This is a genomic window from Leifsonia sp. NPDC014704, from assembly GCF_043083605.1.
In the GTDB taxonomy this organism is placed as follows: Bacteria; Actinomycetota; Actinomycetes; order Actinomycetales; family Microbacteriaceae; genus Leifsonia.
Genome location: NZ_JBIBYW010000001.1, coordinates 2,257,886 through 2,315,556 on the forward strand (window position 1 = coordinate 2,257,886; position 57,671 = coordinate 2,315,556).

At 68.1% G+C, this 57,671-nt stretch carries 49 protein-coding genes (2 of these 49 running past the window's edge); 20 read left to right on the plus strand and 29 right to left on the minus strand.

What is annotated here, in order from left to right:
* The 10 genes from ACF1AJ_RS10880 to ACF1AJ_RS10925 all read right to left on the minus strand — a co-directional run.
* A protein-coding gene (locus ACF1AJ_RS10880) for a carbohydrate ABC transporter permease (RefSeq protein WP_391507322.1) crosses the window boundary here: on the minus strand, positions 1-277 show its start. 614 nt of this gene lie to the left of the window's left edge; only the first 277 of its 891 coding nucleotides appear in the window; its start codon is at positions 275-277; the stop codon falls past the left edge of the window.
* On the minus strand, positions 274-1,185 hold the full coding sequence (locus ACF1AJ_RS10885; RefSeq protein ID WP_020075832.1) for a carbohydrate ABC transporter permease: 912 nt from the start codon (positions 1,183-1,185) through the stop codon (positions 274-276). Before ACF1AJ_RS10885 ends, ACF1AJ_RS10880 begins: the two co-directional genes overlap by 4 nt.
* 60 nt (positions 1,186-1,245) lie before the next feature.
* A complete protein-coding gene (locus ACF1AJ_RS10890) occupies positions 1,246-2,574 on the minus strand; it encodes an ABC transporter substrate-binding protein (protein WP_391507323.1) in 1,329 nt (442 codons plus the stop codon).
* Between the two features lie 160 nt (positions 2,575-2,734).
* Positions 2,735-3,760, minus strand: coding sequence for a LacI family DNA-binding transcriptional regulator (locus ACF1AJ_RS10895; protein ID WP_391507324.1), 1,026 nt, complete (start codon positions 3,758-3,760; stop codon positions 2,735-2,737).
* 80 nt (positions 3,761-3,840) lie between these two features.
* Positions 3,841-5,631: a DEAD/DEAH box helicase gene (locus tag ACF1AJ_RS10900; RefSeq protein WP_391507325.1), complete on the minus strand. Its 1,791-nt coding sequence runs from the start codon at positions 5,629-5,631 to the stop codon at positions 3,841-3,843.
* Positions 5,628-6,845, minus strand: a complete 1,218-nt coding sequence (locus tag ACF1AJ_RS10905) for a Gfo/Idh/MocA family protein (RefSeq protein ID WP_391507326.1) — start codon at positions 6,843-6,845, stop codon at positions 5,628-5,630. The genes ACF1AJ_RS10900 and ACF1AJ_RS10905 overlap by 4 nt, the downstream gene beginning before the upstream one ends.
* Positions 6,846-6,924: 79 nt before the next feature.
* Positions 6,925-8,427 (minus strand): glycoside hydrolase family 36 protein, encoded by a 1,503-nt coding sequence (locus ACF1AJ_RS10910; RefSeq protein WP_391507327.1) that lies wholly within the window; start codon positions 8,425-8,427, stop codon positions 6,925-6,927.
* A 76-nt stretch (positions 8,428-8,503) separates the two neighbouring features.
* Positions 8,504-9,844 (minus strand): ABC transporter substrate-binding protein, encoded by a 1,341-nt coding sequence (locus ACF1AJ_RS10915; RefSeq protein ID WP_391507328.1) that lies wholly within the window; start codon positions 9,842-9,844, stop codon positions 8,504-8,506.
* Positions 9,845-9,902: 58 nt separating this feature from the next.
* The gene (locus tag ACF1AJ_RS10920) at positions 9,903-10,859 is read right to left on the minus strand and encodes a carbohydrate ABC transporter permease (protein ID WP_391507329.1); all 957 of its coding nucleotides are present in this window, start codon (positions 10,857-10,859) and stop codon (positions 9,903-9,905) included.
* A 9-nt stretch (positions 10,860-10,868) separates the two neighbouring features.
* Entirely contained in the window at positions 10,869-11,795 is a 927-nt protein-coding gene (locus tag ACF1AJ_RS10925; protein WP_391507330.1) for a carbohydrate ABC transporter permease, read from the minus strand.
* A 161-nt stretch (positions 11,796-11,956) separates the two neighbouring features.
* Here ACF1AJ_RS10925 and ACF1AJ_RS10930 point away from each other — a divergent pair, with 161 nt between their 5' ends.
* Positions 11,957-13,159, plus strand: coding sequence for an ROK family protein (locus ACF1AJ_RS10930; protein ID WP_391507331.1), 1,203 nt, complete (start codon positions 11,957-11,959; stop codon positions 13,157-13,159).
* Positions 13,160-13,210: 51 nt separating this feature from the next.
* On the opposite strand, the gene ACF1AJ_RS10935 is transcribed toward ACF1AJ_RS10930, so the two are convergent.
* Positions 13,211-15,004 (minus strand): DUF4832 domain-containing protein, encoded by a 1,794-nt coding sequence (locus ACF1AJ_RS10935; RefSeq protein WP_391507332.1) that lies wholly within the window; start codon positions 15,002-15,004, stop codon positions 13,211-13,213.
* Between the two features lie 259 nt (positions 15,005-15,263).
* Here ACF1AJ_RS10935 and ACF1AJ_RS10940 point away from each other — a divergent pair, with 259 nt between their 5' ends.
* The 3 genes from ACF1AJ_RS10940 (at position 15,264) to ACF1AJ_RS10950 (ending at position 18,481) form a co-directional block, all read left to right on the plus strand.
* Entirely contained in the window at positions 15,264-16,220 is a 957-nt protein-coding gene (locus tag ACF1AJ_RS10940) for a DUF389 domain-containing protein (RefSeq protein WP_391507333.1), read from the plus strand.
* 301 nt (positions 16,221-16,521) lie between these two features.
* Complete coding sequence (locus ACF1AJ_RS10945; protein WP_391507334.1) at positions 16,522-17,475, plus strand: hypothetical protein; 954 nt, start codon at positions 16,522-16,524, stop codon at positions 17,473-17,475.
* A gap of 28 nt (positions 17,476-17,503) precedes the next feature.
* Positions 17,504-18,481: a hypothetical protein gene (locus ACF1AJ_RS10950; protein WP_391507335.1), complete on the plus strand. Its 978-nt coding sequence runs from the start codon at positions 17,504-17,506 to the stop codon at positions 18,479-18,481.
* On the opposite strand, the gene ACF1AJ_RS10955 is transcribed toward ACF1AJ_RS10950, so the two are convergent.
* Positions 18,393-19,385, minus strand: coding sequence for a nitrilase family protein (locus ACF1AJ_RS10955; protein WP_391507336.1), 993 nt, complete (start codon positions 19,383-19,385; stop codon positions 18,393-18,395). The genes ACF1AJ_RS10950 and ACF1AJ_RS10955 overlap by 89 nt on opposite strands.
* Before the next feature lie 85 nt (positions 19,386-19,470).
* Between ACF1AJ_RS10955 and ACF1AJ_RS10960 the strand changes: the two genes are divergently transcribed.
* Both ACF1AJ_RS10960 and ACF1AJ_RS10965 read left to right on the plus strand, forming a co-directional pair.
* Positions 19,471-20,373 (plus strand): LysR substrate-binding domain-containing protein, encoded by a 903-nt coding sequence (locus tag ACF1AJ_RS10960; protein ID WP_391507337.1) that lies wholly within the window; start codon positions 19,471-19,473, stop codon positions 20,371-20,373.
* 161 nt (positions 20,374-20,534) lie between these two features.
* Positions 20,535-21,053 (plus strand): hypothetical protein, encoded by a 519-nt coding sequence (locus ACF1AJ_RS10965; RefSeq protein ID WP_309856087.1) that lies wholly within the window; start codon positions 20,535-20,537, stop codon positions 21,051-21,053.
* Positions 21,054-21,116: 63 nt separating this feature from the next.
* On the opposite strand, the gene ACF1AJ_RS10970 is transcribed toward ACF1AJ_RS10965, so the two are convergent.
* Together ACF1AJ_RS10970 and ACF1AJ_RS10975 are read right to left on the minus strand one after the other, a co-directional pair.
* Positions 21,117-21,335, minus strand: a complete 219-nt coding sequence (locus ACF1AJ_RS10970; protein WP_309856085.1) for a dodecin — start codon at positions 21,333-21,335, stop codon at positions 21,117-21,119.
* 66 nt (positions 21,336-21,401) lie between these two features.
* Positions 21,402-23,993: a right-handed parallel beta-helix repeat-containing protein gene (locus ACF1AJ_RS10975; RefSeq protein ID WP_391507338.1), complete on the minus strand. Its 2,592-nt coding sequence runs from the start codon at positions 23,991-23,993 to the stop codon at positions 21,402-21,404.
* A gap of 353 nt (positions 23,994-24,346) precedes the next feature.
* On the opposite strand from ACF1AJ_RS10975, the gene ACF1AJ_RS10980 reads away from it, so the two are divergent.
* Together ACF1AJ_RS10980 and ACF1AJ_RS10985 are read left to right on the plus strand one after the other, a co-directional pair.
* A complete protein-coding gene (locus ACF1AJ_RS10980) occupies positions 24,347-24,733 on the plus strand; it encodes a DUF4870 domain-containing protein (protein WP_391507339.1) in 387 nt (128 codons plus the stop codon).
* Positions 24,730-24,963: a hypothetical protein gene (locus ACF1AJ_RS10985; RefSeq protein ID WP_391507340.1), complete on the plus strand. Its 234-nt coding sequence runs from the start codon at positions 24,730-24,732 to the stop codon at positions 24,961-24,963. Before ACF1AJ_RS10980 ends, ACF1AJ_RS10985 begins: the two co-directional genes overlap by 4 nt.
* Here ACF1AJ_RS10985 and ACF1AJ_RS10990 read toward each other — a convergent pair.
* A complete protein-coding gene (locus ACF1AJ_RS10990; RefSeq protein WP_391507341.1) occupies positions 24,897-27,650 on the minus strand; it encodes a BTAD domain-containing putative transcriptional regulator in 2,754 nt (917 codons plus the stop codon). The two genes, ACF1AJ_RS10985 and ACF1AJ_RS10990, sit on opposite strands and share 67 nt — an antisense overlap.
* A 136-nt stretch (positions 27,651-27,786) precedes the next feature.
* On the opposite strand from ACF1AJ_RS10990, the gene ACF1AJ_RS10995 reads away from it, so the two are divergent.
* Positions 27,787-28,350 (plus strand): hypothetical protein, encoded by a 564-nt coding sequence (locus ACF1AJ_RS10995; protein WP_391507342.1) that lies wholly within the window; start codon positions 27,787-27,789, stop codon positions 28,348-28,350.
* Complete coding sequence (locus ACF1AJ_RS11000; protein WP_391507343.1) at positions 28,351-29,310, plus strand: hypothetical protein; 960 nt, start codon at positions 28,351-28,353, stop codon at positions 29,308-29,310.
* Between the two features lie 495 nt (positions 29,311-29,805).
* Here the strand turns inward: ACF1AJ_RS11000 and ACF1AJ_RS11005 are convergent, their stop codons facing one another.
* The 4 genes from ACF1AJ_RS11005 to ACF1AJ_RS11020 all read right to left on the minus strand — a co-directional run bounded on the left by ACF1AJ_RS11005 (position 29,806) and on the right by ACF1AJ_RS11020 (position 33,363).
* Positions 29,806-31,032, minus strand: coding sequence for a S1C family serine protease (locus tag ACF1AJ_RS11005; RefSeq protein WP_391507344.1), 1,227 nt, complete (start codon positions 31,030-31,032; stop codon positions 29,806-29,808).
* 175 nt (positions 31,033-31,207) lie between these two features.
* Positions 31,208-32,557: a ferric reductase-like transmembrane domain-containing protein gene (locus ACF1AJ_RS11010; RefSeq protein ID WP_391507345.1), complete on the minus strand. Its 1,350-nt coding sequence runs from the start codon at positions 32,555-32,557 to the stop codon at positions 31,208-31,210.
* A complete protein-coding gene (locus ACF1AJ_RS11015) occupies positions 32,554-32,823 on the minus strand; it encodes a hypothetical protein (RefSeq protein ID WP_391507347.1) in 270 nt (89 codons plus the stop codon). Before ACF1AJ_RS11015 ends, ACF1AJ_RS11010 begins: the two co-directional genes overlap by 4 nt.
* A 201-nt stretch (positions 32,824-33,024) precedes the next feature.
* Positions 33,025-33,363 (minus strand): hypothetical protein, encoded by a 339-nt coding sequence (locus tag ACF1AJ_RS11020; RefSeq protein ID WP_391507348.1) that lies wholly within the window; start codon positions 33,361-33,363, stop codon positions 33,025-33,027.
* A 30-nt stretch (positions 33,364-33,393) separates the two neighbouring features.
* Between ACF1AJ_RS11020 and ACF1AJ_RS11025 the strand changes: the two genes are divergently transcribed.
* A complete protein-coding gene (locus tag ACF1AJ_RS11025) occupies positions 33,394-33,636 on the plus strand; it encodes a GNAT family N-acetyltransferase (protein ID WP_391507468.1) in 243 nt (80 codons plus the stop codon).
* A 6-nt stretch (positions 33,637-33,642) separates the two neighbouring features.
* Here the strand turns inward: ACF1AJ_RS11025 and ACF1AJ_RS11030 are convergent, their stop codons facing one another.
* The 6 genes from ACF1AJ_RS11030 to ACF1AJ_RS11055 all read right to left on the minus strand — a co-directional run bounded on the left by ACF1AJ_RS11030 (position 33,643) and on the right by ACF1AJ_RS11055 (position 40,302).
* Positions 33,643-34,746 (minus strand): glycoside hydrolase family 5 protein, encoded by a 1,104-nt coding sequence (locus ACF1AJ_RS11030; RefSeq protein WP_391507349.1) that lies wholly within the window; start codon positions 34,744-34,746, stop codon positions 33,643-33,645.
* A 32-nt stretch (positions 34,747-34,778) separates the two neighbouring features.
* Positions 34,779-36,050, minus strand: coding sequence for an enolase C-terminal domain-like protein (locus ACF1AJ_RS11035; protein WP_391507350.1), 1,272 nt, complete (start codon positions 36,048-36,050; stop codon positions 34,779-34,781).
* Complete coding sequence (locus ACF1AJ_RS11040; RefSeq protein ID WP_391507351.1) at positions 36,043-36,951, minus strand: NAD-dependent epimerase/dehydratase family protein; 909 nt, start codon at positions 36,949-36,951, stop codon at positions 36,043-36,045. The genes ACF1AJ_RS11035 and ACF1AJ_RS11040 overlap by 8 nt, the downstream gene beginning before the upstream one ends.
* A complete protein-coding gene (locus ACF1AJ_RS11045; RefSeq protein ID WP_391507352.1) occupies positions 36,948-37,916 on the minus strand; it encodes a carbohydrate ABC transporter permease in 969 nt (322 codons plus the stop codon). Before ACF1AJ_RS11045 ends, ACF1AJ_RS11040 begins: the two co-directional genes overlap by 4 nt.
* Positions 37,916-38,878, minus strand: coding sequence for a carbohydrate ABC transporter permease (locus ACF1AJ_RS11050; protein WP_391507353.1), 963 nt, complete (start codon positions 38,876-38,878; stop codon positions 37,916-37,918). The genes ACF1AJ_RS11045 and ACF1AJ_RS11050 overlap by 1 nt, the downstream gene beginning before the upstream one ends.
* 62 nt (positions 38,879-38,940) lie before the next feature.
* Positions 38,941-40,302, minus strand: coding sequence for an extracellular solute-binding protein (locus ACF1AJ_RS11055; RefSeq protein ID WP_391507354.1), 1,362 nt, complete (start codon positions 40,300-40,302; stop codon positions 38,941-38,943).
* A 336-nt stretch (positions 40,303-40,638) separates the two neighbouring features.
* On the opposite strand from ACF1AJ_RS11055, the gene ACF1AJ_RS11060 reads away from it, so the two are divergent.
* Positions 40,639-41,670: a LacI family DNA-binding transcriptional regulator gene (locus tag ACF1AJ_RS11060; RefSeq protein WP_391507355.1), complete on the plus strand. Its 1,032-nt coding sequence runs from the start codon at positions 40,639-40,641 to the stop codon at positions 41,668-41,670.
* A gap of 3 nt (positions 41,671-41,673) precedes the next feature.
* Here ACF1AJ_RS11060 and ACF1AJ_RS11065 read toward each other — a convergent pair whose 3' ends face one another.
* Positions 41,674-43,434 (minus strand): hypothetical protein, encoded by a 1,761-nt coding sequence (locus tag ACF1AJ_RS11065; protein ID WP_391507356.1) that lies wholly within the window; start codon positions 43,432-43,434, stop codon positions 41,674-41,676.
* Between the two features lie 233 nt (positions 43,435-43,667).
* Between ACF1AJ_RS11065 and ACF1AJ_RS11070 the strand changes: the two genes are divergently transcribed.
* The 5 genes from ACF1AJ_RS11070 to ACF1AJ_RS11090 all read left to right on the plus strand — a co-directional run bounded on the left by ACF1AJ_RS11070 (position 43,668) and on the right by ACF1AJ_RS11090 (position 50,275).
* Positions 43,668-45,989 carry a chitobiase/beta-hexosaminidase C-terminal domain-containing protein gene (locus ACF1AJ_RS11070; protein WP_391507357.1) on the plus strand — a complete coding sequence of 774 codons (2,322 nt, stop codon included), beginning with the start codon at positions 43,668-43,670 and terminating at the stop codon, positions 45,987-45,989.
* A gap of 80 nt (positions 45,990-46,069) precedes the next feature.
* Entirely contained in the window at positions 46,070-46,690 is a 621-nt protein-coding gene (locus ACF1AJ_RS11075) for a bifunctional 4-hydroxy-2-oxoglutarate aldolase/2-dehydro-3-deoxy-phosphogluconate aldolase (protein ID WP_391507358.1), read from the plus strand.
* 11 nt (positions 46,691-46,701) lie between these two features.
* A complete protein-coding gene (locus tag ACF1AJ_RS11080; RefSeq protein ID WP_391507359.1) occupies positions 46,702-47,700 on the plus strand; it encodes a sugar kinase in 999 nt (332 codons plus the stop codon).
* A gap of 34 nt (positions 47,701-47,734) precedes the next feature.
* Positions 47,735-49,819, plus strand: a complete 2,085-nt coding sequence (locus ACF1AJ_RS11085) for a DUF6259 domain-containing protein (protein ID WP_391507360.1) — start codon at positions 47,735-47,737, stop codon at positions 49,817-49,819.
* A 147-nt stretch (positions 49,820-49,966) separates the two neighbouring features.
* Positions 49,967-50,275 (plus strand): hypothetical protein, encoded by a 309-nt coding sequence (locus ACF1AJ_RS11090; protein ID WP_391507361.1) that lies wholly within the window; start codon positions 49,967-49,969, stop codon positions 50,273-50,275.
* A gap of 744 nt (positions 50,276-51,019) precedes the next feature.
* Here ACF1AJ_RS11090 and ACF1AJ_RS11095 read toward each other — a convergent pair.
* Positions 51,020-52,033, minus strand: coding sequence for a LacI family DNA-binding transcriptional regulator (locus ACF1AJ_RS11095; RefSeq protein WP_391507362.1), 1,014 nt, complete (start codon positions 52,031-52,033; stop codon positions 51,020-51,022).
* A gap of 45 nt (positions 52,034-52,078) precedes the next feature.
* Positions 52,079-53,998, minus strand: a complete 1,920-nt coding sequence (locus ACF1AJ_RS11100) for a glycoside hydrolase family 127 protein (RefSeq protein WP_391507363.1) — start codon at positions 53,996-53,998, stop codon at positions 52,079-52,081.
* Positions 53,999-54,226: 228 nt separating this feature from the next.
* Here ACF1AJ_RS11100 and ACF1AJ_RS11105 point away from each other — a divergent pair, with 228 nt between their 5' ends.
* The 3 genes from ACF1AJ_RS11105 (at position 54,227) to ACF1AJ_RS11115 (ending at position 57,299) form a co-directional block, all read left to right on the plus strand.
* Complete coding sequence (locus ACF1AJ_RS11105; RefSeq protein ID WP_391507364.1) at positions 54,227-55,483, plus strand: extracellular solute-binding protein; 1,257 nt, start codon at positions 54,227-54,229, stop codon at positions 55,481-55,483.
* A gap of 227 nt (positions 55,484-55,710) precedes the next feature.
* Complete coding sequence (locus ACF1AJ_RS11110) at positions 55,711-56,454, plus strand: carbohydrate ABC transporter permease (protein ID WP_391507365.1); 744 nt, start codon at positions 55,711-55,713, stop codon at positions 56,452-56,454.
* Positions 56,455-56,501: 47 nt separating this feature from the next.
* Positions 56,502-57,299, plus strand: coding sequence for a carbohydrate ABC transporter permease (locus ACF1AJ_RS11115; protein WP_391507366.1), 798 nt, complete (start codon positions 56,502-56,504; stop codon positions 57,297-57,299).
* A gap of 124 nt (positions 57,300-57,423) precedes the next feature.
* Here ACF1AJ_RS11115 and ACF1AJ_RS11120 read toward each other — a convergent pair whose 3' ends face one another.
* Positions 57,424-57,671, minus strand: partial view of a discoidin domain-containing protein gene (locus ACF1AJ_RS11120; RefSeq protein WP_391507367.1) — the end only. It continues 3,730 nt past the right edge of the window; only the last 248 of its 3,978 coding nucleotides appear in the window; its start codon lies off the right edge, out of view; the stop codon is at positions 57,424-57,426.

Genomic DNA, 57,671 nt, shown 5'->3' on the forward strand with positions numbered 1-57,671 from the left:
ACGCGCCGAAGTCGCCCTTCTCCCACGCGGTCGCGAAGTTGCCCCACTGCGGGTTCGAGACGATCCCGACCGGGTTCGCGACGAACTCGGCCTGGGACTTCAGCGCGGTGTTGAGCAGGTAGAGCAGCGGGAAGAGGAACACGACCATGAGAATGAGCGCGCAGATGTACGCGCCGATCGGCCGGCGACGGCGAGAGACCGTGGCGCGGTGCGGGCCGGAGGCCTCCGGCAGCGACTCGGTCGTCGGGGTCGTCACCTGTTCGGTGGTGGTCGTCACAGTCTCGCCTCCCGTCGGCGGAGAATCAGCAGGGCGATGATCGAGACGATGGCCACCAGGAAGAATTGGACCATCGACACGGCAGCCGCGTAGCCCTGCGACTGCGACAGCGTCGTCCCCGAGGCGCCGCCGAAGCCCTGGACGTAGACGAGCAGGGAGAGCACCTGGGTGGAGCGGTTGTTCGGACCGCTGAGCACGTAGATGAGCTGGTAACTCTGAAGCGCGTTGACGATGCCCAGCAGGACGTTCGCGGTGATGGACGGCGCCAGCAGGGGGACGGTGATGCTGCGGAAGCGCTGCCAGCCGCTCGCCCCGTCGATCTCCGCCGCCTCGTTGAGCTCCTCCGGAACGGCCTGGAGGCCGGACAGGAAGATGATGACCGAGACGCCGAGCACCATCCACACCTGGACGAGGATCACCAGGGCCAGCGCCAGCTTCGGGTCTCCGAAGAACGCGGAATGCCCGCCGAAGAGGCCGAGCAGGGATGCGGCCGGTCCGCCGCTCACGTTGAAGATCAGCGACCAGACCAGTCCCGTGACCGTCACGCCCAGGATCGTGGGCATGAACACCACGGCCCGGTAGAAGTCGCGGCCCTTCAGCCGGCGGTTGAGGAGCACCGCGACGGCCAGGGCGACGACGATCTGCAGCACCGTGCTCACGACGGCGAAGATGATCGTGTTGCGCAGGGCGTTCGCGCTGTCCGCCCACTTGGCGGGCGAGAAGAAGTCGATGTAGTTCTGCAGGCCGACGAAGTTGATCGGGAGGCCGGGGAGGCCGCGCAGGTCGGTGAGCGAGGCGATCAGCACGCCGACCGCCGGAACGAAGCCGAAGATGCCCAGCAGCAGCATCCCGAGCCCGAAAGTGACGCGGACCGGCGTGCGGCGGGGGAAGGGGAACGATTCAGTCATGTGTCTCTCGACTCCCGGGAGGGTGGCCGGCGCGTGGCCGGCCACCCTCCCGACAGAGGGTCAGCCGGCGGCCGACCACGCCTTCTGCGCGGCCTCGGCGGCCTGCTCGGGCGTTGCGGAGCCGAGCGGGCTCAGCGCCGGGTAGTTGAACGGGAAGACCGCGTCCTGGCCCGCCTTGTTGTTGGCGAACCAGACCTGGTCCCAGGCGGGCTCGTACGACTTGGTGTAGCCGCCGATCGACTGGAGGAACGCGCTGGTGGAGATTCCGGGCTGAGCCGACGAGAAGCCGGACTTCTGCAGGAACAGCTCGTAGTTCTTCTTGTCGGAGAAGAACTTCAGCCACGCGAGCGCCGCCGTCTTGTTCTTCGCCGAGGTCGGGACCGCGAGCTGGAGCTCCGTCTTGCCGTTGAGCAGCGCGTTGTCCGCCGCGTTGTCGGAACCCGGGAACGGGAAGTACCCGTAGTCGAACTTCTTGGCGACGGCAGCATCGATCGTCGGCTGGTCCCAGGTGCCGTCGACGGTCATCGCGAAGTCACCTGCAGCGAAGCCCGACGGGATGGACGTGTAGTCGGCTCCCGCAGCTCCCTCCTGCGAGTTCTGCAGCACGTACTCGGTCTGCTTCAGCACCTTGACCTCGGTCGGGTCCGTGAGCTTGGCCTTGTTCGTCCAGAGGTCCTTGGCCAGCTGCTGCTTGTCGGCGAGCGTCGGATAGTTCGCCGTGACGGACGCGAGCATCGGCAGTCCGGCGGGCCAGCTGTCCTTTCCACCCATGCCGAACGGCGTGACGCCCTTGGCCTTGAGGGCGTCGACCACAGCGGTGAACTCACTCCAGGTCGTCGGGATCGTGAGCCCGTTGTCGGCGAAGATCTTCTTGTTATAGAAAACGCCCGTGTAGTAGCTGACGCCGGTCGGGACCGCGTACTGCTTGCCGTCGATCGCCTGCGTGTCGAGCAGGGTCGGCGTGTACTGCTTGATGAACGACTCCCCCGTGAGGTCGACCAGGCCGCCCGCCTTGGCGAGACGAGCGTCATCGGTGGCCGCGTCCTTCGCGTACGACGGCGTCTCCATGAGGCCCTTCACGACGAAGAGGTCGAGGTTGCCCGCCGTGAGGCGCGACGACTTGGTCGCGGGGTAGTTGTCGTTCGAGACGGTGGAGAAGACGACGTCCACTTTCGGGTACTGCTTCTCGAAGGCCTCGTTGATCGCCCGGAAGCCGGCGTCCGTGGCGTCGCTGCTCGAGACGAGAAGCTGCAGCTTCCCGCTCGGCTCTCCATCTGTCGATCCGCCGCCGCTGGAGCAGGCGGCGAGTGCGCCGATCGTGGCTGCGGCGACCGCGCCGGCGATCAGCCGCCGGCCCAGGGTCGCGCCGCGCAACCTCTTCGTTGCCATGTGTTGTCTCCTCGTCGAGTTTCGGGATGTGTGCAGGTGTATCGGGTACAAAAACGTTTCGGTTCTGCAAGCGCAGGTTACCGAAACGTTTCGGTGACGACATGGTGGCACGCCTCGGCATGCAAATGCAAGCCCGGCCGAGCACACCGCCCGCTCGCGATCAGCGCTGCGCGCGCGCCGGCCCCGTCGAATCGCGGACGATCATCTCGGCGTCGGGGATCCGGACGTCGTCGACGACGCCCTCCTCGATCAGGTCGACGAGCATCCTGCCCGACTCCCTCCCCAGCGTCCGCGGTGAGGTGTGCACCGTGGTGAGGGACGGCCGAACGTACGTGCCGAGCCGGATGTCGTCGAAGCCGGCGACCGACAGCTGGCCCGGCACATCCACGCCGAGGTGCTGCGCCTGGGCGATCAGGCCGATGGCCGACAGGTCGTTCGCGCACATCACCGCGGTCGGCGGGTCGGCCGAGTCGAGAAGGATGGATGCGGCAGCCGCGCCGCCCAGGTAGGTGAACTCACCGGGGACCACCGGTCCGGGCTCCAGTCCCAGCTCGCGCAGCCCGGCACGCCAGGAGTTCTCGCGCTCCACCGAGTGCGTCATGTTCGGGCGGCCGCTGACGTAGGCGATGCGCCGGTGCCCGAGGTCGACCAGGTGCCGGAGGGTGGCCCGGATCCCGGCGTCGGGATCCTCGCGCACCGCGGGGATCGGGAAGCCGCTGCCCGGGTTGATCGCGACGGCGGGGAGCCCGAGCCTCTGGACCAAGGCGATGCGTGGATCGTCGACCTCCAGGTCGTTGATGAACACCCCGTCGACGCGACGGTCGGCCGCGAGCTTCTCGTACCGCTGGAGCACCTTGTCGGATTCGGCACTGATCTGGAGGACGAGCGCGTAGCCGCGGGGATCGATCGCATCCTCGATGCCGCCGATGAACCCGCCGAAGAACGGGTCGAGCTCGAGCACATCCGGGTCCCGGTGCAGGACGAGCCCGACGGTGAACGCGCGCCGCCCGGACAGGCTCTTGGCCCGGAGCGAGGGGACGAAGCCGAGCTCGGTCGCGATCCGGATGATGCGCTCGCGCGTGACGTCCGAGACCCCGGGCCGGCCGTTGAGCGCGCTCGAGACGGAGCTGATCGCGACGCCGGCCTTGTTCGCGACGTCGACGATCGTCACCCGCTCATCGCCCACCGATCCGCCTCGCCTTCCGCCCTGCATCGAGCGACGGACATCCTATGCCGAAGAGGGCGGCGGCCGCTTGTCGTCCTCCCTCAGCCGCGCCGCGGCTTGCGTTGCGGCCGATCGTCGTCGTGCCACGAGCCGGCCCGACTGCCGCCTCGCCCGCGATCGGGACGGAGCTGGATGAGCTTGCCGCCGATGCGCGTGCCCGAGAGCCGGGACAGCGTGTCGCCCGGCAGGTCGGCGGGCAGCTCGACGATGGAGAAGTCGGGCATGATCCGGATGTGTCCGAAGTCCTCGCGGCTCAGGCCGCCCTCGTTGGCGAGCGCACCGACGATCTGGCGCGGCTCCACCTTCTGACGCTTGCCCACCTCGAGGCGGTACGGCGCCATGGGGGTGTCGTTCCGCTCCCGTCGGGCCGGACGATCGGAACGGTCGCCGCGAGCGCCCCGGCCACCCGCGCGGTCGGCGCCGCCGGTGCGGTCGCCGCGAGACTCGCGCTCCACCGGCTGCGACAGCTCGTCGCGTTCGCTGAGCAGCAGCGGCTCGTCGCCCTGCGCGACGACGGCGAGCGCCGCCGCCACATCCGCCTCCGGGACGTCATGGTGCTCGACGTAGTGGGCGATGATGTCGCGGAAGCGCGAGATCCGCTCCTCCTGGGCGAGCGCCTGGGTGATGGCGTCGTCGAAACGGGCGAGGCGGGTGACGTTCACATCGTCGACGCTGGGCAGCTGCATCTGCGTGAGCGGCTGGCGCGTGGCCTTCTCGATCGCGGTCAGGAGGCGGCGTTCGCGGGGCGTCACGAAGCTGATCGCCGCGCCGCTCCGACCGGCGCGCCCCGTGCGGCCGATGCGGTGCACGTACGACTCGGTGTCGACCGGGATGTCGAAGTTGACGACATGGCTGATGCGCTCGACGTCGAGGCCGCGAGCCGCGACGTCGGTGGCGACCAGGATGTCCAGCTTGCCGGATTTGAGCTGGTCGACCGTGCGCTCCCGCTGGGCCTGCGCGACGTCGCCGTTGATGGCCGCGGCCGAGTAGCCGCGGGCGCGCAGCCGCTCCGCGAGAGTCTCGGTCTCGTTCTTGGTGCGGACGAAGATGATCATCCCCTCGAAGTTCTCCACCTCGAGGATGCGCGTGAGCGCGTCGACCTTCTGCGAGTACGAGACGACGAGGTAGCGCTGCGTGGTGTTCGCCGACGTCGTCGTCTTCGACTTGACGGTGATCTCTTCGGGGTCGTGCAGGTACTTCTTGGAGATGCGCCGGATCTGCGCGGGCATCGTCGCCGAGAAGAGGGCGACCTGCTTGTCGTCCGGCGTGTCGGCGAGGATGGTCTCCACGTCCTCCGCGAAGCCCATCTTCAGCATCTCGTCGGCCTCGTCGAGCACCAGGTACTTCAGCTGGGAGAGGTCGAGGGTCCCCTTCTCCAGGTGGTCCATGATGCGTCCGGGCGTTCCGACGACGATGTGGACACCGCGGCGCAGCGCTGACAGCTGCACCCCGTATCCCTGCCCGCCGTAGACCGGCAGCAGGTGCACGCCCTTCATGTGCGTCGCGTAGCTCTCGAACGCCTCCGCCACCTGCAGCGCGAGCTCACGTGTGGGGGCGAGCACGAGCGCCTGCGGGCTCTTCTGCGCCAGGTCCAGGCGCGACAGGATCGGCAGCGCGAAGGCGGCCGTCTTGCCGGTTCCCGTCTGAGCGAGGCCGACGACATCGCGGCCCTCCAGCAGCAGCGGGATGGTCGCGGCCTGGATGGCGGACGGCGTCTCGTAGCCGACATCCTTCAGGGCCTTCAGGACGGGCCCGTCCAGGCCTAGCGACGAGAAGGTCGGAGCGTCGTCGACGGATTCGGGGCCGCTGTTCGCGGAATCTGGCGTGGTCACTGTCCCACGGTAGCCCCCGCGGGCGGATTCTCGGCGTGGGCGAAGCACGCCGGCTGTCCCGCATCGAAGTAGGCGACGAGCTCGGGGTCCAGCGGAGGCACCGGCAGCAGGCCGCCGTCGCCGCGGATCGAGGCCGTCGCCTGCAGTCCGGCGGCGACCGCCTGGCGCGCGGCGACCGGTGACGTCAGGGTCGGACCGCCGTCGCGCGCGAAAGCGACGAACTCGGAGATCATCAGAGCGTCCGCACCGCCGTGCCCGCCCGCCGCGTCGGGGACGATGAACGTCTCGTCGCCGGGCGCCGCGGTGCCGTGCCGCCGGTTCCAGAGCCGCACCTCGGAGCCCGGGGTATCACCCAGGTTCTCCAGCCGGCCCTCTGTTCCGATCACGGTGTAATTGCGCCAGTAATTCGGCGTGAAATGGCATTGCTCATAGGAGCCGAGCACCCCGTTGTCGAGCACCAGGTTGACCTGCGAGATGTCCTCGACATCGACGACCGGGTTGAGGCCGGTCGCGGCGGTCGGGGGCCAGCTGTCGAGGCTGAACCACTCCTCCACGCGCTCCGCGCTGCGATCGCGCCGATCGTCGATCGCGCCGTACACGGCGAGCGCGCCGATCCCGCTCACGCGCGTCGAGTATCCGCCCGCCAGCCAGTGGATGACGTCCAGATCATGCGCGCCCTTCTGGAGCAGCAGCCCGACCGAGCGCGAGCGGTCGGCGTGCCAGTCCTTGAAGTAGTAGTCGCCGCCGTTGCCGACGAAGTGCCGGCACCAGACCGCCTTCACCTCCCCGATCCGGCCGCTGGTGATGAGCTCGCGCATGAGCGTGATCACCGGCATGTGCCGCATGTTGTGTCCGACGTAGAGGCGGGAGCCGGTGCGGCGGGCGGCCTCGAGGATGCGGTCGCAGTCGTCGAGCGAGACGGCGAGCGGCTTCTCGCAGAATACGGCGACGCCCGCTTCGAGTGCCGGGATAGCGACGGCCGCGTGCAGGTGGTCGGGGGTCAGCACCATCACGGCGTCGACACCGGCGTCCAGGAGCTCGTCCAGGCTCGCGGTCACGACGGCGTCCGGGAACGCCGCGGACGCCTCCTCCCGTGCCCGGTCGGCGGGATCGCACACCGCGGCCACGCGCGATCCGGCGCCGGGACGGTGGGCCTCACGGGCGAGCGTCCCGCGATTGCCGAAGCCGACGACGCCGATTCTCAGGTCTGCCATGGGTCCATCTTCTCCAGGACGCTCCGTGCGGGGGTGCAGTGGAGGCACGGCGGAAGTGAGGGGCGCCGTGCCTCCACGTCTAGACGACGAGCGAGGCCGCGTCTGTCACGGCCTCGCCTGTCACGATCGGGGTCAGGTCGACATCGCGTCCGTCGATGCGGAACGCGTACCGTCCGGTCTGCTCGATGACGGAGGTCTCCTGCATGTACCGGGTCAGCTGCTCCCGCTCGGTCTCGTTCAGCCAGGCGATGGGGTCGGAGGTCGATCGGAACTCCAGGATGGCGGCCGTGTCGCGCAGCGCCTGCCGCTCGGTGTCGTCGAGCAGGCTCCGGATGCTGCGGAAGTACACGGCGTCGGGGTCGACCTCGTAGAGCCGCTTCATCCACGTGCGGTTGATGGACGACACGATCGAATTGCGGGCGCCCACTCCGGAGGGATCGCCGACCCGCTCCGCGTTGTCCCAGAACGCGCCGACGTCCGGCCCGACCCGCGCGCCGTCGAAGACGCCGACGCTCGGGATCATGGGCACGCCGCATCCCAGCAGGTATACCGAGTCGCCGACCACCGAGCGGATGTGCTGCACCGCCTCCCGGTAGACGGCCTCCCGGTGAAGCGGGAGGCTGCGCTGTCCCGCCACCGCGCCGGCGTACATGAAGTCGAGTTTGAGGTAGCGGTATCCCCAGCCGACGACCCTCTCGAAGACCTCGCGCAGGTGGTCCTTGACCTCGTCCTGCGTCGTGTCGAGCGAGTAGTAGTGCGAGCCCCAGTTGTAGCCGGTGACCAACGGATGCCCGTCGTCCCCCTGCACGAGCAGGTCGGGACGGCTGCGGGCGAGCTCCGATCCGGGCAGCGCGATCAGTGGCGCCAGCCAGAGTCCTGGAGTGAATCCGGCGTCGGCGATCGTGCGGGCGTTCGCCGCCATCCCGGACGGGAACTTCGGGCCGGCGGTCCAGTCGCCGACGATCGGCTCCCAGCCGTCGTCGAGCTGGAAGACGTCGAACGGGTACCCGGCGAGGTCGGTGACCGTCCGGGCGACGAGCTCCTCGTCGATCCCCTCGAAGTACGAGTACCAGCTGCTCCACACCGTTCCGGCGCGCCCGGTCCGCCGGCCGAGGCGCTGCGACACCAGATCGGCGTAGTCGGCGAACACCTGCCGCTCCGGGCCGTAGGCGACGAACCAGTCGGCGGTGTCATCCTCGGCGCGCCCCCAGAGCACGTTGCGGTCGGCTCCGACACGCGGGGATCCGAGGCCGAGCGCCCCGAGCAGCAGGACGTCTCCGTCCGTGCCCGCGACCGCTCCGACCGCAGCACCCGAGTGGCTGTGCGGCGTCTCGTTCGCTGCGTCGTCCGCGGTCAGCAGCCTGTTCGGGCTGTCCTTGATCCCGATGGTCTCGCCGTCGGTTCGCGCCCATCCGGACGGACTCCAGGAGTTCCAGCCGTGCCGGTAGAACTCGGTGTCGCCGAAAGGATGCAGGAGCGCGACGGGACCGGCCGGCACGACGAAGCCGCCCGGCACCGCCTCCGGTTGCCCCGAAACGTTGGCCGGGATGCGGAGGCCGGCGAAGTCGAAGGTGTACAGCATGCTCTGCTTTCTGGGGGAAGGGCCATGGGGCCGGTCGGAGGGAGCGGGGCGGCCCGGTGGCCGCCCCGCCCGTGCGCTACTTGAACAGCGCGTTGACCTGGTCGTTCGCCTTGCCCAGCGCGGACTTCGCGTCCTGCTGGCCGAGGGCGACGCTCTGGATCGCGTCCTGAACGATCTGGCTGATCTCGGTGCCGTGGTAGCTGATCGGGATGATGAACGTGCCGTCCTTCGCCTGCTGCTCGTCGAGGAAGACCTTGGCGTTCAGGCCGTCCTTCTCGCGAACCTCCGCCGACTTCTCCGAGGCCTCCGTGATGGCCGGGAAGACGACTCCGGTGGCCGCAACGGCGTTCTGGCAGTCCGCCGAGGCGAGGTACTTGACCCACTTCCAGGCCTCGTCCTTGTGCTTGCTCCCCGCGTAGATGGCGTCGGAGAGTCCGTTGATCGCGGACTTCCGGCCCTCGGGCCCGATCGGGAGCGGCGCGAAACCGAACTGGGCGGTCTTGCCCTTGTACGACGAGAGGTTGAACGAGCCGAGGGTGGTCAGAGCGCCGCCGTTGTTGGCGAGCACCTCGGACCGGGCCAGCGTCGACTGCACGTCGAGCTTCGGGGCGTACCCCCTGTCGGAGAGGTCGGCGAGCCACTGGACGGTCTCGGTGAGCTTGGAGTCGTCGTAGTGGAACTTCGTGCCGAAGGGGTTCTTGTTCGCGTAGGTCCAGCCGTTGGAGTAGGCGAAGTTGCCCCAGCCGTTCTGGCCCTGCGAGCCGTCGGCCCACTCCGGCAGGAAGCCGTAGACCTTGACGTTGTTCTTGTCGAACGCGGGGTCGAGTCCGTTGTGGCCGTTCTTGTCCACGGTCAGCTTGGCGATGGTCTGCTCGAACGTGCCGCCGTCCTGCGGGTTCCAGGTGAGGTCGGCCAGGGATGCCTCATCGATGCCCGCGGCCTTCAGGTCGGCCTTGTTGTAGACGAGGCCCATCGTGTCCCAGTCCTTCGGGAGCCCGTACCGGGCGTCCCCGACCTTCCAGAGGTCGGCGAGGCCGTCGACGTACTGGCTGAGGTCGACCTTGTCCTTCTCGACCATCGGCTGGATGTCGACGATCTGCTTGTCCTGGACGAACTGCGGATAGTACGAGGCCTGGTCCACCCACACGTCCGGGGCGCTGCCCGCCGCGATCTGGGTCGAGAGATTCGTCCAGTACTGGCCCCAGGCCGACTGGCTGATCTTGATGGTGATGTTGGGGTTCTCCTTGGTGAACTGCTCGGCGCACTGCTGGTAGGCCGGCACCTGCGTGTCGTCCCACATCCAGTACTGCAGGGTCACCTTGTCGTTCGAGCCGGACCCGCTGGACGAACACGCGGTGACTCCGGCGAGCAGTGCGGCGGCGACGGCTATGGCGGCGACGCGACGGACCTTGGTCATTGGTTTCTCTCTCTGTGTGGATGGTGCATCGGGATGGGGGTTCAGAAGGTGGGGCTGGTCATTTGATGCCGGTGAAGTTGAGCGACTCGACGATCCGCCGGCCGAGGAAGATGAGCAGGATGAGCACGGGGATGACGGACAGCGTCGAGCCGGCCATCAGTCCGGTCCAGTCGGGCTGGGTGTTCGGCGACTGCTGCAGGTACACGCCGAGGGCGACGGTCATGGTGCGGACGCTCTCGTCGCGCCCGATCAGGAGCGGCCAGAGGTAGTCCTTCCACGCCCAGACGACGGTGATGAGGCCGATCGTGATGAGCGGACCGCGGCTCATCGGGAGGGCGATGCGCCAGAACACACGAGCCTTGCCCGCGCCGTCGAGCATCGCCGCCTCCTCCACATCGACGGGGATGTTGAGGAAGAACTGACGCAGGAAGAAGAGCGCGAACGGGGTCATCAGCAGGCTCGGCGCGACCATCCCGAAGATGTTGTTGAGAAGGCCCAGGTCGCGGACGAGCACGAAGTTCGGCAGCAGGGTGAAGATGCCGGGGACCATGAGGGCGGCGATGAGCACGGCGAACAGCGCGTTGCGGCCGGGGAAGCGGAGCCGCGCGAACGCGTACCCTCCCATCGCGCAGAACAGCGTCTGGAAGAACCCGATGAGGGAGCAGTAGATGATCGAGTTCCACAGGTAGAGGAGGAAGTTGATCGAGGCTCCGGATCCTCCGGCGGCCTGGTCCTGCGCCGGGGTGAGGAAGCCGAGCACGCGGGCGAAGTTGATCAGGGTGGGGCTGCCGGGGAAGAACGAGCCGGAATCCCGGATGACGTCCGCGGCAGGGGTGAGCGCCGTCTTCAGCATCCAGTAGAAGGGGAACAGGGTCAGGACGAGCGAGATGATCAGGACCGCCCAGCCGAGGGCGCGGCCGATCGAGAAGCGGCGGCGGATGGTGTCGCGCGCAGGGCGGGAGGGCTGCTCCGCGCCGGGAGCGAGGACGGGTGTCACGGGTCGTGTCATGGTCATGATGTGGTCCTAGGCGAGCTGGGATTCGGAGGCGCGGAGGAGGCGCAGCTGGACGGCCGTGAGAACGCCGAGGATGACCACCAGGACGATCGCCATGGTCGCGGCGTAGCCCATGTGGAAGAAGTTGAACGCCTGTTGGTAGATGTAGTAGTAGATGACCCGTGTCGCGTTGACCGGGCCTCCCTTCGTGGTGATCGCCACCGTGTCGAAGATCTGGAACGAGCCGATCAGCGAGACGACGAGGACCAGGGCCATCACCGGGCGGAGCAGCGGGAGCGTGATGCGGGTGAACAGGCGCCACTCCCCCGCGCCGTCGAGCGACGCGCTCTCGTAGAGATCGGCCGGGATCTGCAGCATCCCCGCGTAGAACAGCAGCGCCGTGTAGCCGGTGAAGGCCCACGTGTTGACGATCGAGATCGTCGGGATGCCGAGCGCCGGGTTGGTGAAGAAGCCGACCGCGGGGAAGCCCATCGACGTGATCAGGTGGTTCACGAAGCCGAGGTTGGTGTCGAGCAGCCACAGCCAGACCAGGCCGACGGTGACGTTGGGAACCAGCCACGGCAGCAGCAGGGTGGTCCTCAGCATCACGGAACGGGTGAGACGGTGCATGAGCGCCGCGAGGAGCAGCGCGAGGACGGTCTGCGTCGTCACGTTGACGATCACGTAGTAGAGCGTCACGCCCATCGAGTTCCAGAACTCCTTGTCCTGGAGCACGGCGGTGTAGTTCTCGAGGCCGACGAACGTCGGGTCGCCCAGCAGGCTGTAGTCGGTGAACGACCACCACACCCCGCGCACCGTCGGGTAGAGGTAGAAGACCGCGAAGCCGATCAGGACCGGCGCGATGAAGAGCCAGGCGACGCGGCGGTCGTCCCGCCGGCGGCGTACCGTCGGCGTGCCGCCCGTCCGGTGCGCGGCTCTCGGGAGCAGGGCTGTCATGGCATCCTCTCGGCGCCGCGGGCGTGCTGCCGTCGTTGGCGCGATTCGGTGGATCGGCCTGCGAGCGATTCGCTGGCCGCTGGTTCGTCCATCCGCGGTAAAGTCGGGTGGACGGGTTAATTATGCAAGTTGCCGTTATAAAGCGCAAGAGTGAGGATCACATGGCTCGAGAGGCCCTTATCCGCGGTGTCGAACCCGCCGTCGGCAGCCGCTCCCTGCTGCGGCGGATGAATTCGTGGGGCATCCTGCGCGCGGTGCTCGAGCGCCCCCAGACGATGCGCGACCTCGCCGCGGATTCCGGGCTGTCCCGCACCGCCATCGACGCGATCATCAGCGACCTGACCGAGGCCGGCTGGGTCGTCGCTTCGGACAGCTCCCCCGCCGGCCGTCTGGGGCGCCCGGCGGCCACGTATCGCCCGGCACCCGGACTCGGGCACTTCCTCGCGCTCGACATCGGCGCCAACCACATCTACGCCGTCGTCACCGACCTGACCGGGCACGTGCGCGGCCACCGCACCGCGGCGACGGCGGAGTCGGACGCCGCCGAGAAGCGGATCGCGACGGCACTCCAGGTCGGAGACGACCTGCTCGACGGGCTCAGCCTCACGCGGGCCGACCTGTGGGCGGTCACCATCGGCTCCCCCGGTGCCATCAGCACGACAGGCCAGGTGCTCCACTTCGGCGGCACCGGCATGCCGGGCTGGATCGGGCTCGACCTGCGTGAGCGGTTCCGGCGCGAATACGACGCGGCCGTGCTGGTCGAGGGGGATGTCGCCCTCGGCGCCCAGGCGGAGCTCGCGATCGGAGCCGCCCGTGGTCACACGGACGTCGTCTACATCCTCTGCGGCGCCCGCACGAGTGGCGCCTCCATCGTGAACGGGCGGGTCCACCGCGGCGTCCACGGCGCGGCCGGCATCGTCGGCGAGATGCCGGAACTGCGCTGGGCGGAGCTGAACGAGCAGTACGGAGCCGCGGTGCTGAGCAGCCCGCGACCCAGCCGGGAGCAGATCTTCGACCTGGCGCGCTCCGGCGACCCCGCGGCGGTCGAGGCCGTCCGGGAGTTCGCCGACGACCTCGCCACCGGCGCGGCCGCGATGACGCTGGCGATCGATCCCGAACTCCTGATCGTCGGCGGCGGAAGCTCGCCGAGCGCCGACGTCTTCCTGCCACGGCTCGAGGAATCGCTGCGGTCGATCGTGCCGCTTGCGCCGACCGTCGTCGCATCCACGCTCGGCTCCGAAGCGGTCGCGATGGGCGGCATCAGCCTGGCGGCCGACCACCTCGCGGCCGTTCTGGACGGAGCGGTGCGCGAGCGCGAGTCGTTCCCGAACCCGTCGGAGACGCAGGCACTGCTCCGCGGCTGAACGACGACGGCCCCGGGGATGCGAGCGCACTCCCCGAGGCCGCCGCGGCTGTCAGCCGGTGGTGATCCGATCGATGTCGGGTGCCCATCCCGTCGGGTTGGCGATGGTGATCGTGTGCCCGGAGCCGGATGGGATGGCCACGTTCACCGTCACCGTGCCGACGGTGTTCCAGTCCGCGGTCGCCGGGAAGCTGACCGACGTGGCCGTGCCGTTGTCGACCTTGACCGTCGCGGTCCGGGCGACCGCCGAGGCGTACGCGACGCGGAAGCTCGCCACGCCGCCCGTCACTCCGTTGACCGCGAGCGTCGCCCCGTTGCCGACGTAGCCGACCTTCGCGCCGCCGGAGCATCCCGCGCAGGAGGCCACGACCGCGGTGCCGGTGAGGGTGTTCGACGTGGACTCCGCCTCGTAACTGGCGGCGGTCGACCCGCCGGTCGAGATCGTGGTCGTGCCGAGCGTGAGCCAGCCGGACTTCACGGAGTCCTGCGTCGCGTTGGCGAACCGGATCGGCGCGCCGCCCGACAGCGGGTTGGTCACCTGGGCGACCATCCGGTACGTGCCGTTCGCGACGCCGCTCGTCGGGAAGGTCCCCGTGAACTGGGCGGACGCCCCGCTCGCGATGTCGGAGACGTGCCACGACGTGGTCGACGTCTTCACGATCGCGCCCGACGCGTCCACCAGGGCGAGGGTGATCGGCCAGCTGTAGTAGAACGGCGCGATCCCGATGTTCGAGATCGTGATCCCGACGGACGCGCTGCTCCCCGTCGCGATCGTCGGCGGCACCAGCGCCTCGGTAGCCCGCAGCGAGTAACCCATCGACTGCGCGCCGGCGAGGGCACGCGGCTTGTCCGACGACGAGTAGCCGGTCTGGAAGGCGTACTGGTTCAGCAGCCAGCTCACGTGGGTCTGACTGACGCTGCCGGGGAAGTCGTTGTCCCCGCCGTCCTCGATGACCGGGCAGCCGGACGTGCTGAAGATGCACGACTGGAGCTCAGGTCGCAGCTCTCCACCGATGGACTGCGTCTTCCACTTGTTCGTCGCACCCGCGGCGGCCATGTTGTCCATGAAGTGCCACCCCAGTGAGCTGGTCTTGGTCTCCAGCGCGAAGGAGTCGTCGTGGTAGCCGATCGGCAGGGAGGCGTTCTGCGTGTTCGGCTGCCGCACTTCGAGCTTCGTGGTGTGGAAGGCGTTGACGAAGTCGCTGAGGATCTCGCCCTGCGTCGCGCTCGAGGCGAACCAGTCCGACTGGCCGTTCGTCCCGTTGTACGGATAGGTGTGCCACTCGCCCCAGAAGCCGAGGAGTCCCGCCTGGACGAAACCGACGCGTGCGTCGCCGTCGTACCGGGCGCCGAGCGCGGCGATGAACTGGTCCATGGCGGTGCGCAGGTTGGGGTCGTCGTAGTTCGGCGAGACGCTGACGCCGTTGTTGCCGTAGTCGTTGTAGGAGTGCGTCACCAGGCCGCCGTTGAGCAGGTACTGCGGGATGCCGCTCGGCTTTGTCGGATAGTCGAGGTAGAAGCGGAACGCCGTCTGGTGCCCGCGCGATGCGATGTCGTTGAGCACGCTGTCGACCGACGACCAGTTGAAGGTGTTGGGCCCGCTCATCACGGCGTTCACCGGGAAGTAGGCCCATTCCATCGTGTACGGGAAGGCCGAGTACGACCCCTGGTACGGGATGAAGCCCTTGAGCGGGTTCGATTGCGGCTCGGAGCCCGCGGCGAGCGCGGTCCAGCCGGGTGTTCCTGCGGTGGAGGGCGGTGTCGGCGCCGCTCCGATCGCCGGCGCGATCACGGCCGCTGCGGCGAGCGCAAGCGACGTGATGACCGCGGGGATGATCCTCTTCATAGTGTTCCTCTCTGAACGTACGACGAGTGGTTCAATAATTCTGCAACTTGCAGTAATAATGCGCAATGGTGAGAACCGGCGGAGTCCCGGTTCATCCTGTGGATGCAATCCAAAGATCAGCGCTTCGGCCGCTAGAGGCGTGCGGCGGCGCTTTCTAGCGTGAACGAGCACCGGGAGGGAGGCCGCGGACAGCCGGTCATCCTGTTCGACACGCCCTCGATCGCCGGACGCCCGGCTCGATTGCGGCGACACTGTCCACGTGCAGCATCTGCGAATCATCGCTCCCGCCGACCTTGTCGACCGGGTGCTGACCACTCTTCAGGACAGCGTTGCGACGACGAACATCGTCCGCATACCGAAGGCCGCCACCCGGCCTCCCGGCGACCTGGTGCTCTGCGATGTCGCCCGCGAAGGGTTGAGCACCCTCCTCGACCAGCTCCAGCAGCTCGGCGTGCAGCATGAGGGCTCGATCTCCGTCGACGACATCGGCGTCGAGATCTCGGATGCGGCCAAGCGCGCAAGCCGCGCCGCCCCCGGGCATGCGGCCGACGCGGTGGTGTGGCAGGAGATCGAGCAGCGCACGCATGAGGAGACCGGCCTCTCCCCCACGTTCCTGACCTTCATGTCCGTCGCCACCATGATCGGGGCGATCGGCGTGGTGTTCGACGAACCCATCCTCATCGTCGGCGCCATGGTCGTCGGCCCGGACTTCGGACCGCTCGCCGCGCTCTCCGTGGGCCTCGTGCGATGGCGGGGTCGGATGATCGCGCAATCCGTCCTCGCGCTCGCCGTCGGATTCGCCGTCGCCATCGGGATCACCGTCCTCTTCACCGCGCTCCTCACGGCGCTCCACCTGATGTCACCCGCCGACCTGCTGCACTCCCGTCCACTGACGGACTTCATCTGGAGACCGAACGCGCTCAGCTGGGTGGTCGGATTCCTCGCCGGCGTCGCCGGCCTCCTGTCCCTGTCGACCGCGAAGTCGGGCGCACTCGTCGGCGTGCTGATCTCGGTGACGACGATCCCGGCCGCCGCGAACGCCGCCGTCGCCCTCACCTACGGGGCCGCCGAACAGTCCGTCGGCGCGCTCATCCAACTGGTCGTCAACCTCGCCGCGATCACGCTCGGCGGGGTCGCGACCCTGACCGTGCAGCGGGTGAACCAGCGACGGCGGGCGGCGCGCGCGTTGCGGGGACGGCAGCGCGGCACGGCCTGACCTCTCTCCCACACCCACGCGTGTCCGGCCGCACCTGGCACCGGTGGGGTGTACCGACAGGGAACCCCTGACCAGCTCGTGGCGACGTAGCCTCGTCCCATGCACCGTCGAACCGCCGGGGTGGCCGCCACGATCTTCATCCTGACCGTGGCGACGGGCTGCACAGCGAGCCGGGCCTCGAATTCCCCGACACCCCTCCCGACGGCCGGCTCGCCCGGGCCGACGCCTGGTGGACGGAGCGCGCGCGGTGATGCGCTAGCGTTCTGCTCATTGCACGTCGCCTCGGGGGGAGCGCTCTTTCATGTCATCGTCACGTCCTGGTCCCACAGCCATGCGCACGGAGCGCCGGGCCGAATCGCTGGTCATGGGAGGGGCGCTCGGGTTCGCGTCCGGTGTCCTCGGGCTCCTCCCGTGGCTAATGAAGGGCGGCCGTCTCCCGCTGCAGAACCTGTGGCAGACCGAGACTCGGCCCGACGCAATGCCCTACGCCCTGCTGCCGGTGAGCCAGTACTCCGCCACGACGCTCCTCGTGCTGCTCCTGGTGGGCGGCGTGGTCGCGGGCGGCGCGACGCGGCTGCTGCGACGGACCGGACGGGTGGAGGCGTGGAGCGTCTCCGTCGGGCTGCTGCTCCTCCAGGTCGCCGCGCTGCTTCAGGCGTTCGTCGTAGTCGCCCAGGGATTGGGCATCGGCCGGCCAGGCGTCGACAGCCGCTCCCTCCTGTACTTCACCGGGATGCTCGGCGGCACGATCATCTCGGTGCTGCTCGCACAGGGACTGTTCTGGCTGATCTCCCGGCGCAGCGTCGGTCCCGCGGCACTGGGCCTGGTGTTGGCGGCGGTCCCGGTCACCTCCTGGATCGTGGGCGTCATCACGGCAGTGGTCGACCCGTATGCGGCGGCGCTCGTCATCGGATCGGTGTTCCACTGGCTCCCCGCGGTCATCGTCGGAGCCGTCCTCGGCTGGTGCGGCGTCGTCCCGCTGCGACGCCTCGGCGTGTGGGTGGCGGGGCTGGCAGCGCTCTGGGTGACGCCAGCCCTCTTCACAGCCGTCTCCAACGCGCTCGGCATGCGGGTGCTCGACGGCGACCTCCGGGAGATGGCCCAGATCGCCGTCAAGATCTTCCCCGCCGCCCTCGGCATCGGTGTCGGTCCGGTCATCCTGGCGGCCCTTCTCGGCGCGGCCATCGTCGTCGTCCGCTGGGCTGTCGCCCGAGGCGGACGTCGAAGCGAGACGCTCGCCGACCCCGACGCGTGACACGACACACGGATACGACGGAGAGACGGTGACCGACCGGAGCGGAACGAGGGACGCCGCAGCGGAGAAGCACGAAGCAAGCGTCCAACGCTTCATCCGCTCGGCCGGTGCGCCTTTCCGCGCGGCGCTCACCTCGCGGCGGGGACGCTGGTGGCTGCTGGCGACTGTCACGACAGCCGGATGGCTCGCCCTGGCCTTCTGGATGGCGTCCGGCGACACCGACGACGAGGCACTCTGGGCGATGCTGCTGATCTGCGGCCTCGTCGGCGTGGGCCAGCTGGTGGCACTCCTCCCGCTCGGGACGGACGCCCCGCGCCCGAGATCCGGCAGGGGCCGCAGAGCCGGCACGGTCGCCAGACCCCGCAAGCGGACCTCGGGCACCTGGCTCCTCCGCTGGTGGCAGATGCTCGCTCTGGCCGCGGCTCACATCCTGGTCGTCACCGTCCTCGCCTTCACGCTGGTGCAGCCGGCGGAGTACGACGACGACCGACTCGGCACCGCCGTACTGGTGCTGTTCATCGGGACGCTCGGCTGGTTCCTCGTTCCGCTGGTGTTGTTCGTCGTGCTCATCGTGATCCTGCTGGTCGTCGGGCTGATCGTGGCCGGAGTGTCTCTCATCGCCTCCGCTCGCCAGGCCCCGGGGGACTCGTCGCTCACCCGCGCCAGGACGGTCTCGCGTGGAACAGCGATGATCGGCGGAGGCGTGGCGCTGGCCTGCCTGATCGCCGCCATCCCGTTCGTCTCGAGTGGACACGCGGTCGGCAGTTACAAGGGCGCGGCGGTCGCCGCCGCGATCGTCCTGCTGCTGCAGGCGGTCGGGATCGTCCCCTCCCCCGACGCGTGGTGGTACGCCATCCTCCGCTACGGATACCTGGTGGGCCTGGTGGCGGTGCTGCAGTACGCGTCCTTCCCCGTGTTCAGTCTTTCGCGCGCACGTCGAGAGGGACAGGATCCGACGAGTGGCGGGCCGCCCGCGCATCTCTCTCGAGACCGGTGGGGCGGGTGAGGATGCCGTAGAGCTCGGGCCTCCTGCCGAGCAGCCAGCGTCGGCCCGTCGCCAGCGGCAGCAACGACAGGTCCAGATCTGCCGTGACCGTCGCCTCATCCGCCACATCCGTCTCGGCGACGATCCGTCCATACGGGTCCAGAATCATCGCGTTGCCCGTGCGGATCTCGTCATCGTCCCGGCCGATGCCGTTCGAGAAGAGCACGAACAGCCCGTTGTCGTGCGCTCGGGACGGCAGCCAGCGCATCAGCCACTCGCGGCCGGATGGGCCGCTGACGGCTTGCTGAAGCGCCTGCGGGTCGCGATGCCGATTCGTCCACAGCTCGGTGGGGATGGGCTTCATCCCGTACGGGCTCCTCGAGTTGGTCCCGCCCGTCTGGTGAGGCGCGATGAGCACCGTCGCGCCATGCAGGGCGACGGCGCGGACGTTCTCGACCAGGTTGTTGTCCCAGCAGATCAGGATCCCCATCCGGATGTTCCACGGAGTGTCGAACACGGTGAAGGAGTCGCCACTGGAGATGGCCGCGTGTTCGAACGCGTGCAGCTTGCGGTGGATATGGACGCCACCGTCGGGCAGGCAGACGGCATACGAATTGAAGAGGCGCGAACCGCTGCTCTCCAGGAAGCCTGCCCCGACTCCGATGCCCAGCTCGCGGGAGATGCGCGCCAGGGCGGAGACCAGGGGGCCGTCCGCCGGTTCGGCGTGCTCCCAGAGCTCGGCCTCGCTCCGCTTGGTCAGATGCCAGTAACCCAGCAGACACATCTCGGGGAAGACGACGAGCCGGCTGCCGTTCTCCGCGGCTGACCGGGCGAGGGATCGGACCGTGGCGAGATTACTCTCCTTCCCCAGCGGGACGGCCTCGAATTGAACGACGGAAGCTCGAAAGCCGGATTCGGTGGTCACGGTGAGTCCTTTCCTCTGCGTCCAGCCCAGTGCACGGCGGCCATAAAGTCCAATGAAGTTTCGGCAATTCATATAACTTCTAGGAATGGAACTGCGTCTCTATCGCGCTCTCGTCGCTGTCGCCGACGTGTCGTCGTTCAGCCGCGCCGCCGAGACCTTGTCGATCACGCAACCCGCTCTCACCAAGCAGATACAGCAGCTCGAGACCTTCATCGGCGCGCCCGTGTTCGTCCGCGGACGCTCCGGCGCCGAGCTCACCGCTCTCGGAGAGCTCCTGCTCCCTTCAGCGCGCGAGCTCGTCGAACGGGCCGATCAGCTGGAAGCGCAGGGCCGCCGGATCGCGGCGGGCGACGTCGGTCAGCTGCGGATCGGATTCGGGCTCTCTACGCTGACGATCGCTCCACGCGCCGTGGCCCGTTTCCGGCGAGACCACCCGGATGTCCGGGTCGTGCTCGACGACATGTCCTCGGCGGTGCAGGTCGAACGCATCGAGCGATGCCTGCTCGACGTCGGCTTCATGAGGCTGCCCGCGCCGGCGCCGCTGGACTCCGTCTCGCTCGAGACCGACACTCTCGCCGTCGCCTCACCCGCGGGATGGGATCCACCCGAAGACGCCGCGGGTCTGGTCCCGTGGCTCGATGCGCATCCGGTGATCGCACTGGCCGAGGACCGCGGTCCTGGTCTGTCCGCGCAGGTCCGCCGGTACTTCGCGGAGTCGGGATCGAGCGCCGCTCCGGCTCAGTACGCGCGGGACATCCAGACCGTTCTCGCCCTGGTCGCCGCTGGAGCCGGGGTCGGTGTCGTCCCATACAGTGCGCGCCGTATCGCTCCCCAGGGGATCACGCTCCGGCCGATCCGAGCCGCTGCATCCCGCTGGCACGTCGGAGTGGTCTGGCATCCAGGACGGGTGACCCCGGTCATCCGGAAGTTCCTGGAAGGGGTCACCACGAACGCGCTTGACGATTCGCCTCGACGATCGACCGGCTGACCAAACCCGCGCGCACGTGTCTCCACCGAATCCGCGCAAGTCAACCTCTCCCTGATCCGCGAGGCGGGTGATTGCCTGGGGCTCAGGATCAGCGGGGGCGCGAGCTCCTGCTCGACGAGAACGGAATCAGTATGTCGGCACGGAACACAGTGGTTCGAGCAATGCACGATCTGGGCCTGGCCGCCTGGTTCGGCGGCACCCTGATGGGAGCCGTCGGCCTCAACGGCGGCACCGCGAAGGCGAAGGACCCATCGGAGCGACTCCGGCTGTCGTCGGCGGGATGGGCCAAGTGGGCGCCGGTCCAGCTCGGCGCGATCATCGTGCACGGGATCGGGGGCGCCGGCCTGATCGTCGGCAACAAGGGGCGGCTCGCCGCCCAGCCCGAGGCGCGCGGCAACACGGTCGTCAAGCTCGTGATCACCGGGCTGGCCGGAGCTGCCAGCTTGTATTCGGCCATGCTGGGCAAGACGATCGGCGAGAACGCCGACGAGGGCGCCGAAGGCGTGACCGAGCCGGACCCGACGGCGTCGGAGAAGCTCGCCGCCGCTCAGAAGAAGCAGCGCATCCTGCAGTGGGTGCTTCCGGCGCTCACCGGTGTTCTGATCGTGCTCGGCGCGCAGCAGGGTGAGCAGCAGCGACCGGTGGCGGGCTTCCTCGACAAGTTCACCCGTCGCTCCTGACACGCGCACGCGCTGCAGCGGTGACGGCCGCGCGCTAGGCCGACGGGCGCTCGCGAGGCGACGTCAGTCGGCGAGTTGCTCGAGCCGGAATCCCACCTTCATCGTCACCTGGAAGTGCGCGACGCGTCCGTCCTCCACTTCGCCGCGGGTATCGGTCACTTCGAACCAGTCGATCTCGCGGATGGTCTTCGACGCTCGCTCGATCCCGTTGCGTATGGCCGCATCCGTCCCATCCGGCGATGTGCCCACGATCTCGATCACCCGGTATGTGCGGTTAGTCACGGCCACGCTCCCAACACTCGATCCGTCTGCGGATGGGATCAGTCTGCCGCGAGCCGGGCAGCGCCGCTAGATGCTCGGGCGACCGGCGCGACGGCGACGGAAGCCGAGCAGCGTCCCGCCGGCGAGCAGAACCGCCAGCGCCCCGAGCAGGGGCGGAAGAAGGTCGGAACCGGTCGCGGCGAGCGGGGCAGGTGTTCCGTCGCCGGACGAGCCGACGGGGGCGGCGACCGGTGCGGCGACGGAGACGACCCGCACGCTGATGTCGGCGGTTGCGCACGTGGTGGGGTCGGCGGCGAGGCAGAGCCGGTATTCGAACGTGTACTGTCCTGCGGCCATGCCTGCGGCAAGCCGGACATCGCCGCCCGGCTCGATGGTGACACCGGCGGGAGCATTCACTGCGGATGCGAGGACATCGGCGGCGGTGCTCGGCTGTCCGTCGGCGGTTCCCGACCCGATCACGGTGCCGACAGTCCCTCCGGCGGGCGTGCCGCCGAGCTGCAACGGGGAGGCGGCGAGCGCCGGGGCCGAGACCGTCACGTGGATCTGACCGGTGGCGCACAGCGTCTCGTCGGGCGATGGCGCACAGACCTGATACACGAACTGGTCGTCGCCGGCGAACCCGGCATCCGGGGTGTACCGAAGCACGCCTCCGCCGACGAGGGTGACCTCGCCGTGGGCTGGCGAGGTGGTCGCGGTGAATGCTGAGCCGGCCGCAGTTCCGGACGAGAGGTCGACGTCGACCGGGTCGCGGTACGTCGTCGCGAGATTCCTGTCCGCCGCAGCTGGACCGATCACGAGTGCGAGCGTCGCGGGCGCCGAGCGCGCTCCGGTGGTGTCAGCGACTGAGTACTGGACCGACGCCGAGGCTCCGGCCAGGCCCCCGGTCGGGGTGAAGGTGACCGAGCCGTCCGCGGCGACCGCCGCTTCGCCCTCAGGCAGGGTGACGGAGGTCGTCGCCGCGCCGGTCGCAGGATCGATCAGTCGCAGAGTGGATGCGTCGACCGGCGCATCGCCGGGGAGATCGTCGGCGGCGGGCTGAGCCGTCGCGGGCTGGCCCGCTGCCGTGCGGAGCCGGTCGTCGGTGGCGGTCGGCCCGACGGACAGTGCCGCGCTGAACTCCGAGGTGCTGCCTGAAGCATCCGTCGCCGTCGCGGTCACAACGGCCTGCGCGGGGATCGTCGTGGGGAAGGTGACGTCGAAGGAGGCGACGCCGGCCGCGTCCGTGGTGACGTGCGAGGAGCCGAGCGGCGCGGCGCCCTCGCCGTGACCGGTGGCGTCGCGCGTGGCGCTCAGGTAGAAGTCGAGCGTGTAGGTGGCGTTCGCGGCGCCTGTGTAGGTGCCGGTCACCTGCGTGGAACCGCGCTGCACACGGTCGAGCACCGGGTAGTCGACCAGGGTGTTCGGCCCCGTCCGTACGACTGCGGCGGGTGCGTTGGCCGTCACGCCGTCGGCGGCGAGGTCGATGCCCAGGCCCCCGTTGCCGTCGATCGCATTGCCGCGAACGGTCACGCGGGAGCTGGTGTCGGAGGTGCCCGCGCCGATCGCGATGCCGTCGCCGCCGTTGCCGGTGATGGCGTTGCCGTCGGTCGTCGACGCGCGACCGATGGTCACGTCGGCCGCACTGACGGTGGAGACGCCGTGCCGGCCGTTTCCGGTGATCGTGTTGCCGGTGATGGCGACCGGTCCGGCGAATGCGCTGCTGCCCGTGCCGCCGGTCAGGGCGATGCCGTCGGTGGCGTTGTCGCGTATCTCGTTCGCCTGGATCAGGAGCCCGCTGTTCGCCCGCTGGATCGTGATGCCGGAGCCGGTGCTGTTGGCCACGACGTTGCCGGTGATCTGTGCACCGGACGTGGAACCGATCCCGATGGCCGTCGCGTTCGGCCCGGCGACTCCCCCGGCGGCATTCACGCCGAATCGGTTGTCGGAGATGACCAGGCCGCTGGTCAGGCCGCCGCCACCCAGAACGAAGTTGTTGGTGCAGTTGATCCCGTTGACGGTGCTGCCTCCGAATGTGTTGCGACGGATGATGACATCGGACGGGCCAGCCTGGGCCGAAAGGTTGTTGCGGCAGGACACGCCGGTGCCGTCAGGGTCGATCGCGCCGCCGGGGGTGATGCCGAAGAGGTTGTCTTCCACGGTCAGTCCGTCCGGGAAGCGGAAGCTGCCGTTGAAGGCGGTGCGAGCGCCCGCGACGCCCGTCGGTGTTCCGGTGATCGAGAGGCCCCGCACGGCGACGGGCTGCGGTGTTTTCAGGACCAGAATGGGGGACCCCTTGATCTGGATCCGCGGTGAGGGCGTCACGCCGGGTCCGCAGACCGCGCCAGGCTGTGAGCACCCGTCGAGCGAGACCGAAGCGGTGGGGGCGCCGAGCGCGGGGAGGGCGGTCAGCGGAGCGATGAGGTGCGGCCCGGGTCCCGGGATGGCGAAGGTGATCGTATGCGTCCCCGCCGTGCTGTTCGCGTCGGTCATGGCCTGTCGCAGCGACCCGGCCCCGCTGTCGGCTGTCGTGGTCACGGTGAAGGTGGCCGCCTGGCTCGGCGCGGCAGGCACGAGGGCCATCCCGAGGGCGAGGGCGGCTGCGGCGAGAAGCCCGGCCGAGTTGCGTGCGATCCGGCTCGGTCGGGGCACGCCGGGCGAAGCTGCGCTGTTCTGGCTCACGGAACTCCATCCGGTGTGTTCGAGACTGGTCGCGACCACTGGTCCCGCGAGGGCTCGACGAGGAGTCGACCCAGGTCGGCTGTCGGTGTCGAATCTACCGGTGGACCAGCCCCCGGACGCGGATCTTCACCCCGGGATCACCCTGGGATCACCCTGGCCGTCACGAGCCCGCGACGCCCTCCAGGCGGACACATACCCGCCCGGGCATGTGCGAGGCGGGACGGCACCTCGCGGTGCGTAAACGCAACGTTGCAATGTCCTCGCGGCCCCCTCTCCGGCGGTGTCCCCGCCCCTACGCTCGGTCCTCGTCCGCCCCGACCGGCGTGGACACGAACCCTGAGAAGAGGAATCCCATGTCCACCGCGCCCGACCGCCCGCAGCCGAATCTGCAGCCCGCCGCTCACCGACCCGACGAGTGGGCGGCCTCCGATCAGAGACTGTGGGCCACGCTCGTCCACCTCGGCGGCATCCTGCTCGGCTGGCTGGCGCCCCTCCTCGGCCTCCTGCTGCTCGCGGACCGCGGTGCCTTCGTCCGCCGCCACGTCGTCACGGCGCTGAATTTCCAGCTGACCCTGTTCCTGGCCGCGCTCGTCGGCTGGATGCTGAGCATCGTGGCCATCGGCCTGGTGCTGCTGCTCGCCGTGTTCGTCGTGAACGTCGTCTTCAGCATCATCGCCGCGCTGAAGGCCAACCAGGGGGCCGAGTACGTCTATCCGCTCGCAATCCGGTTCGTGCGATGAAGGCGCGCCGGAACCGCTTCGTCCTGAGCGACCTGCTGCCCGCCGCCATCCGCGCACGCGGTGGCGAGTGCACGCGGGAGTCGGAGCGCGCCTTCGCCGATCTCCAGGCCGTTCAGACGGCGCGCGAGGTCGGCCCGCTGCCGGCGACGGCGCACGTCGCCAATCAGCGGTCGAGGGAGGCGGCCAGCCGCATCATCCCGTCGAAGTCGAGCGAACGGCCCGCTGTATAGGCCTCGGCGTAGGCGTCGGTGGTCAGCCCGGCGGCCGTGAGGTCGCGGTGCCGTTGCGCGTCTTCGCCCTCGGCCGCCACCGGGTTGTAGCCGTAGCGCAGTCCGATCTCGTCCACTCCGCCGAAGAGCATGGCGCCCTCCCGATGCCGCTCGACGCGGGCTGCCGCGCCCCCGAGGAGGTTGAGCAGCGCAAGCGCACCGGTGGGGTCGCCGCCGCGCAGAGCCGTGCGCGCGCCGTTGTGGAGGATGCGGATGGCGTCCCGCGGTCGCCGCACATCGATCAGCACCTTGCCCGTGACGTACTCGCTGGAGGTCTGCGCCCAGGCGTGACCGGTGCTCGCCGCGAGGGCGCGCGCCCGGCCGAGGCTCTCGAGCGCTTCCGCCGGGCGACCGAGCGCACGCAGCATCTGACCACGCGACATGAGCACCTCGCTGCGAACCCAGTCGGGTGCGGCCACCGAGAGCTGCGCGGCCTGGTCGGCGAGCTGCTGCGCCGTCCCGGGATCGCGCAGCAGCGAGTGGCCGTAGGCGGCGTAGGCGAGCAGCGACGAGAGCGTGGCGTGGTCGCCGGCGGCCTGCGCGCGGTCGATACCCGCACTCACGAATCCGAACGCCGCCTCGGCGTCCCCCGACTGGTAGGCGAGGTTCACCAGCCCGCCGAACGCCGCCGCCTCCACGGCCGGTGCCGCATCGCCGGGAAGCGCCAGGGCCGCCTCGATCGCGGCGCGGCCCTGCACGAGCAGCCCGCGCTTGAACCAGTGCCACGCCTGCGCCGCCGAGATGCGCAGCGCCGTCTCGCGGTCACCGGCCGCCACGGCCGTCTCGTGAGCCAGCTGCAGGTCGGGCGCCGCCGAGTCGAACGCGTCGTGCGCCGCCGGCGCGTCGTGCGTGCGGACGCGGGGTGCCAGATCTTCGGCCAGCCGGGCGAAGTAGTCCCGGTGGCGCCGGTACCAGCCCGCGAGCTCGTCCGTGTCGCGCAACGGTCGCGCGAACTCGCGAGCCGATTCCAGCAGGCGGTAGCGACGCGCGCCGAGGTCCGTCTGCTCGACGGCGACCAGCGACTTGCGCGCGAGCGCCACCACCGCCGCACGGACGGAATGGCCGGGCTGCGCCGTGCACACCGTCTCGGCCGCCTCGATCGTGAACGAGCCGGCGAAGCCCGAGAGCTGCACGAACACGTCGTGCTCGGCCGGGCTCAGCAGGCCGGCGCTCCAGCGGAGGGTGCTCGCGAGGCTGCGATGACGGCCGCGAGCGGCGTCTGCGCCCGCGGCCTCTTCCTCCGCTTCGTCGTCCCGGAGAGTCGCATCCAGCTCGTCGATGGAGAGGACGTCCGCGCGCGCCGCCGCCAGCTCCAGTGCGAGCGGCAGGCCGTCCACGAGGCGGCAGAGCCGCTCGATCGCGGGCCCCTCGGACGCGGACGGCTCGGAGCCGCCCCGCACCTCCGTCACGCGCTGGCGGAACAGCGTCTCCGCCTCCTCACCGAGCCCGGTCACGCGCAGCACGAACTCGCCCGGCACGCCCAGCGGCTCCCGCGAGGTCACGACGATCCCGAGCCCTGCGGCCCGCCCGAGCAGGTCGAGCACGAGCACCCGGACGGCCGGGATGAGGTGCTCCGCGTTGTCGAGGATGACGAGGCCGGGCGCACGGGAGACCCGTGCGATCACAGCGTCGAGCGTCGCGTCGCCGGCGCCGACCGTTTCGGCGACCGCTCGCAGCACGCCTTCCTCCCGCGCGACTCCGGTCAGGTCGACGAGCCACTGCTCGGCGTCGATGGTCCGGGTCGCTCGGCGGGCGCTCTCGATCGCGAGCCGGGTCTTCCCCGCACCGCCCGGCCCCGCGATGGTGATCAGCCGCTGCTCGCCGCGGACGTGCTCCATCTCGGCCAGCTCCCGGTCGCGTCCGATGAACGGCGTGAGGGGAACGGGGATGCCGTGCCGCTCGACGGCGGCGGCCTCGGGCACCGCCACCGAGGTGGCGGCGCGCAGGATGGACTGCCTCAGTTCCGGGATGCGCTCCGGCATCGCGAGACCGGCAGCGGCGAACGCGGCGCCCTGCTCGTCGAGCACCTCCAGCGCCTCCGTCGTCCGTCCCGCGGCCGCGAGGGCACGAGCCAGCGCCCCGGCAAGCGCCTCGTCGAGCGGATGTGCGCGCGCACCCGAGGTGAGCGGCCCGATGGCGTCGCCGGGCGTGCCCAGTGCCACGGCGCTGTCGCCGAGGCGCTGGAGGGCGGCGCGCCGCGCATCGGTGGCCCGCTGCCGCTCCGGCTCGGCGAAAGGGAACTCGGCGAGGTCGGTCAGCGGCTCGTCCCAGGTCGTCAGCGCCGCGAGCAGCACGTCGTGCGCGATCCGGTCCTCGGCGGCGCGCGCCTTGGCGACGGCCTCGTGGAACCGCAGCAGATCGACCTCCGCACCCACGAGCGCGTAGCCCGTGCGGCCGCCGAGCAGGGCCGGGCCGAGCGGACCGGAGCGCAGGCGTGACAGGTAGACGCGCAGGGTCGTGGCGGCGTTCTCCGGCGCGTCCTGCCACAGGTCAGCCACCAGCTGGGCGGTGCTCAGCCGACGGCCTGCGGCGAGCGCGAGCCGCGCCACCAGGGCCTGCGCGATGCCTCCGCCGATCGGGACGGCCCCGCCGTCCACCTCGACGTGCATGGCTCCGAGCACCGCGATTCGGACGCCTCCCCCTGACATGGATGCCAGCATATAGGCCCCGCCGGACCCGTCCGTAAACGAATCGTTAGCGGCCCGCTGCGGCTGGCCCAGCGGGTTCTCCGCCTCCGTAGCGTCGTTGTCGTCATCCCATCACCGATCTCGAAGGAACACGACAATGACTGCGAAGCACGCGTCAGCGAAGCACCCGCCGCGCCGACGCGCCACCCTGGCCCTGGCGGGGACCGCGATCACCGCGGCCGCCCTGCTGCTTCCGACGCTGGGCACTCCCGCGTACGCCTCCGACGCGGCCGATGCCGCCGCATCCGCCTCTACCGCACCCCTCTCTGCGGCCGACCCGGCCGCGCCGGAGCAGAGCGCGACCGAGCAGAGCGCGAGCGAGCCCGCCGCGGCACCCTCGGCGGCCGCCCCGGAGACGCCGGCGGAGCCCGAGCCGCCCGTCGACCCGGCCCCTACAGACCCGGAGCCGACCGACCCCGAGCCCACCGACCCTGAGCCGCCCGTCGACCCGGCCCCCACAGACCCGGAGCCGACCGACCCCGAGCCGCCCGCGGACACCACGGCGCCGATCACCCGGAACCTTTCGCCGGTCCCCTACGGGGTCTACGCCGCGGACCGCGCGATGTTCGTGGACTACTGGTGCGAAGACCGGGAGTCCGGCATCGACAGCTGCTCCCTGGTCGACACCGCTACCGGCGACTCCTACGGCCTCGGCCAGTAGGTGACCCTCGCGGCGGGCGACTACCAGTGGCTCGCCACCGCGATCAATGGCGCCGGCCTGAAGACGGAGACGCTCATCCCGTTCACGGTCACGAACGACGACGTCAGTGCGCCGGACGTCACCACCGACTGGACGCAGCCCGTGAACGGCTGGACCAACCGCTGGTGGCTGACGGTGAACGCGACCGACGACAAGAGCGGCCTTCACGCGATCTACGCGAAGGACTCGCAGCGCACCCTGCGGGTAGAAGGCAATACGCTCAGCTACCTGCTGCGCGACGGCGAGAACACCGTCACCGTCTGGGCCGACGACATGGCCGGCAACGAGAGCGCGCGGCAGACCCTGGTGATCCACGCCGACCACCAGTCCCCCACGGCTGTGCTGGACCCGATTGGGCGCTCCGGCCCTGACGGAAAGCGTCTGCTCGATCTGGGCGAGTACGCCCGGTTCGGCTTCACCGCCGACGACGACCTCTCCGGTGTGGACAGGGTCGACGCGACCCTGCCGCAGGGCTCCGCGATCGACACGGTGAAGACCGGCGACCAGCTGGTGAGCGTGACCGTCGTGGACAAGGCGGGCAACATCGCCCAGGACTCGGTCGTCGTCCAGGTGGTCGACCCCGATGCTCCCACCGGTCCGACCGATCCGACCGACCCCACCGATCCCACCGATCCCACCGATCCGACCGATCCCACTGAGCCGACCGACCCGACCGACCCAGTGGATCCGGCGCAGCCCGCTGAGCCCAGCGCCCCAGGCGCTCCCGCTCGGCCGGCCGGAACCGCCGTTTCTCCCATCCAGCCGGCGCACGACGGCCGCGCCGCGGCCGCAACCGGCTCCGAGCTCGCCAGCACGGGCTCCGACATCCGCCTCGGTGCGGCGGTGTCCGTCCCGCTGGTACTCGTGCTGCTCGGCGTGATCGCGATCGCGATCGCCCGCCGGCAGCGCCGGGCGAGCTGACGCTCACCGTCAGGGGGTGAGCCGACGCTTCCCCACCCAGGGGCCGTCTCCGATCGGGTTCGGAGGCGGCCCCGACCCATGTCCGCACCACCCCCGAGTTCGTGCGGACGGTGTCCTGGATGAGTCCGACCGACTATGCGAAATGCGACTTCGACATCGTGGACTCGGTCCACGAACACGCCGGCAATCGGTCGCGGTTGAATCGTGGGCAGGATGTGGGCAAGTAGCCACAGGAACGACGAAACGGCGGCTGATGATCAGCCGCCGTTCCCGTGTTTCAAGACCTGTAGCGAGGGCGGGACTCGAACCCGCGACACCACGATTATGAGCCGTGTGCTCTAGCCGACGCTCCATGAGGGAGGTTGACCCGGTGTACTTCCGCGAATTTTCGCGGAAGTGGGCGCACCCAACATCACAGTGATGACCCGGTTTGCGATTCAATTGTGGGCAAAAAGTGGGCACACCGGGAACGGCGATGGTGGATCCGGGCGATCGTTACGCGGCAGGCCCGCTCGCCAGGGTGACGTCGGCCGTGTGAGAGGCGCCGGCGGCGTCGGTCCACGTCAGGCTGATCAACTGGCCCGCGGTGAGCGAGCTCAGCGCTTGGGTCAACGCCTGCGCCGAGGCGATTGGCGCGCCGTTCAGGGCGATGATCGTGTCCCCGCCCGTGAGCCCGGCTGCGGCCGCGGGGGCGCCGTCGATCACCCCGGCGATGGGGGCGCCGACGCCGGTCGTCCCCGTCCCAGCGGCGACCTCCACCCCGAGGAAGGCGGGATAGCCGATGGTCACTTGAGACGATGCGTTGCCGGCCTCGATCTGCGCGGCGACTGCCAGGGCATCCTCGATCGGGATGGCGTAGCCGGCGACGGTGGACCCGCCCTCGGCGGCGGCGGTGTCGATGCCGATCACCTGGTTGTCGGCGTTGAACAGAGGGCCGCCGGAGTCGCCCGCCTGGATGTCGGCGTCCGTCTGGATGAGCCCGTCGAGCGTCTCCGAGGCCGCGGTCTGCTCGGCCTGGGTCGTGATGGTCTGCTCCAGGGCCGTGACGGTTCCGGGCGATGCGGAAGGCGTGCCGCCCGTCCCTCCGGCGTTGCCGACCCCGGTGACCGCTTCCCCGACCGCGGTGTCGGCGGCCGTGTCGATGACCGCGGTACCGAGCCCGGTCGCGCCGCTCAGCTGAAGGACCGCGACGTCGTCGGTCGCGTCCGTGCCGACGACCGTCGCCGCGTAGACCGCGCCGGTGGAGACGACGGTCACGCTGATGCTGGTCGCACCTTCGACGACGTGGTTGTTCGTCAGGATCTCCCCGCTTGCCGTCAGCACGATGCCCGTCCCGGCGCTCTCCGCCTGCGCATAGCCGAGCTCGGAGGTGACGTCCACGACGCCCACTTCCTGCGCGGCGGAGGCGGAGGCCAGAGTGGACGTCGCGCCGGTGGGCGATCCGTATCCGTTCCCGTACCCGTACCCGTATCCCGACCGACCCAGCGCGGTGCTGATCTGGGGGGAGGCGGCGCCGGACGAAGCGGTGGAGCCCGGCGCAGAACCCGCGCCGACGGCCGCCAACCCGAAGGCGGAACCGGTGACGACCGCCGCCGCAATCGCGGTCGATACGGCGATCGCACCCCGACGCCGCCACCACCTCGAGCGCTGCGGCGCCTCTCGGATCTCTGGTGCGCTGTCGCTCCGGCCGCTCGCGTCCGGGTCTCCGGCAGTGGTGTTCATGTTCGTGTCCTTTCGGCGTCGTTGATGTGTTCAGCACACCGCCCCCAATTCGGGGCTGACCAGGCGGAGCCTATGAGAGGTCTGTGAGAAATCCAGAAGTGTCTATGAAGGTAGAGTGCGTCCGCCGAGAGGGCGAGTTGCTCCTTGTTTTCGAGGACCGCCGCCGGGACGTCGCTCAGAATGCGAAGTCCTCCTGGTGGATGCGGTTCCTCGGGACCCCTGCCCGGTCGAGGGTGACCCGCATCGCGGCAGAGAACCGGGGGGAGGCGCAGATGTACACGTCACGCGCTGCGAGATTGGGTACCGCAGCAGCGAGAGACTGGGGCGTGATCGCCGTGGCCGGGTCCGACGACTTTCCGATGACGTAGACGAGTTGCGCTCCGCGTTGTGCTGCAAGCGTCTCCAACTCCGCGCGGAACAGGATCTCGTCTGCCGTGGAGGCGCGGTAGAGGAGTGTCAGTCCGCCCGCGTCGGGACGCAGTGTTTCGAACAGCGACCGCATCGGCGTGATACCGACGCCGCCCGCCACGAGCAGCACGCCTCGTCCACTTCGGCGGCGTTCGGTCATCGCACCGTACGGACCCTCCGCGAGCACCCTCGTACCCGGGCGAAGCGACTGGATCGCCGCCGTCGTACTGCCCACCGCTTTGACCGTCAGGCGCAGGTAGTTCTGGCTCGGCGGGGCGGACAGTGAGAACGGGTTCGCTGCTCCCCAGGTCGATCGCGTCAGGAAACGCCAGCGGAAGAATTGCCCCGACTCGGCCTCCAGGTCGTGCAGATGCCGTCCCCGGATCACGATGCTCGTGACACCGGGTCCTTCGGGGATCACGGCGTCGACCCGGAGGCGGTGCCGCCACGCGTGCAGCACCGGATGCAGCACCCGGTACCGCAACAGCAGCGCGAAGCTGGCCGTGTAGAGCAGACTCCAGAACACCTGAACGACGGGCATTCCGGCCAGGTCCGGACCGCCGAGCTCATGCGCGAACGACAGCCCGATCGCCACGTAGGTGCACAAGTGGATAGCGTGCCAGGTCTCGTAGGACAGCCGCCGCCGTGCCGCGCGCGCCGAGACCAGTCCGATGAGTACGAAGAGGGCAGTGCCGATCGTGGCCGCGATCAGGCCGGGGAACTGCAGCACCTGCCACGCCGCCAGCACGACGTTCTCGCTCTGCAACTGGGCCCAGCCCACCGTGGCGAACAGCGCATGCACCAAGATCAGCACGAGGATGATCCGCCCGCCGCGTCCATGCCAGCGGGCCAGCCGATCCGCGCCGACTCCGCGCTCCAGAGCCGGGACCCGCGCCATCAGGGCGACCATCACTGCGACGCCGTACCCCGCGAGCAGCCCGCTCAGGTGCGCCACCATCGGCACGTCGAACAGCAGCGGCTGCGGTGCGCTCACGAGCGACAGCACGCTGGTGGTCACCGCACCGAGAGCGATGACCGCCAGTGCGGGCCGCTCGGTGATCACCACCGGGCGGCCGTCGTTCGCGGCCGGATGGGCGACAGCATTGCGGATGCTCATCGTCCACCGCCCGGGCGCCCGGCCGGGAGTCGGCCGCCCCGTCCACCCTGCCGCCCTGCGACCGGGCCGTCCGCACCCTGACCGTCGTCCGGCCCTGTGCGCGTGCCGGGCTGGGCCGGAGCCTGCTGCGTCGTGGCCCCCGCCACTCCTGTACCCGTCGCGGCCGTGGCCGTCGTCGCCCCCGTCTGCACCGGCGAGAACTCCGGACCGGTGATCCCGAGCACGATCGCGGCCATCGCCGCCGCTCCGACGGCCGCGATCGTCACACCTCGATGGAGCGTTCGCCACCGTGCCGACGCCCTCGCGTCGTCCGCGGACTGACCCGACCTTCCATCTTCTGACCGGTTATCCCGGCGTCGCACTCGGCTCATGTCACGCCTCCTTCATACGAGGCTCGTCCGACTTTCTTACTGAATGATTACGTGACCGGGGAAACCGCCCTGAACCTGTTATGGATCAGGAAGAAGTCACTCCGGTGACGGCGAATCTCCGCGCGAATCGCGCCACAACGACGAAACCGCACGAAGCCATCGGACAGCGCCAACGAGCGCTGGCCGCCGCAACCGGCGGCGCACCAACATGCCTGCGGCGGCGATCCACAACGCTCCGACGATCCATGGCGATGCGCTGCCGAGCGAGTCGGCCGCAGTGCCGAGCGGGGTGGTGAGGCCGACGCGGTCGAGCAGCCAGCCGGTGGCGGCGGCGGCGGTCAGAAGCGCGGCCACGATGCGCAACGGGCGATAGACGCCCGTACGGGCCAGCGTGATCAACGGTGGCAGCACGAGCAGCACCACCGTGAGCTGCATGAGGCGGAGTTGGTTGCGGACATCGCATGGGTGATTGCCCCGTCACATCAGAAGCGGGGCTTCGGTTCCGAGGCTGCGTCAGCCATGTGCGCTTGGCTGACCTCAGAAAGGGTTGCGGTGATTGCCTGTCACATTCATCGCGAAAACCTGCCGTCCATCGGCATCGCGCGCAAGCTCGGATCTTCGATCATCGAGGCCGTCCTCCATCACCCCGTCTTTGCGGAAGTGTGTTCGAAATGCGTCCAATGTAATGGATCGCGTCCGCCCCCGTAGTCAACGTCACACGCGATCCACCGAGAACGTGCGACGTGAGTCGTTCCGTGCAGCTGTGATCGCATCGATTAGCTCAGGATCGAGGCGGAGGCCGTGCGCCGCATCGGCGTGCGGCTTTCCGGGTTGTGTGTCGGCCAGCCCGAACGGTCCGCGCAGGTTCCACAGCGCCCAGCCGATGCCGTGCGACTCGAGCACGCGGAACACCGAGCCCAGCCAGGCCGCGCGCGTCGTCACGGGCGTCATCGCATAGGCACCCATCTCGCCGACGTGCACCGCTCCCCCCGCCTCGACCACGTCGAACCAGGGCCGCAGCGTGCGCTCGAGCGCCGCCTCGTCCCAGCGCGCGGTCGTCTCCCCCGGCAGCGGCACGTACCCGTCGCGAAGCGCGCCCTGCAGCTCGGTCGTATGCGGCCAGGTGGGCTCTGCCCCAGTCGCCGCCACCCAGGGCGCCCTGTGGTGGGTCAGCTCGAACGGCTTGTACAGGTGTACGGACGACACCACTTGCGGGTGCAACGCCCACTCCCGCGGAGGCGGCCTCAGCCCGGCGTCCCAGCCTTCCAGCACAACAATCCGCTCCGGACTCACCCGCCAGATGGCCTCCGCGGTGCGCCCGAACACCGTCGCGAACACCGCGTCGTCGATCTCCGGTGGTTCGTTGAGCAGGTCGAAGCTCAACTCGTCCGCCGGGATGTGCGCGTACCGCCTCGCCAGTTCGGTCCAGAAGGCGCGGAACAGCTCCTGACAGTCCCGGTCGGCGAACAGGTCGCCAGGCTCCGGGGTGTCGAAGTGCGAGCGCGAGTTGATGCAGTATCCCGGCGCTCGGTGAAGGTTCAGGTTCACATGGATACCGTAGGCGCGACCGAGCTCCACCGCCCGGTCGATCAGCACGAGTCGGCTCGCGTCCAGGGTGCGCGCGCACGGCCCGACGCCGAACCAGAGGTAGGACAGCGGGATCCGCATGTACGTCAGCCCGAGCTCGGCGAGCGCGGCGACATCCGACTCCTGGATCCCCTGGCCGAGCCGGATCGGGAACTGCTCCGCCCAGCGCACGCTCGTCGAGAACAGCTCGATGAGGTTGACGCCACGCCATCCGACGGTGGAGCGGGACACCCCGGACCGTCCCTCGGCCGACGACCCCGCCGTCATGGCGCGTACAGCCCGCCGTCCAGCCCGCGCACGCCCGCCGCCCACTCGTCGTGCGCCGAGAGGCCGGCCGGGTACCGAGCGGCCTCGCGCTCGTCGAGGTCGATGCCCCACCCGGGCGCCTCGTTCGGCGTGAGCCAGCCGTCCACGATGCGCAGCGTCCCGGGGAACACGTCGTGCGTCGCGTCGTTGTATACGTGCCCCTCCTGGATGCCGAAAGCGCTCGTCGTGACGTCGACAGCCACGTTGGCGGCGGCCCCGACCGGGGAGGTGTCGCCTGGCGCATGCCACGCGGTCCTCACCCCGAAGAACTCGGCGAGGGTAGCCAGCTTTTTGGCGGGCGTCAGACCGCCGATGGCGGAGATGTGCGCGCGGATGAAGTCGACCCCGCCGCCGCTGATCAGGCGGGCGGCGTCGGTCAGGGACGTGGCGAGCTCACCGACGGCGATCGGCACCGGCGACTGCGAGCGCACCTCGGGGAGACGGTCCCAGTGCTCCGGAGCGAGAACATCCTCCAGGAAGAAGAGGCGGTACGGTTCGACCGATCGGGCGAGGACGACCGCCTGTTTCGGCGTCAATCGGGAGTGGACGTCGTGCAGCAGCTCGACATCGTCGCCAAGACGTTCGCGCGCCGCTTCGAACAGCGACGGCAGGCCCGCGAGGTACTCGCCCTCATTCCAGCCCCGGGGGTAGGGAGCACCCGCCCTCTGCACTCCGTCGACGACGGGAGCGCCGTACGTCCCGATCCCGGTCTGCCCGGACTGCAGGCGCACGTGCCGCCAGCCCCGCGCCACGAACTCCTCAGCCTGATCGAGGGTGCTACGGATGTCGCGCCCGCCCGCGTGGATGTAGGTGTCGGCCGCCGCGCGCACCTTGCCACCCAGCAGCTCGTGCACGGGCAGACCCGCGCGCTTGCCGGCGATGTCCCACAGCGCCATGTCCAGACCCGAGAGTGCGTTGTTCTCCACCGGACCTTCGCGCCAATAGCCGGAGAAACGCGCCAGCCGGGTGAGGTCGCCGATGTCGCCGGGATACCGGCCGACGACCAACGGCGCGAGATGCCGCTCGATGAACGCCACGACCGCGTGCCAGCGCTGGGTGAACGTGGCGCATCCCAGCCCGTAGAGGCCGTCGACGTCGGTGTCGACACGGACGACGACGAGCGGGGTGCCCTCGGGCGCCGTGACGATCGCGCGCATGCCTGTGATGCGCACATCGTCACGCGCAGGCCAGGGCTGGTCGAGGGTTCGGAACGGTTCGGTGTCAAGCACGCAATGCTCCCAATTCGAGTTCGTCGGAGGCCCCGTCGGGCCGGTGGATGGAGTGCAGCGGTTCGAACCCCAGCAGCTCTCGAGCCCGGGTCGTGTCGACCAAGGGCCCGTGCTCCCCGATCGGCATCCGGACGGGCACGTCCGGGGCATAGGTGCGGAGCAGTTCCGCAGCCGGACGATCGACAAGCAGGTCGTCCGCACTGAGGCCGACCACGTGCGCTCCGGTAAGCGGGACTGTCACAGCGAGCTCGATCGCCCGGACGCCGTCGCGAATGTCAAGGTAGGCCCATCCCTCGCGCGCCATGGAACCGGGGTCGAGGGCTGCCGATTCCGCGGACCGGCGCAAGGTCGCGCTGTCCTTGATGAGGGGGAACCGCAGGGCCACGACGTCGATGCCCCAGCGCCGCCACGCCATCCGAGCCGTCGCCTCGTCCGCCTGTTTGGACAGCGAGTACGCGTCGGCGATGTCCGTTGGGATTCCCTCATCCAGCGGGAAGTACGCGGGAGAGACGTCGTTCGTGTTCATCGGCACCCCGAACGCGTTGATGCTGCTCGCGATGACCGCACGCCTGATGCCCGCCTGTCCGGCTTGCGCGAGCACGGTGAACGTCGCGACCACGTTGGTCCCGAACACCACCGACGGCGTGCCGAGCGACGGATGCGGGATGGCCGCCAAATGCACGACCGCGTCGACGCCCTCGAGCGCGCGGGCCACCACATCCTCGTCCCTGGCATCCCCCACGACGACCCGGTCCGCAGGACTCGCAGCGTCGAAGGCGAGGGACAGCGCCGTCACGGCGACCCCCCGATCGAGAAGTCGTTCGGTCGTCGCCCGCCCGATGGAGCCGTCGGCACCCGTGACCAGCACTCGTGAGGGCAGGCTCCCCGGTTCGCCGCTCATCCCTTCACCCCTCCAGACATGCCTACGCCCCGGAGGAACGAGCGCTGGAACACGATGAACAGGACGACCGGGATCAGCAGAGCCAGGAACAGCCCCGCCATCTGGATGTTCAGCTCGCTGCGTGCCGCCAGCTTCGGCAGCGCCACGGACACGGGCTGAAGCGCCGGATCGGGGAGCACGAGCAGCGGCCACAGGTAGTCCTTCCATGAGGCGATGACGGCGAGAAGGGCCACCACGCCGAGAATGGGCCGAGACAGCGGCAGCACCACAGTCGTGAAGACCCGGATGTGGCCGGCACCATCGATCCGGGCCGCCTCGAAGTACTCGCGCGGGATGGAGTCGAAGAACCGCTTGATGACGAGCACGTTGAAGGCACTCGCCGCAGCGGGCAGCCAGACCGCCCAGTACGTATTCGTCAGGTTGGCGCCGATCACGGGCATCTTGAGCACCGTCAGATAAAGGGGAACGAGCGAAACGATGCTCGGGATGAACAGCGTCGCGAGGATGGCGCCGGAGAGGATCGGCCCCCACTTCGGCCGCAGCACACTGAGCACATAGGCGCCCGTGGTGCAGACGAAGAGGTTGGCGATCATCGCGCCGAGAGCCAGGATCGCCGTGTTGCCCAGGTAATAGCCGATATGCCCCTGGTCCCACGCCGTCGCGAGGTTCTGCCACTGCACGACGTCGGACGGGAACAGCGCCAAGGGCTCGCGCAGGGTGTCCTGGGTTGGAGAGATCGCCGCCTTCAGCAGCCAGAGGAGGGGCCCGAGGCCGGCGATCAGCAGCCCGATCAGGATGAGGATCTGCACGACGGTCAACGGCACCCGCACCCGGAGGCGCTTGCGGTCGCTGAACGAGATGACGCTTCGTTCGCCGCCGTCCGCCACGCGCCGGCGCCTGCCGCCGGTCACAGCGGGGACGTCGAGTCGCGCCTGCTCGTCGCTCTCGAGAAGTGAGCTGCTCATCAGTCCGTGCTCCATTTCCGCGTGGCCAGCTGATACACCGCCGACAGGACGCACAGCCCCGCCGCCAGCAGCACGCTCAGAGCGGTGGCCGCGCCATAGTCGCCGTTGACGAACGCGTAGTTGTAGATGAGAAGGAGGATCGTCGTGGTCGCGCCCTGCGGCCCCCCACCGGTGAAGAGGTAGGGCTCGGTGAAGAGCTGCATCGTCCCGATGATCTGCAGCAGCAGCATCACCAGGATGATGCCGCGGATCTGCGGCAGCGTGATGTGCCAGACCCGAGACCAGATGCTGGCGCCGTCCAGTTCCGCAGCCTCATACAGCTCGGCCCGCACGGAGGTGAGCGCAGCCAGGTAGATGATGACCGCCGTCCCAGACGCGGCCCAGGTCGATTCGAGCACGATGGACGGCATCGCCGTCGCCGTGGAGTCGAGCCACGGCTGGGGTGGGATACCGACAATCGCAAGGATCGAGTTGAACAGACCGTCCGGAGACGAGTCGTAGAACACCTTCCACAACAGGATGGAGACGACCGGCGGCACGATCACCGGCAGGTATGCCAGCGTCGTGTATATCCAGGACCGACCCTTCAGCTCAGCCATGAACACCGCCAAGAAGATCGGCAGGGGGAAGCCGAACACGATCGCCAGCACCGTGAAGTAAAGGGTGTTGAGCGTCGCCTGGCCGAGCACCGGGTCGCTGAGGACATAGGTGAAGTTGCTGAAGCCGACCCACTGGGCGGGATCGACGAGGTTGGTCTTCTGCAGACTCATCAGGAGTCCGCTGATGATCGGCCCCCACGAGAAGTAGAGGAAGATCACGACGATCGGGACCGCGAACAGGACGACGACGAGGCCGCCCTGGCGGTACCAGGCCACGAACCGGTTGCGCCGGTGGGTTTCCGTACGCTCCACAACCTTCCGTCGGACCTCGGGAATGGCCGAGACGTGTTCCCTCATGACCATGGTGACTCCTTCAGGCTTGGCGGCCCGGCGCGCACCTGAGGATGCGCGCCGGGCCCCGACGATCAGCGTCCGAGCTTGGCCTGGACGGTACTGGCCGCCTTGGAGAGCAGCGAGTCGATGTCGGCATTCTGGTCGGTCAGCACGGCCTGGACCACCGGATCCAGGGCCGCGTACACCTCCTGCGCATGCGACACGGGCTCGGGGATGATCTTCTGGTCGGCCGCGACCTTCACGTACGGGGCGAAGTTCTCCACCTGCACATTGACATACGGCTTGATCCAGTCGTTATAGGTCGCCTGCTGCTCGGCGCTCAGGACGGGCAGCCCCGGGACGCCGACCGGCTGGTCGTCTGCTGCGCTCGCCTTCGCGGTCGCGACGGCCTTGTCCTCATCCTGATACTTGGCCAGGTAGAAGAACTCGATCCACTTGATCGCCGCCTGCCTCTGCTCCTGGGTCGCCTTCGGGCTGACCACCTCGACCGAGCCGCCTGACAGGGTGCCGTGCTCGCCATCGTTCTGCGGGAGGCCGCCGACGGCGAAGTTCTTCGGATCCATGCCGTTGGTGACCACGGAGGCCGAGTACTGGTCGGGGGCCGACATGAACATGCCGATCTTGCCTGCGGCGAACTGCTGCGCCATCGCGTCGAGGTCGATGAGAGTCGTGCTCGGCATCGAGTTGTCGGTCCAGCGCATCTGCTGGAGCGCCTTCAGCGCATCCTTGGACGGCGCGCTGTCGAAGGTGACCTTCGTACCGTCTGCGTTCTCGATGCTGCCGCCGAACGCGTAGGTCTGCGTGGTGAACATCCACCCGCCTTGCCCCTTCGTCGTCAGCTGCGCGTAGCCGGCGGCACCGGTCTTCTCGGTGATCTGCTTGGCGTCGGCGCGCAGCTCCTCCCAGGTCGTCGGCGGCTTGTCGGGGTCGAGCCCAGCTTTGGTGAACAGGTCCCGGTTGTAGATCAGGCCGACGGAGTAGGCCGATGCCGGAACGCCGTACGTGTGCCCGCTACTGTCCTGCGCCACCTTCAGCACCGTCGGGTTGAGCTGGTCGATCAGCTTGCTGCTCTTGAGCACGTCGGTCAGGTCGGCCACCTGCTTGCGGGCGATGAGACCCTGCGGCTCGGTGAACGGGACGCTGAGGACGTCGGGCAGATTGCCGCCGGCGACGAGGGCCTGGAACGTGGTGGCATCCCAGGCGGTCTCCATCGGCTTGAGCGTGATGGAGGGGTTGGCCTTCTCGAAGGCCTTCACCTGGCTGTCGTAGAAGGCGCGGTTGTCCTTGTCCGATGCGGCCGGCCGGTCGCCGATCGTGATGGTGACCTTTCCCTTGGCGCCGTCGGATCCGGGCGAGCTCGAGCATCCGACCAGTGCGGCGAGCACGGCGACGCCCGTCGCTGCGGCGACGGCGGCCTTACGCGATGGTTTCATCATTGAAACTCCTTGATTGCTGCGGCGGAAGGGGCCGCTATTCTCCGGGTGGGTAAATGTAGCGCAAATGCTTTCGCACCCGCAGTCTGCCGCATGACGTGGTCAGAAGCAAGCGTATCCCGAGAATGCGCAAACATTTGCGCGTCGGCGAGCAAAAGCAGTGCAGCGCTTGGCAAGTAGCGCGTGCAACAGTTCGCGCTCCGCGCTGACCATCGCACCACGGAGTACCGCCGAGACGGCGCCCGTCGGGCCGTCGGGCGGAATCGCTTACACTCGAATGACGCCGAGGCGCCTTCACCACTAACGTTAGGTGAGCGCCATTCTCGAGGAGGACGGATGACGAAGCGGGCCAGCATGAGCGACGTCGCGCGCGCGGCGGGCGTCTCGCTCACCACTGCGTCGCGAGCCCTCGGTGGCGTCGGACGCGTGTCCGCCGAGACGCGGGCGAAGGTCATCGAGACCGCGGAGCGGCTTCAATTCCAGCCCGACATGATCGCCCGCTCCTTCGTCACCGGTCGCAGCTTCATCGTCGGCGTCCTGGCCGAAGCGGCGCAGGGCCGGTTCAGCATGCCGCTCATCGTCGGCGCGACCGACCTGCTCGGCCGCGAGAACATCGCCGCGGTGACCCTCGACGCCCGCGGCACCCCCCGGCGGCTGAACGACTACCTCAAGCGGCTGCGCTCCCGCCGGATCGACGGGATCCTGGTGGTGGGCGATGACCCCAACCGCGCGAGCCTCGTGCTTTCCGAGGACTTCGCCGTGCCAGTCGTGTTCGCCTCGTCGTCGGCCACTCCCGAGACCGACTACGTCGTCGCGCCGGACAACCGAGCCGCCGGACGCATCGCTGCCGAGCACCTGATCGGCCTCGGCCGCCGGCACATCGCGCACGTGACCGCTGCCGTGCATGAGCCTGCGGTCGACGCACGGGCGGCCGGGTTCGCAGAGGCGATGGAGGCCGCAGGAATGAAGACGGCGCTCGGCGGCCCGCTCTATGGCAGCTACCTGCAGCGCTGGGGCACCGACGCCGCAGAACGGATCATGGCGAACGGCGAACCCGTCGACGCCATCTTCGCCGCAAACGACGAGATCGCGATCGGTCTCTTCGCCGAGTTCCACAAGCACGGCATCCGCGTTCCAGACGACATAGCGATCGTCGGCTACGACAACCGGCTGGCCGGTGTCCGGCGCCCGGATGACCCGTTCACGACGTTCGACCCACAGCTCATCACGGTCGGCGAGCGCGCAGCGAAGCGGCTGCTCGCCGCCATCGGCGGCGACGGCGAGCCGGGCGTCGAATACGTCGAGCCGAAGTTCATCGTGGGCCGCTCGACCGCCGGTCCGACCCTCGAGCCGTACGACGTCCTCTGACGGTCAGCCCGTCGCCCACTGGAAGGTCTCCCAGACCCGGAGACGCGGTGCGTTCGCCTTCACTGGCGCGCCGGCGGTCTCCACCAGCGCACTCGCCAGCTCTCCGTTGGCGTAGGACACCAGACCGACGCTGCCGGTCCCCATCGTCACCCAGCGGAACGACTCCCACACCGCGATGGCGGTCACCGCGGCCGTGAGCGGGGCGTCGGTTGTCGCGGGCTCCCACGCGCTGACATACTTGCCGTTCGCCTGCGCCTGGAGGGCGATCAGGCCGTTGCCCGCATCCACGACGGTGAACCGCTCCCAGACATCGACGACGGCGGCGACGGCCTGGAGCGGCGCCGTGCCGTCGTTCTGCTTGCGCGCGCTGACGAAGAGGCCGTTGGACGCCTTGAGCGAGATCGTCGAACCGATCGGCGCCGGGTTCGCGACGACGTCGGGATGGGCGAAGACGTAGTCCTGGTACGCGCTGTAGGGCGGTTCGAGAGGCGTACCGTCGCCCTGGGTCAGCCCCCAGACCGTCCCCTCGTCGAGGTTGTAGTACATCGCCGACTGCAGGCCGACCGTGGTGCGCGCAGTGCGGAACGCCTCGAGGTGCGGCGCCAAGTACGCAGCGCGGTGCGTCAGGTCGTCGTCCTTGATCGAGCTCCATTCGGTGACCAGAAACGGCTTCCCGTACCGGGCCTTGGCGTAGATCGGGAGATTGAACGACGGCCCGGCACCGTCCGTACCGATGCGGAACAGGTCGCCGTCGGGCTGGTAGTTGTGCCAAGTGGTGAGGTCCCAGCGCACCTGCCGGTAGCCGCCGGATCCGTCGGGCGCCATCCCGTCCCACAGGGCGTCGGCCGCACCGATGTCCGATCGGCAGAAGTTGATCCCGCAGAGGGCGGACGGCTGCACCTCCTTGACACCGTCCATGAGCCCCAGCATGAAGCCGCGCATGAGCGGCCAGCGCGAGTTGTCCCAGTCCTCGGCCTTGGTGCCCGCGTCGTCGACGTGGCTCGCGGCCACGACGTACGAGTCGCGAGTCAGCTCGTTGCCGCACTCGTACATGGTGACGCCCAGCGGCCCCAACGCGGCGGCCACCCTCTTGCCCACATCCTTCGCTGCCGCGTACGCGTCGGGCTCCGAGCTGTAGATCAGGTTGTGATTCCCATCCTGGAGCCCGGCGTCGATGACAGGGAACACCGTCTTCCCGACGCCGGCAACCGCCTGCGCGATGGCGCGGGCGCGAGCGATCGTGTCGTCGCCGCCTCCGGTGTTGACGCGGAGCACCGACGCACCGACGGCACCCATCGCGGCGACGACAGCCGTCGGCGACAGCGCGGTGTCGTAGTGCGTGTTGATGCCGTACATCTGGCCCGCCGGAGCTGAGAGCGGGAGGCGCGGGTCGGTCACCTTCAGCCACACATCGTTGAGGCAGACGTACCACTGGCCGCCCGTTCCGGAGTGGTAGACCATGCCGCCGTACCAGAGCAGCAGCGTCACGTTGTAGGTGTTGCCGACCGTGGCTCCATTCCGGTAGATCACACCGCCGGAGAGCGTCCAGACCGCGCCGCCGTTGTCGGTGAGGGAGGCGGCGGACGGGATGGTCGTGCCGTCGAGCGACGCGTTCGGCGAGTCCCCCATCGAGCGGATGCCGAGCGGCGACGCCGTCGCGCGCAGCGGTGTCCCGCCGGCCGCAAGGGCGAGCGAAGCGGTGGCGGCGGCCGCGGCGGCCGCACCGAGGAAGATCCGCCGCGGGATGGGCGATGGCTCGTTCATGTTCGTGACTCCCGGATTCGTCACGGCGCACACACGTCGTCGTGATGCTGAGCAACGCGCAATCGGTTGCACATGACAGGATGCGGCATGGCGGCGGTGGGCGCAAGGCCGGTTCTGGATGTCGAGCCGATCCGCGAATCGGCGATTGACACCCGAGCGGCACCGGGCCTAACCTGACCGAACCGCGCAATTCCGCGCGAAACCGATCCCAATCCGAACGATGGAGTTCACAGGTGAAGATTCGATCGTTATCGATCGCGACCGCGCTGGTCATGCTCGGCGTCGTCGCAGTGCCGACCTCCGCGCAAGCAATTGCGCAGAGCGCGAACCGCTCTGGCAGCCCCTCGTCCACTGCCGCCGCACCCGCCGGCTGCCCGGCCGCGACCCCCAACCCGACGACCGACAACGTGACCGGCTACCAGCTTGACTCCAACGTGGTGGGCGCCGGGCGCTGGTCCTACGAGTCGATCGACGGCGAGACCGTCAACCTTCTGCAGAAGGGCGGCAGCGGCGCCTTCGCGGCCGACGAGTGGGCGGCCGACACCACCAAGCCCGAGCACGCCTGGTTCGTGAAGGCCGACGGCTCCATCGGCACCGATTGGCGCCCGATCGCCGAGACCTACACCGTCCCGGACGTCGCCGACGGTAAGAACGTCCACATCACCGGCAGCTTCACGTCGCCCGGCGGCCGGTTCCGCGTCCTGCTCTCCCACGACGGACAGAGCGACGCCATCGGCAGCCCCAGCGCGTTCACGGAGCTCTTCACCTCCACCGGGACGTCGGCCACGTTCGACCTGAACGTCACGGCAGCCGCGGGCGACGACATCCTGTTCGCCGACGACGGCGTCTCCACCTGGTGGGTTCCCGGCACGCTGAAGGCCACGGTGACGACGCAGCTGTCTACCCCGCCGGCCGTCGTGACCGCGAAGCCCGGGCCGGGTGCCATCACCGCGGGTGACGCCGTCACCCTGTCGAGCGCCACCGACGGCGCGTGCATCGCGTACACGACGGACGGGTCCGACCCGACCACCTCGAGCACCGCCAAGACGTACGCGAAGCCGCTCGCCATCACGGCCGACACCGACATCAAGGCCGTCGCCATTTCGAAGACCGGCGCCCCCAGCGCGGTCTCCGACCTGCCGTTCGTGCTGAACGAACCCTTCCGCGCCTTCGCCGGTATCAATCAGGCCGGCACCACCGGGCTCACCGCCGGCGTGCAGTGGTCGCGACAGGACTTCGACTGGGGAAGCATCGAGCCGGCCAAGGGCCAGATCGACCAGGCGGCCCTTGCCGAGTACGTTCGCCAGTTCCGCGAGGCGAAGGCGCACGGCGAGACGATCCTTCCGGTGCTCGCCTACACCGCCGGATGGGCGGCCAACCGCACCGGCTACACGTACGATTTCCATGGCACCACTTACGTGTACGGTCCGGTGATATCAGAACAGAACGGCAACTTCACTCGCCAGCTCACGACCAAGGACTCCTCCGGGAAGGTCATCGACACCAAGCAGGTGCAGACCAGCATCGGACGCACTCCCCCGCAGGATCCGAAGGACTTCGCGAACTTCGTGAAGCTCGCCGTCGACACTCTCAAGCCGCTGGGCATCACCTACTTCCAGGTGTGGAACGAGGCCTACCCGGGCTCCGGCTTCTGGGAGGGAGGCATGGACCAGTACATGCAGGACATCCAACTCCCGGCCGCCAAGGTCATCCACGCCGCCGGCGTCAAGCTCGTCTACGGCGGCTGGATCTGCGGTGCCCCGCTCAGCGAATACATCGCCCTTCTGGACAAGTGGAACGCCTGGAAGACGGTCGACGTCTACGACATGCACTACATGCCGATCGGGACGATGCAGACGCTCTACGCCGCAGCGCAGAAGCGCGGGATCAAGAACCCGTCCGTGTGGCAGACCGAGATCGGCTTCACCACCGAGGACAAGTTCATCGCCGACATCTACCCACGCGTGTTCCAGTGGGCCCTTTCGAAGGGCACCAAGAATCTCGACCAGACCAAGCTGATCTACTTCGCCGACTGGTCGCCCAGCGACCCGGCCGCCTTCGGCTACAACCGGACCATCCGAAGCGGCTCCGGCCTCAGCACCAAGGGCAAGACGCTGGTCACGCTGGCGAACCTGCTCCGCGGCACGAAGGCCGAGGTCTACAGCGATTTCACGACCTCGCCGGGGCTGAAGCCGGAAATGAATGAGGCGCTCTCGACGGCGAACGGGTTCCGGCTGGACGGCGACCGCGTGGTTCTTGCGATCGACCTCAAGCGACAGAACCAGGCGGACATCTTCGAGGACCAGACCACAGGGGACACCATCCACCTGAACTTCGGCAACCCGACGATGACGGTCACCCTGCGGAACGTCCACGACGTGAAGTCGCTCAACCGGGTCGACCTGTTCGGCAACACCACCCCGCTCACATGGAAGAGCACGGGCAAGAACACCATCCAGGTGCAGGTGCCGATCATCGATGCCGACCCCACAGTGCACGACCTCAATCAGACCGAGAACGAGGACGTGTTCTACCTCTCCCTGCAGCAGGGCTGAGACGCACCACCGAGGGGCCGCCGTCCACACCGGGCGGCGGCCCTCGCCACGAGAGACGACGAAATACGAAGGACGACACCGTGCTGATCGACACCCTGCGCGACGACCGGGCACTTGCCGTCGTACGCGCTCCCCGCATCGACGATCCGGTCGCGCTATGCCGTGCGTTGAGGGCAGGCGGCATTCGCGCCGTGGAGTTCACGTTCACGACACCGGGCGTCGAGCGGATCATCGCGGAGGCGGCATCCGACGACCACGACGCTCTGATCGGCGCGGGAACGGTGACCGACGAGTCCACCGCCCGGGCAGCGATCGAGGCGGGCGCCCAATTCTTAGTCACCCCTGGCCTGCACGCCGGTGTCGCCGCCATCGCCCGGGAGGCCGGCATCCCGCTGCTCCTCGGCGCGCTGAGCCCCACCGAGGTGATGCGTGCGCTCGAGCTCGGCGCCGACGCGGTCAAGATCTTCCCGGCATCGCTCGTCGGTCCCGGTTACCTACAGGACCTGCGTGGACCTTTCCCATCCGTGCCCTTCGTGCCCTCCGGAGGTCTGAACGCCGCGAGCGCCGGCGCGTGGACGGCCGCGGGCGCTCTCGCCGTCACCGCGGGCTCGAGCGTGGTCAGCACGTCGGACATCGAGGCGGGCGCCTGGTCTGTCGTGACGAAGCGCGCGCGAGCCTTCGCCGCGGCAGCGCAGTCATGACGGCGAAGGTCGTGACTATCGGGGAGGCCATGGTGGTGCTCTATCCCGACCGTACTGCCCCGCTCGCCGAAGCCGAGAGGTTCGGCTCGGACATCGGCGGCGCCGAATTCAACGTCGCCACCAGCGTCGCCCGGCTCGGTGTGCCCGCGGCCTGGATCTCCCGGCTGGGCGCAGACGGCTTCGGTGACCGCATCCTCGCCGCAGCCACCGAGGCAGGAGTGGACACCAGCGCGGTAGAGCGCGATCCCGCCCGCCCCACCGGCCTGTATGTCAAGGAGACGACCCGCGAGGCCGGCGAGACGCTGACCCGCATGCTCTACTACCGCCGCGACTCTGCCGCCTCTGCGCTCGCGCCCGGGCACCTCGGCGCCCCGGGCGCCGCCGCCCTGCTGCGAGGCGCAGCGTACGTGCACACCTCGGGCATCACCGCAGCCCTCTCCCCCACCGCCGCCCAGGCCATGGCAGGGCTTCTCGAGGCCATCGGACCTCGTACAACGCTCAGTGTCGACCTCAACTACCGGCCGCAACTGTGGCGCGATCGCGACCCGGAGCCACTGCGGTCGCTGATCGCCCAGGCCGACGTGCTGTTCACCGGCCGCGACGAGGCCGAAACGTTCCTCGGCCACATCGACCCCGCGCGCGTGTTCGCCGACCATCCGCGCCTCCGCACCCTCGTGGTGAAGGAAGACGCGCTCCGCGCCTCCTCATACAAGCGTTCCGGGAGCGAGGTGCACTCGCCCTGCCTGACCGTCGACGTCGTCGAGCCGGTCGGGGCGGGTGACGCCTTCGCCGCAGGCTTCCTCGTCGCGTCGGTGCGGGGTTCGGACGACGCGGCTGCGCTGCGCCTCGGCCACGCCGTCGCCGCTCTCACGCTGATCGGCCGCGGCGACCGCCCGGCGACGGTCCCCACCGCGGCGGAATGCTCGGCCATCGCGGCCGCCACCAGCGACGAGTGGAACCGGTGGGTCGTCGCGCCCGACAACGTGCCCTGGCAATCCGCCCGCGTCTGATCCGAAAGTGTTTGCGCAGCCGATAGGAGCCCCGATGATGATCACCCTGGACGACGGCCACCTGCAAGCCACGTTCGACGCCACCACCGGCGCACTTACCGGCCTGACCAGCGCCGGCGGCTGGAATGCCGTCGCCCGGCCCGAGCTCGGGTCGGCGTTCCGCCTCCTGGTGCCGCTCGACGGCCGCCGGAACAACGTCGTGGAGGGCACCGCCCAGCGCGCGCCGCACGTCGAGCGTGGTGACACATCGGTCGCCTTCCACTGGCCCGCCGTCGTGAGCCGCTACGGCGGCCCGCACGACATCGCTGTTCGTCAGGTCTACGAGCTGACCGAGGGGCGACTCGTCGTCCGGACCTCCATCGACAACCAGTCCGAGCTGATTGTCGAGAACGTCTACTCGCCGGTCATCGGCGCGCTGCGCCCGCCGACCGCGGAGGGCACGCTCGCCGCTTACCGGCACGACTACGGCTCGGGTATGGCCCAGCCGATGTGGCCGTTTTTCCAGAACTCCGTCGGCTATCACGGCGTCGACGTCCCCACCCAGCTGGCCCAGCAGTGGATGGCCGGTTACGGCACCCCCGCGGTCCCGTACACGCTGCTCCAGTCCGACGGCGAGGGACTCTACGTCGGGGTGGAGGAGCCCTCCACCGAGTTCGTCGCCTGGCACACCGAGCTCTGGCCCGGGTACGCCGACTCCCTCCGGGCAAGCGTGCCACTGACGGAGGAGATCGCCGGGGTGCCTGTGCGCATCCGGTTCTCCGCGGTCCACATCCCCTACATCCTCCCCGACGAATCCCGCGCGCTCGTGCCGCTGCGCCTCGAGTTCTACGAGGGCGACTGGCACAGAGGCGCCGACCTCTACGCCCGTTGGCGCGACGGATGGTTCACGCCGGCGCCGGTGCCCGCCTGGGCACAGGAGCCGCACACCTGGCACCAGCTGCAGATCAATTCGCCCGAAGACGAGCTGCGTCTCGACTTCGCCGACCTCGTCGAGGTCGGCGAAGAGGCCGCCGCGGCGGGGGTGACCGCTATCCAGCTGGTCGGGTTCAACGAGGGCGGCCAGGACCGCGACAACCCCTCACACTGGCCCGACCCGCGCCTCGGCGGCTTCGAAGCGCTCAAGGCGGCGATCGCCGACATCCAGGCTCTGGGGGTGAAGGTCGTGCTGTTCGCCAAATTCAACTGGGCCGACCGATCCCGCCCCGACTTCGAGAGCACCTGGCTGCCGCACGCGGTCAAGGACCCGTACGGCGACTACTACATGTATCCGGGCTACCGGTACGAGACGGCGACGCAGCTTCTCGACATCAACACGCGGCGACTCGTCACCATGTGCTTCCTCGACGAGGAGTACCTCGCGGAGTGCATCCGCCAGTTCGACACGCTCGTCGCCCTGGGCGCCGACGGCATCCTCTACGACGAATGCCTGCACCACCTCCCGTCCTGGTGCTGCTTCGACGAGACCCACGGTCACCGCTACGGAGCGCCCACATACGCCAACGACCTGGAACTGATCCGGCGCTTCCGCGAACGTCTCGGCGACCGGCCCGACTTCCTCTTCGCCGGTGAAGCCGTCTACGACTGGGAGTTCGCGGCCTACGGGCTCTCCTACCATCGCAGCGAGAACCCCGACCACCTTCCCCTCCATCGCTACACGTCACCCGACCGGCAGATGATGACCGCGGTCACCGGGTTCGACGACCGCAACATGATCAATCAAGCCCTGCTGTACCGGTACGTCGTCAGCCTAGAACCGTACAACTTCAAGGGCCGGCTCACCGACATCCCCGCCACCGTCGACTACAACCGACGCATGCAGGACCTGCGCCAGGCGGCCCGCAAGTGGGTCTGGGACGGGCGCTTCTCAAACACGATCGGCGCGAGCGTCACGTACGAAGACGGACGGGCCACGCACCCCTTCACCGTCTTCACGGCGGACGACGGGAGCACGGCGGTGTGCGTGGCCAACTACAGCGCGGATCCGCTGACCGTCCGGGTGACGATCGACGGGAGCTCCGGCGACCTCCGATTTCGCACCGTTGACGATGACCAGTGGCTCGAGACGGAAGGTTCCCTCCGTCTGAGCGGCCGAAGCGCAGCGGTTGTGGTCGCCTCCTGATGGACGCGGCCGCCCACTCTCTCAGGCCGCCCCCCGTTTGTGCATAGAAGAGGCATGGAATGGCTTCCTATCGTGGCCGGCGGAGAGGAGCTTCCATGACCACGGTCGCACCGCGTATTCCCCTGCAGCGTCTCACCGCTGCACTTCGTGCCTGGCGCACGGCCGCCGACTTGCGAATCGATCCGCCACGGGCTCGACTGGCCGATCCGCACGACGAACGGTGTCGCGAGCCACTTCCATGACAGGACACGTCACGTCGCGCTGCGCCGGCCCGGCGACCTGCTTGTCCTTGCGATCGAACGAGAGGGTGTCGTGATCGGCGATGTCTCGCTGCACCTGCGGACGACAGCCGACGAGACCCGGACGGCCGAGATCGGCTGGCTGCAACTGACCGCCGAGCGCGCGTATCGCGAAACTGACTCTATGCACTCCTGCTTTCCTTCACGCACGGACTGATCGGCCCCACCACACCGATGAGCCCTTCCTGCAGTTCCGGGCTCATGTTCCTGGTGTCAATGGTGATAACCCGCATTACAACCACTTCGCTAATCGATCATTTCGTGCCGTTCCGGCACAACATCGAGAGCCGGCGCGGCAGCGCAGTGCCCGGAAGGAGCGACCGTTAGGCGCACGGAGCGATGCGAATGGAGTCTGCGAATAGCGTATTAAGGGCACGGCAACTGCACGCTATGGGCGGCTGCCGGCCCGGAAGGAATACATAGACAGACTGCACATCGAAGGCGTTCCATCCTGCTAGGACTGTGCCGCCTCCGTGCGGCTCCGACATGGTTCAGCAGCCCGAAAGACTCGACTCGCTTAGTCGCAAGCAACACTGAAACGGGTTGGGCGCGGTGGAGTGTCGAAGAGATTGTCGTCGGTCGAGGATGACATCCGATACGACCGGTCCCCGCGCCGCACGCCTCCTCCTCGATCACCTCCAGACCGGCGGATGGGGACAGTCCTGCCGCCCAGCGCGCTAGCTTGACGGGACACGATCTCCGTTGAATCACCGCACGGTCACTCGGCGTATTTGGGGATCTGATCGATGCAGATGCAGCGACCCCGTCCCGAGCCTCTTCTAAGCCAAGGATGTGTCGCCCGTCAATCACTGTCGAACGACACAATCCCCACCACTAGATGTCACTTCCCAATATCTCGATGCGCCAACTCAAGTTCACGGCTCCGCCGTTCCCGCACGGCTCAGTATCGAGGAATTGTGGAATCGCGAATCACAATAGCGCCCGGCTCGTAGCTGATTCCCGAACGATCGGCAGCATCCGGGTCGTACAGGCACTGCGCAGCGATTCGGCCGAGTCGCTCCAGATTTAGATCGACCGTCGTCAAAGATGGACGAGAATTGGCAGCCAGCAACTCCCAGTTGTCGATGCCAATTACCGCGATCTGCTGCGGCACACTGATGTTGCGCTCTCTGAGCACGTCAAGCGCACCACGAGCAATCTGGTCGCTCCCGCACAGGATCGCGTCGATCTCTGGATTGCGGTCAAGGACCATCGCCGTGGCCGCGCGCCCCCACCCCTCTGACCAGTCTCCGAAAAGTGGCTCCCCGCTGAGTTCAAGGCCGCTCGACGCGAGGGTGTCGACGACTCCGTCCTTACGTCGCCGAGCAGCCGAGTGCGGAGCTTCGCCCGAGATGTGAGCGATGCGACGACGCCCGATGTCAATCAAATGCTGGGCCGCGACAGACGCGACCTGGTAGTTGTCGACCGTAATAGAACGGTCTCGCGGGTCGTCGGACATGCAGTAGGCGTAGACGATCGGGACACCGATATCTTGACCCAACGACGGCCGCTCATCGGTCTGATTGCCAACGATGATGATGCCTTCGACGCGACGCTGGATCAACGATTTGAGCAGCTGCCGCTCTCGCAGGTCATCCCCTCGCGCATCGCAAAGGAATGCGAACACCCTGTCTGCGCCAAGCGCGTCCTCTACGCCCATCAGGATCGGCAGCGCAAAGCGACCATCCAGGTCGCTCGTGATTACTCCGACGGTTCCGGTTCTGCCGCCCGTTAGACCACGCGCGAGGGTGTTGGGAACGTATCCGAGCTCTCGGGCAGCTCTCTCAACACGGGCGCGCGTCTTTGGGCTGACATCGAATTTGGCGTTAAGCGCCTTCGACGCGGTTGCCTGTGACACATTTGCCCGCTTTGCGACGTCAGCGAGGCTGACGCCCGCGTCCTTCGCCGTGGTCATCGTGCCCTCTCTAATCGCGTGGCTCGCACTGAATATACGGCACCCCTATCGCCGGCCACTCTCCGGGATCCAGATTCGCATCGTAGCCGGACCCCGCTCGGCCCAAGCGTGGTATCGCACAAGCGCGACTTCGACGCGTTCCTCGACTGTTCCCTCATCACGAGTACCGTATGGCCAACCATCGACGTTGGCGTGACCCCGGGTACCGTCGAGCGTCACACGCAGAGTCTCACCATCGAAGTGAGCACTCAGTGCGTCGGCTACGACTTCGTCGATGGACCAGTTCTCGGGCAGGTCCACCGATTCCAGGGCGAAGACCTCAGGTCCACGTTCGAACGCGACCGCTCCCCGCACCGCATCGATACGTCGATCCGCTCGTGTAACGCGAACATCCATCGGGATTTCGAGAACGAACTCCTCGCCGGCGACTAGCTCGCCGACGGTGATGTAGCCGTTGCCCGTCGCACGGGTCTCGTCGCGGAACGCCAGGGTCGCAGACCGAGCCCAAGCGGGCACCCGGATGCTGACTGTCACGCCTTCCACCGGCGCGTCTGCCACGCGCACCCGGACGGTTCCATCCGCAGGATAGTTCGTCGTGACTTCAACAGCAGCCGAGTCGGTTCGGATCGTAGCGCTCGCAAGCTGGTGGATCTGGATCCCTTGCGTCGACTGGGTGGCCAGGTAGTCCCCCAGCGAGGCAAGCAATCGAGCGACGTTCGGAGGGCAGCATGAGACCTCGTACCAGGGCTGCCTCCCTGCAGCGCCACCGCGAATCACGACTCCGTCCTCGTTGAGCGATGGAACCGCGTGGTCCACACGTTGGTGCAGCGTGTTTGCGTAGAAAAAGGACGTACCGGCCTCGGAAGGAGAGGTTGCCACGATGTTATAGAGAACTCGCTCGATCAGATCGGCGTACTTCGCGTCACCTGTCGCAAGAAGCAGCCGCCAACTGAACAAGACCGCAGCGACACCGGCGCAGGTCTCACAATACGAGCGGTCAGGTGGAAGGACGAAGTCCTCACCGAATGCTTCGTCCATGTGGTGAGACCCCATCCCACCCGTGATGTAGGTTCTGCGTGCAACCGTGTTGTCCCACTGGACCTTGAGGGCGCCGAGCAAATCGGCATCCCCGGTCTCAATGGCGACGTCGACCGCACCCGCGGCCAGGTACAAGGCACGCACAGCGTGACCGCGCAGCACATCGGCAACGCGCACAGGAGTGTCGTCTTGCCAGAATGCCGGTCCGAATTCGAAAAGCGGGAGCGTGCCAGTTCCCCGTCGTTCGATGAAAAGCGCGGCCTGATCAAGATAGCGGCGATTCGACGTGACCCGATAGAGCTCCGTCAGACCAAGCTCGATTTCTGCATGCCCACACACCTGATTCAGCCCGTCCGGTCCAAACATCACGCAGACGTGGTCTGCAAGGCGCACGGCCACATCGAGAAAGCGCCGGGATCCGGTAGCACGGTAATGCGCCACAGCCGACTGCATGAGATGGCCGAAGCAGTAGAGCTCATGACCCCACTTGAAGTCCGAATATCGCGGAGCCTGCCATGCCCTACCGAACAATGTGTGCAGGTAACCGTCCGGATCCTGAGCCCCAACTACTGCATCAAGAAAGCGGTCCAGAGTTTCATTGAGCTCGGACCGCTCGCCCGCGCGAGCGGTCTCCCATGACATTGCTTCGATCAGCTTGAAAATCTCGGAGTCGGCGAACTCGCGTCCTCGGTGATCGTAACGCTTGCCTGCCGCAGCGTCCTCGAGGTTGCCCAACCACCCCAAGCGCTCAACCCAACCCGCGGCGTGTGGAATGATCGCGTCGACGTTCAGCGCTTGCCTCTGCGCCCAAAAACCTGACGTGATCTGAACCGTTCGGACGCCGAGAGGCTCGAGAGTGCCACTACTCGGCCGCGCAGTGCTGGTTGCTCCTACCTGATGCGGGCGGGTGGGTACTGCACTGGACATTCATCCTCCTCGATCGAACAGCGTCGTAGTTACATCGTAAGCGATTTCGTTAAATTTCGAAACCCGATCCGAATGCACCAGGCTACGCGACCTCTGCCCCAGTTTTCAGGGGCCACAAGTCGCTCCTTGCTTTTCGAATTCGCTTTCGGTAATTTCGATCATGCACGCATCATCGCGGACGTACGCGGGTCTCTTACCCGCGTCACAGCATCGACAAAGGAGTGAGCAATGCACCGCAACCCGAAATCGCGCGGCAGTTTCCGACGCGCAGCAGCAGCTGTCGTGGGCCTGTCCCTCGCCGCCGCAGCACTGGCAGGCTGCTCGAGCGCCAACGGCGACTCCAGCAAGACCCTCACCGTCTGGCACTACTACAGCGTTGGTACCCAAGTAGGAATGCTCGACGACTTCGGCAAGGCCTTCGAGAAGGACAACCCCGGCGTGAAGGTGGACAACGTCTACGTGCCCCACGATCAGCTGAACGCCAAACTCGTCGCCTCAGTCGGCACAAAATCCGGTCCCGATGTCGTCGTCTTCGACGGCTACAGCGCGACCACGCTCGCCGCGGCGGGCGCGCTGGCCCCGCTCGGCAAGGAGTGGTCCGCGTTCAGCGACGCGAGCCAATTCGCGGCCGGCTCGATAGCGAAGCTCACCAACAAGATCTACTCCGTGCAGGGCTACGTCAACACGCTCGGGTTGTACTACAACAAGACAATCCTCGACAAGATCGGCGTAAAACCGCCGACAACCCTCGATGAGCTGAACTCGGCGATGGCAAAGGCCAAGTCGGCCGGGTTTGGCGGAATGACCCTAGCCGGTCAGCCGAACCTGCAGGGCGCCTTCCAGGCCTTCCCGTGGCTGACCAGCGCAGGGTTCTCCTACGACGACCCGCAGCAGTCCGCGCTCACCAACGCGTTCACCACGGCGCGAAAATGGGTCACGGACGGTTACGTCTCCCCCGAAGTTTCGACGTGGGACCAGAACGTTCCATTCTCGAAATTCACCGCGGGTGGTATTGCCTTCGCCGAGAACGGAAACTGGCAGCTGGCCGCAATCAAGAAGGATGCAAACTTCGAGTATGGTGTGGTTCCCCTTCCGCTCAGCGACACAGGAAAGGTGTATCTCGGCGGGGAGGCCGAAGGTATAGGCGCGTTCAGCAAGAACCCCACCCTGGCGTGGAAGTACCTCCAGTCGACCTTCTACAGCAAGGCCGGCCAGCTGACCGCACTGAAGTCAGTTGGAAGCATCCCCACCCGCAAGGATGCCGCCGCAGATACCTCCATCTCGAGCGACCCGTACCTGAGCCAGCTCGCCACAGCCATCTCCAAGCAAGGTGCCCCGTTCCCCGACATTGCGATTCCCTCAAAAAACATCGACACCGTCTACCAGGACAACGGCGCGGCCTGGAGTGCTGCCCTAGGCGGTCAGCAGTCGCCGAGTGAGGCTGCATCGAGCTTCCTGAAGCAGCTGCAGCCGCTCCTGAAGTAGTCCTGTCAAACGGAAAGGGAGTGTCGATGATGACGACCACCACTCAGTCAAGAAGGCGATCTTCAGAGAAACTGGCGTCAACTTCGGCACCCCCTGCCCGTCGCCGGCGGTCCGGCGTAAGCCGCTGGGTCTACTGCGTCCCAGCCGCGGTGCTTCTAGCCGCGCTCTCCGTTTACCCGTTCGCACAGCTAGTTCGGATGGCGTTCAGCGCAGTAACGCTCCAAACGATGAACTCCGACTGGCCCTGGGTGGGACTGCAGAACTTCACCGACGGCGTCACCAGCGGAGTTCTTCAGCATGGACTCGGCAACACGATCGTGTTCGTTCTCATCGTCACAGTCGTCGGATTGGTCGGCGGCGTCGCTGCTGCCATTGCCTTGCGGGGAACGTCACGAAGCTCTGGCGCGCTGCTGGCATTGATGGTGTTCATCTGGGCGCTGCCGCCTGTGGTCAATGGAAGCGTCTGGAAGTTTCTATTCGCGCAGGAGGGCCTGTTCAACTCGGTCCTCCATCTCGTGGGACTGTCGCCGATGGGTTTCCTCTACGACCAGAACATCGCCCTATTGTCCGTCGCTCTCGTGAACTGCTGGGCGGTCGTCCCATTCAATACCCTGGTGTTCCGCGCCGGCATACTCAATATCCCTGGTGAACAGTTCGAAGCGGCCCAATTGGACGGGGCGAGTCCGTGGCAGGAGGTGCGGCACGTGATTCTTCCCGCTCTTCGTCCGACCACCATCGTCCTCGCCGTCCTGACGATCGTCTACGCGTTTCGCAGCTTCGACTTCATCTACGTCATGACTCAGGGAGGTCCTGGAACGTCGACCCAGACGCTTCCGTATCTGAGCTATCTGCAGGCGTTCGTCCAATACAACTTCGGCCAAGGATCCGCGACCGCCCTCCTGGCGGTCGTGCTCGTGATCGTCCTCGCCGTGGTCTACTCCCGTACCGTGCTCAAGGAGGAGTCCGAATGACACTCGCTACATCCCCCCGTCGGCGCCACCGATTGCGGCGGACCTCGGTGAGCTCCGTCATCATCCGTGTGATCTTAGCCGTTGTCTACCTGGTCCCTTTGGCATGGATCCTGCTGACTTCGCTGAAGAAGAGTAGCGACGTCTTCCGTCCCGACGCGGCGATATTCTTCACTCCCACCATCGACGCATACGCGGCGGCGATCAACGACTCGCTGTTCGATGCGCTCCGGCAATCGCTGCTCATAACGGTTCTGGCCACAGCGTTAACCCTGGTCGTCGCCGTCCCCGCCGCGTACGGGCTGGCGAGGATCCGTGGCTTCTGGCCGACACTGGCGCTCGGTGCGCTCATCGTGTTCCAGATGATCCCGCAGACCGCGCAGGTCATTCCTCTGTTCCAAGTGTTCGGGAGAGCCGGCATTCTTGATTCCCTAAGCGCGGTCGTTCTGGCTGACGCCGCGTTGATGACCCCGTTCGCCATCATTCTGTTGCGGCCGTTCTTCCGATCGGTTCCAGAAGCCCTCGAAGAGGCGTCTGCCGTAGACGGCGCGAACTCGTTCCGGACCTTCTGGTCTATCGTGTTGCCGGTGGTCCGCAATGGCGTCGCGACGACAGGGACACTCGTCTTTCTCATCGTGTGGGGAGAGTTCCTTTACGCGATCAACTTCTTCACGACGCCCGGAAACTATCCGTTGAGTGCACTGTTGGCACAACAGGTCTCGTCGTATGGCATCAACTGGCCGGGCTTGATGGCTCTGGGCGTCATCACCTCTATCCCCATCCTGTTGCTCTTTGTCTTCAGCTACCGCCTCCTCAAGGAGGGACTTACGGTAGGGGCAGTCAAATAGCTACTTCAGCGTGCAGCGAGGAGAAGCCGGAGTCAAGGCGCAGGAATTGGCGTGAGACCTCCTCTGCGCGTCTGGAACATGCGTGGCCTCCACTTCGCTGGGAGGCCACGCGTCCGAGCTATGGTCAGCCGGCGATTCCGAAGAGCCTCAGCTCCGCAATGTTTATCCAGTCGGTGTTGGCGATCTTCAGGTACCGGTAGCCGGTGGCCGTCGCCCCGGTAGGGGTAGCGAGGTTCTGCCAGGGCAGGGCACCCACCGCGTTATTCGTCACTCTTGTCCACGTGGACAGATCGTTTGAGCCCTCTAGGTGAAGGTTGCTCGCTCGCGCGGTCCCGTTATTGTCCTGACGGACGAGCAGGTCGGCGTGATCCA

Coding starts and splice junctions, on each gene's coding strand:
- ACF1AJ_RS10960 (WP_391507337.1), top strand. CDS start 19,471: ATGGAACTGCGTCTCTATCGCGCTCTCGTCGCTGTCGCCGACGTGTCG.
- ACF1AJ_RS10925 (WP_391507330.1), bottom strand. CDS start 11,795: ATGACAGCCCTGCTCCCGAGAGCCGCGCACCGGACGGGCGGCACGCCG.
- ACF1AJ_RS10945 (WP_391507334.1), top strand. CDS start 16,522: ATGTCATCGTCACGTCCTGGTCCCACAGCCATGCGCACGGAGCGCCGG.
- ACF1AJ_RS10910 (WP_391507327.1), bottom strand. CDS start 8,427: ATGCTGTACACCTTCGACTTCGCCGGCCTCCGCATCCCGGCCAACGTT.
- ACF1AJ_RS10990 (WP_391507341.1), bottom strand. CDS start 27,650: ATGTCAGGGGGAGGCGTCCGAATCGCGGTGCTCGGAGCCATGCACGTC.
- ACF1AJ_RS10930 (WP_391507331.1), top strand. CDS start 11,957: ATGGCTCGAGAGGCCCTTATCCGCGGTGTCGAACCCGCCGTCGGCAGC.
- ACF1AJ_RS10920 (WP_391507329.1), bottom strand. CDS start 10,859: ATGACCATGACACGACCCGTGACACCCGTCCTCGCTCCCGGCGCGGAG.
- ACF1AJ_RS11010 (WP_391507345.1), bottom strand. CDS start 32,557: ATGAGCATCCGCAATGCTGTCGCCCATCCGGCCGCGAACGACGGCCGC.
- ACF1AJ_RS11105 (WP_391507364.1), top strand. CDS start 54,227: ATGCACCGCAACCCGAAATCGCGCGGCAGTTTCCGACGCGCAGCAGCA.
- ACF1AJ_RS10890 (WP_391507323.1), bottom strand. CDS start 2,574: ATGGCAACGAAGAGGTTGCGCGGCGCGACCCTGGGCCGGCGGCTGATC.
- ACF1AJ_RS10935 (WP_391507332.1), bottom strand. CDS start 15,004: ATGAAGAGGATCATCCCCGCGGTCATCACGTCGCTTGCGCTCGCCGCA.
- ACF1AJ_RS11005 (WP_391507344.1), bottom strand. CDS start 31,032: ATGAACACCACTGCCGGAGACCCGGACGCGAGCGGCCGGAGCGACAGC.
- ACF1AJ_RS10995 (WP_391507342.1), top strand. CDS start 27,787: ATGACTGCGAAGCACGCGTCAGCGAAGCACCCGCCGCGCCGACGCGCC.
- ACF1AJ_RS10985 (WP_391507340.1), top strand. CDS start 24,730: ATGAAGGCGCGCCGGAACCGCTTCGTCCTGAGCGACCTGCTGCCCGCC.
- ACF1AJ_RS10980 (WP_391507339.1), top strand. CDS start 24,347: ATGTCCACCGCGCCCGACCGCCCGCAGCCGAATCTGCAGCCCGCCGCT.
- ACF1AJ_RS11040 (WP_391507351.1), bottom strand. CDS start 36,951: ATGAGCGGCGAACCGGGGAGCCTGCCCTCACGAGTGCTGGTCACGGGT.
- ACF1AJ_RS11050 (WP_391507353.1), bottom strand. CDS start 38,878: ATGGTCATGAGGGAACACGTCTCGGCCATTCCCGAGGTCCGACGGAAG.
- ACF1AJ_RS10965 (WP_309856087.1), top strand. CDS start 20,535: ATGCACGATCTGGGCCTGGCCGCCTGGTTCGGCGGCACCCTGATGGGA.
- ACF1AJ_RS11020 (WP_391507348.1), bottom strand. CDS start 33,363: ATGCAGCTCACGGTGGTGCTGCTCGTGCTGCCACCGTTGATCACGCTG.
- ACF1AJ_RS11085 (WP_391507360.1), top strand. CDS start 47,735: ATGATGATCACCCTGGACGACGGCCACCTGCAAGCCACGTTCGACGCC.
- ACF1AJ_RS10905 (WP_391507326.1), bottom strand. CDS start 6,845: ATGGCAGACCTGAGAATCGGCGTCGTCGGCTTCGGCAATCGCGGGACG.
- ACF1AJ_RS11100 (WP_391507363.1), bottom strand. CDS start 53,998: ATGTCCAGTGCAGTACCCACCCGCCCGCATCAGGTAGGAGCAACCAGC.
- ACF1AJ_RS11055 (WP_391507354.1), bottom strand. CDS start 40,302: ATGAAACCATCGCGTAAGGCCGCCGTCGCCGCAGCGACGGGCGTCGCC.
- ACF1AJ_RS11095 (WP_391507362.1), bottom strand. CDS start 52,033: ATGACCACGGCGAAGGACGCGGGCGTCAGCCTCGCTGACGTCGCAAAG.
- ACF1AJ_RS10885 (WP_020075832.1), bottom strand. CDS start 1,185: ATGACTGAATCGTTCCCCTTCCCCCGCCGCACGCCGGTCCGCGTCACT.
- ACF1AJ_RS11110 (WP_391507365.1), top strand. CDS start 55,711: ATGAACTCCGACTGGCCCTGGGTGGGACTGCAGAACTTCACCGACGGC.
- ACF1AJ_RS11045 (WP_391507352.1), bottom strand. CDS start 37,916: ATGAGCAGCTCACTTCTCGAGAGCGACGAGCAGGCGCGACTCGACGTC.
- ACF1AJ_RS10915 (WP_391507328.1), bottom strand. CDS start 9,844: ATGACCAAGGTCCGTCGCGTCGCCGCCATAGCCGTCGCCGCCGCACTG.
- ACF1AJ_RS11060 (WP_391507355.1), top strand. CDS start 40,639: ATGACGAAGCGGGCCAGCATGAGCGACGTCGCGCGCGCGGCGGGCGTC.
- ACF1AJ_RS11065 (WP_391507356.1), bottom strand. CDS start 43,434: ATGAACGAGCCATCGCCCATCCCGCGGCGGATCTTCCTCGGTGCGGCC.